This window comes from Xanthomonas hortorum (assembly GCF_011305375.1).
In the GTDB taxonomy this organism is placed as follows: Bacteria; Pseudomonadota; Gammaproteobacteria; order Xanthomonadales; family Xanthomonadaceae; genus Xanthomonas; species Xanthomonas hortorum_E.
The window spans coordinates 1-41,872 of sequence record NZ_VCME01000019.1 but is presented as its reverse complement, the minus strand read 5'-3'; the positions used below and the strand labels follow the sequence as shown (position 1 = coordinate 41,872).

Below are 41,872 nucleotides of genomic sequence, written 5' to 3'. Positions count from 1 at the left end.
CAGTTCGGTTACACCAAGGTCCGCTATCGCGGCCTGGCCAAGAACACCGCACACGTGCTGACCTTGTTTGCGCTCTCCAATCTGTGGATGAAGCGAAAGCAGTTACTGCCTGCCATGGGGAGCGTGCGCCTGTAACCCGGGGATTTCCCACGGAAAGCGCCAGAAATGGCCAAACTCCGAAGATCCAAACGCGACTCTCCGCAACGACGCGACATTCCGCGCTCTCAGGCCGCGTTATTCAGACCTTCCCTAACGTCATAGCTGGGCAGCTTTGGAAGAACTATGGTGACGGGGTCTCCGCCGAACAATGGTGTCCACCGAGCCCGCCTCTTTGACGAGCCGTGTTCAGGACAGTAGGGCTGCGGTCGCTTCATTTGTAGCCCATTCTACGAGCCACATACTCGCCTAAGTCTGGGCGAGTTTCATTTGGCCGCCGATATTTCATTTGCTGAAAGGTGGTGGTGATTCGGCTGGGTAGTTGGCACAGAGGGCTGACCAATGTAAGCTGCCGTCGGCCCATGCGCGGGCCCGCCCGTCCACAAGGCGAAGTCGAATCGACAGCGCGTGACCTCTACGAGACCTGCCTTGACCTCCAGAGGTCGCCGCTGGCTTGGTGTGTGGACGCATCGACCTTGCAGCGACCGCTGAGATTGAGTCATGGCCAATAGTCTTTCGCCGGCACAGATCATCCGCATCAAGCGTCAAGCCAAGAAGTTTGCGCGCGAGAATTCCCTAACGCACGCCGAGGCCCTTGACCGGGCTGCAGCAGAGCATGGGTTCGCCAATTGGTCGTTATTGTCAAAGGCACGCGGTGCGCCTGGCGGTCGACCAAAGGTGACTCCCGAAGCACCTGTAGGGCGGGCGGCCACCCGTTACTACCTGCATGGCGACCAGGATGAGGAGGATCCATCCACCTATTACTGCGCACGATGCGATTCGTTCCGCCCCCCTGATCATTTCGAGAATGCCGCTCTGCATCGAGGGCAGTCCCATGAGATGCGGTACCTTGAATCGATTGAGCGCTGGAGCGAGCGCGGCGCGGTGTGGCGAAGCCGGTACCGCCGGCCAGAAGGCGCCACCAATATGCTGGCGGCAAAGGCCGTGTCCCTCAACGCGGCCTACCAGAAATCCCGATCTGCGTTCCATCGCTGGCTACTGGCCCAGGTAGATCGTGATGACATGGTGTCGGATCTGGCAGTGGATGTGCGCGCTGACAAATCATTCCCCGTCAGCGCGAGCAGCCGGCAAGAGATTGAGAGCTACTTGGCCAGGCACGGCAACCACGTGCTGGAAGCATTGGAGCGCGCCTGGCTGGAATTCTCGTCAGCACACGGCGAACGATGAACGCCCGAACTGCAGAGGTCGACCGGCGGTGGCAGTGGCGCGTCATGGCGCGCTACTGCGCACGAAGAATAGGGAGTGGCTCCGGAGCGTCAAGCTAATCCCGATTCACATGCATAGGGAAGCGATTGCGTCGGTTGGTAGACAGGTAGGCGTTTGGTTAAGCCAGCTAGCGCCCATACATGGCAACTGTAAAATTCTCCCAACGTTCAGAAAAACTGACAACAGACCTTCTCTAGCTTGATCCTGGGCTGCCGCTGTGGGGTGAACCCCAGACACTCTTATCGCGTGTCGACCGAACCCCGATTCCCTTCTCTGACCTGGAAGAAACGGCGAGCAAGCATCTTGGGTGTCTTGACGAGCTGACGCGGCTGAACACAACACAGCGAGTCGCCCACCCGACTTCGGCTAGCGCGACAGAGACGCCACTCTTGAAGCTCTGCCGCGCGGTGCCTTCGCCTAGCCTTGGAGTTAAGTCCCTCGAATGTCCATTAATCATGCCTTCCTTGTTCCAAGCTAGCCTGCTGGCCTGCGTGCTGCTCAGCGCACCGGCGTTTGCCGCTGCGCAGGACAGCAAGACCGATCCTAAGAACGATGCCAAACCGGACGCTGCCGCCATAACCAAACCAGCGCCGCTGCCGGCCGATGTCAGCGTGCGTCAGAGCACGCGCATGGCGGGGCGTAACCTCAACTACACTGCCACGGTCGGCACGCTGCCGGTGCGCGACGCAGAGGGAAAGACCATCGGTGAGGTGGTCTTCACCGCCTACACCGTCGACGGCAAAGACCGCCCGGTCACCTTCGCATTGAACGGCGGGCCAGGTGCTTCGTCGGTCTATCTGAATATGGGCGCGATTGGGCCAAAGGTGGTGGGTTTCGGCACCGAAGGCGCCAGTGCGTCGGCGCCAGCAGTACTGCGCGACAATCCGGGCACCTGGCTGGACTTCACCGACTTGGTGTTCATCGACCCAATCGGCACCGGCTTCAGCCGCTCCCTGATCGGCGACGACAAGGCCAAGAAGCAGTTCTACAACCCGCAGGCCGACGTGGAATATCTCTCGCGCGTGGTCTACGACTGGTTGCTCAAGAATCGCCGTCTGCAAGCACGTAAGTATCTGGTCGGCGAGAGCTATGGCGGCTTCCGTGGCCCGCGCATCACCCACTTCCTGCAGACCCGCCTGGGTGTGGCAATGAATGGGGTGGTGCTGGTGTCGCCCTACCTCAATCCGACGCTGGACGACAACAGCGATGTATCGCCCCTGGCTTGGATGATGACGCTGCCGTCGATCACCGCCGCGCACCTAGAACGCCAGGGCCAACTCAGCGACAGTGCGATGCACCAAGTGATCGATTACACGCGCGGCGACTACGCAGTGGCGCTGATGAAGGGCCGCACCGACCCGCGGGCCAACGAAGCGATGCTGCAACAGGTCACCCGCATGACCGGACTCGACCCCGCGTATGTGCGGCGTTCCGGTGGTCGTCTTGAAACCCAAGCGTACCTACGCGAAGCATTTCGCGACAAGGGTGAATTGGGCAGCCGATACGACTCCAACGTCACCGCGTTCGACCCGTTCCCCAACGATCCCGAGCAGCGCGCCAACGACCCGCTGCTGGATAGCATCATCGCGCCAACCACCACTGCGATGGTGGACTTCGTTACCCGCGTGGTCGGCTGGAAGGTCGATGCGCGCTATCAGGCCCTCAATGACGACGTCCACATGCTATGGGACCGGGACGACGAACTGCGCAAGGGTGCTGTCACCCAACTACGTCAGGCGGTGGCGATCGACCCGAAACTGCGCGTGCTGATCGCGCATGGCTGGAATGATCTCTCCTGCCCATTCATGGGCTCGGTGCTGACGGTGGATCAGATGCCAGCCATGGGCAGTGATCCTAAGCGCGTGCAGGTGCGCGAGTATCCGGGCGGGCACATGTTCTACAGCCGTCCCGACAGCCAGGCCGCATTCCGCAATGATGTCAAGGCGATGTACGAAACGCGCTGAGCGCATGCATCGCCGGGCGTGTTAACGTCCGGCGATGGGCGATGGGGCGATAGTCTGACTGGCGGTGGACGTTCTCTTGAGCACCATTGGTCACCTTAAGCTTAGTGTGCCCGGAGACCTCTAGTTACAGCCAGATCAACCATTGACCGACAAAGCAAGGACATGAATACAATTTAGTTTTAATTGCACCATTTTAGGATCAATCATTAACTTTGTTATAAAGGCGATAGGATTCCTCCTTAATTGACATAAATGGCTTCATCTGCATGACTCCGTTTGGCCCATCAACTTCCCAAGTATCGCTATTTGTCCGCAACGCAAGAAGTAACGCGCTGCGTGGAAGTGCTCTGTCAGGCGCTTTGACGCAAAAGAGTGCGAGCGGCCCGGTCATTAATGCTACTAAATCTGGATGGCGCTCATCAAGCGGCTCTAGACGCATCGGCATATCAAATTTAATTTCTGCTACATCCCCTTGACGCCACCAGCGCTCTACCTTGAAAAACCGCCCAGCAATTACTTTTCCACGAGTTTCCTTTCCATTGATGCGTACCTCTGTGCCAGGCCCCGCCCACCGCGGGATTCTTAGAAGAATCTTGAAACGACCGCCTCCGGACGCGACCCTCAGTCTAGACGTACTTGATAATGGGTAATCAGTTCGCTGCTCAATGACGGCATCGCTCCCGGGCAGACTCACCGAGATACGCGAAGGAATGTAGAGATTTACATGCACTCTACTATCCTCAAGCATGTAAGCACTGATACCGTAATCAGCAACAAGCTGCACAAAGGTACCGGAACAGCACGGCCAGGCCTCTCCCCGGAAAGCCTTGCTTGCGCTATTACTATAGTCGGAATAATAGAAGGTTTCGCCTTCCGCTGTCGTTGGGCGGGCTCCTAGAATGGTATTGTAAAGAACACGCTCCATGCTGTCTCCATATCGGCTATCCCTGGTAATGCACAGGAGCGAACGGGTTATTTTAAAGTGTGCATGCGCGCCGCATGGGGTTTCAAATGAGCGATGCGTTGACACTAATGAATTGGCAAGAGACGTTCGGTCATCCGGACCCAATAACTCTTCGTTTGGCCCCCAGCCACCAGTAGAATAAGATTGCCGTTCGAGAAAGTCGAAGCCGTTAATTGCCGCCTTCAAGTACTTCGCTGAGCCAGTTGCATAGTAAGCCTCGATCGCAGAGCTAAGTGCGTTTACGTGGCTATAAGCATGCTTGCCTGCGAAAGGACTGACGCCGAGTGCAAGTGGATCGAATAGCGACTCGTCCTGAAGAAAGCGAAGTGCTAGCTTGCGATAGCGCTCGCCTAATCCAAGCTGCCAAGCCTTGAAAAGATTCTCAGGCAGGACGTAAGGCTCATCCCAAATCTGAGCTTCGCGCGAGTAAGGTCTCTGACGCCTCTCTTCGCGCGTCCACGCCTTCTCCGGCAAGTACGGCAATACGGCATCTGTTACCCTGTTCAACGCCTCAGACGCAGCTGTCACGCCTGCAAAATGGTGGGCGTCTATCAGTCCTTCGAGGAGTTTGTTGTACGTGTAAGCCGGTAGGTTGTAATCTTTAAAGAAGTCACCACTGATGGTCGGCATATAGAGTGACACCAGCAGCTCAACTTTACGACGAATCTGTTCGTCATGATTCGCAGCATGCATCCTTGAAAGGCCCGAGATGTACTGGCCAAACGAGTGACCTGGAATATAACCATGCCAGTTCGCAGTGCTCCAATCGCTGGGATCGATGTGAAAATCCCGGGAGTCGTCGTACCACCCCCCCATGTCCCTGCCAGGTGCAGGTTGGCCGGCCCTGGCGCGAAATGGCTTGAGGAGCCTATCTTCGTCGAGGCTCATGAATAGCATGCGCTGATGGACAAGTTGTTCTTGCAATGGACTGTCAAACAGCAGTACTTGGTCATGCCCAGCTGGCTTCAGTCGCATTCTGTGTGAAATGCCGGCCACCACAGGGGCGTCGCCGGCTGCAAAGACACTGGTAGGTAGAACACACGCGCATGTAAGTGTGCAGACTTGACTAAGGAGATAACGGCGGGATAGTCCGGGCATGTCTGACTTCACGTCCCCTTCGATGTCTTTAGTTGTGTGAGCCTCATGAAGGCCACATGCTTCATCGGTCTGTCGGGGCAGGATTGGCATTCAGAACGCCTTAGTCGAGTTGGAATCAATCTTGCAACATTCAAAAATTTTGCGTGGATATGTTGTTATTAATACAAGTAACCGATCAATGGTGGACAGTCAATAGCCAGGCTGACGTGGTGCAGCGAACTCGGCTCCACAATTTACGGTCACCGATGATATAACTCAGCAGCAAGACTCGCTTGCTCCCAGGTGCATTACTTACGATTAGATGCCATCAAGCTCGCGTTGGTCAAAACACGGGTGTAGCCATTGCACAGGACCGTCATAAAAACCTGGCTATAGCGTTCTTTTCACAATCCACCGCTCGGCAATTGCTACGAATATTTTTTCGTGAAATATTTTTTTTTGCCATGAAGTCTATTTCTCATCAACAATGGCCTTGGACGAAATTGCAGCCTAAAAAACGAAGCAACAGCGGAGCTTGAGCGTTCACTCCTCTAATATCGACCTTAATTTCCTCGAATACTTCAGGCTGCCATATGGATAAGATCATTAAAAAAGCACGTCGCGACCTTGATTCCTGGCTAGCTTATATTAATAGCTTACACTCAACAGTTATCGATATGAGCCTCGAAAGAATGCGGCATGTCGTAGAATTAATGGGCCTCTCAAGGGTTGCGCCCTATACATTTATTGTTGGCGGAACCAATGGGAAAGGAACTACATGCCATACAATCGAGAAAACCTTATTTTATTCAGGATGCAAGGTGGGCGTATACAGCTCCCCGTTCTTGTTGGACTACAAGGATTCGGTGCGGATTAATGCTGAAGATGTCTCCGAAGATTTTTTTATCGAAGCATTTGAAAAAATCGAAATTGCCAGAGGGCCAACTACGCTGACGCCCTTTGAATTCAATACATTGGCTGCATTTTATATCATTAGCACACAAAAGGTTGACGTAGCCATTATTGAAGTCGGGATGGGCGGGACCGACGATGCTACCAATGTGATCGATATAGATACGGCAATCATAACCAACGTCGCTCTCGATCATATGCAATGGCTTGGAACAGACCGAGAGAGCATTGGAGCAAAAAAAGCAGGCATAATGCGTGAAGAACGAAATGTCTTCATAGGCGATACAAATCCCCCTCACTCATTGATTGAGCACGCAAATTCAATAAATGCTTTTCCTCATCCCGTTGGTGTCAAATGGAATTACCAAGTTTCAAATGACGGCTGGAAATTCTCGGACTCAATCGGAAATATCGATAATCTTCCTGCTCCCATGATGCCGATTGATAATGCCGCGCTTGCGCTGGCCGCTTTACGCATGAGTCCACTCGACTTCAAACTTGCTGCCTTTGAAAAAACCATGAGGGAAGATAACCTTCCAGGGAGATTTCAGATAATTGAGGGGAATCCCAGGATTATTCTCGATGTGGCGCACAATCCACACGCGTCTTCATACTTAAAAAGAAGGCTTGAACAATTAGACATTAAAGGGAAGTACTTATTTTTAGTGGGAATCCTGGGGGACAAAGATATTAATGGCACAATTGATAATCTAAAGGGTCTTTCAAGGCATTGGTACTGTTGTGACATCGACGCTGGCCAACGGAGCTCGCGTGCAGAAGATATTTCGAGGCACTTGCCCGGCGCAAGAAATTTCTCTTCCATATTGGATGGCTGGAATACAGCCTTGGCCGATGCAGATGATAACGACGTTATCGTCGCTTTTGGATCATTTTATGTGGTCGCGCCAATTCTGAGGGAGATCTCGGGGAGGCGACCTTAAAATAATACATTCCGTTCAATCCAAAAATAGTAACTGGCATAAATGACATGTAATTATTGATATAAAGCTAGAATTTTAGACTTTATTCTCTATCAGCACCCTCTGAAGCTACTGACAAGAGGGCCGTAGGCGAATTATCTAGATGGCGGGCACAATTGATTTCATGTAATCAGCCGATTGGTAGTTGTCTGGCGATAGATGTGACGCTAACTGAGGCGTTCGGAAGGCGATTTCTAATGTATTGGCTTGGATGAATTTGCGCGTTCTTGTGCTGCATAGCAGCATTCAATCAAGCCTTCCAAGCCGCTTTGATGCTTGAGATCTTGTTGACTGGCAAGTGATGGAGCCACCGAAGATGCTTTTTGTGGAATTGCACAAGACAGCGCCCTTTGACATTGCAGGCTCGCCATCGAGGTAACGTTATCATTGCCCAGGCAACGCTGACTGCAGCACTTGGGAGGATATGTGCAGAGAGATCGCAGAGGGTTCGTGCTGGGTATAGCAGGCGCAGTGGGTTTCCTAGCTGCGCTGTCCGCGTTTTCATCTGATGCACTCCCAAGCGAACAAGCCAATCAGATTACGGCTTTCGGCAAAGCCAGGTTGGAAGGGTTGCACACGTCCCAGGCACGCGTGCTTTCGCAGCTTCTTTTCGGAAACATATGGATTGTGTCTGCACAGACCGATCTGAGCCGAGATTTGAGAGAAAGCGTTGAGGTGCGATTGCATGTGGACACCTTGCCAGAGATCGCGCAAGGCATGCAGCTTTGGCGCTATACACCTTGGGCTGCCTGGACCCGTCGTCTTGCGGTATATCGTGCAAGTGAGTTGAAGTCTGACGATGTCCAACTCATTTACTGGCGCGACCATGATGATGTCTATGGCGTAGCCGTACCGTTGAGCGATGCTCACACCTCTATCCCTGTACAGTTGCCACGCTTTGGTGTGCAACTACAGAGTTTGCATGTACAGATAGCTGGTTTCGCGGCACTTGGGCGTAGCGATAAGCTCAACGGCGCTGCGGCAATCCGCACACAACGCCATAGCGTGGGAACTGTACACGTGGAGTTGGCCGAGTTGTGCCCATTTTTCGCCTATACCGCCAAGCGTCCGACAGCGATGCGTGCATTGGGATTCGCGATCGATTTCGCATGAAATGACGGTTTACTGCAAGCGAATCTCCCGATTGATGGAAAAACCTGAAAGATTGGAGTTTGACTTTCATGATTGAGCGCATCAGTCGACGTACGCTGCTAAGCCGCATAGCCGCCTTTGTCAGCGCTGCCGCGTTACCCGGGCCTGCATGCACCTCAGGGAGGCCCGCCGTTAGGCCAGACCTCATCGATGTGGTCAACGGTCGACTGCGCATTGTGCAAGGTGCGCGTGTCACCGAGATAAGCCTACCAATGAACGGCATAGCCAGCGTGATCAACGCTAAAGCCGAAGATTTGGCTCACGCTGGTGGATTCTTCGCCCGCTCTAGCGGGCCAGCCACAACAGCACGGTCGTTGCCTGATCGCGTACGTCTGGAGCGTGTAGACATCGCGGTCGAGGTGCTGCGGAGTAATGGCGAGATACGCTTCCTGGATGCACAAGGCAACATCCGTATCGCCGAACGGGGAGATGTCGCCCCAATCGCCGGGCTGCACGCGACCCAAACTCGCGGCTTTGCTATCGAGACCGAGAGTGCGCTGCATGGGCTTGGACAGTTTCGTGAACCGGTATTCGACTACCGGGGACAGGACGTGTTACTGGCACATGCCAACAGCGATGCGGTCAATCCGTATCTGGTTTCGACTGCCGGCTGGGGTCTGCTCTGGGACACCGGCACCAGCGCCTACCTGCGGCAGCGTGGTGCTGGCCTGGAGTTGCACTCGCTAGGCGGAGATGTCGTGCGCTATCACGTCTGCATAGGCAATGGATTGGATGCGTTGGTGCGGCTCTACAGAGCGCTGACGGGTGCCGCCGCGCTACTACCCAAATGGGCTTATGGTTTCTGGCAAAGCAAGGAGCGCTACGCCAGCCAAGCCGAGTTGGGTAGCGTGGTGGACGAGTACCGCAAACGTGGTCTGCCTCTGGACGCGATCGTGCTGGACTGGCGCTATTGGGGTGAGAACGGGAAGTTCAGTGGGATGAGCTTCGATCCGGCCCTCTTCCCCGATCCGACTGCAATGACTGCACATGTTCATCGCCAGCAGGTCGCGGTGCTGGCCTCGATCTGGCCAGCGTTCGGACCAGAGACTGCGATCTATCGGGACATGGAGGCTGCGGGCTATCTTTTTCCAGGTGAGCACTGGAGCGGAGGGCGTGTATTCGATGCGTCATCTGCATCGGCGCGCGCACTGTATTGGAAGTATGTCAAAGCCGGTGTCATCGACCATGGCTTCGATGGTCTCTGGACAGATGGTAATGAGCCGGAATTTCGCTCCACCGCCGAACGCTGGGGGACTGCTGCCGCGTTCGCCGCCAATGGCAACGAAGCTGCCGGGCCAATTCAAGCCAACCTGCTTACTTACTCTTGGTACCAGGCGAAGGGCTTGTCCGAGGGCCTGCTCCGCGATGTGCCCGGCAAACGTCCTGTGATCCTGTCGCGTTCGGCCTACGCCGGGCAGCAGCAATTCGGAACGGTGACTTGGTCCGGAGATATCTTCGCAAGCTGGGGCACCCTGACCAATCAGGTGATCGCAGCGATCAACATGGCCGCTTCCGGCATGCCGCATTGGAGCTGCGACATCGGCGGATTCCTTGTCAACCATCGCTATCCGAAAGGTCTGGAGGATTCCGCTTACAAGGAATTGTACGTGCGTTGGTTTCAATTCGGTGCATTCTTGCCGGTCTTCCGTGCACATGGCACACATGTACCGCGTGAGTTATGGCAATTCGGTGAACCGGGCACGCCTTTTTATGATGCGCTCGAGCATGCGCTTCGCCAGCGTTATGCGCTGCTGCCGTATGTGTACGCGCAAGCGGCAAGGGTTGCACTGGACGGCGATAGTTTTGTACGTCCTTTGAGCGCGGCTTATCCCAACGACACGCAAGCGCGAAAACAAACAACGTCTTATCTGTTCGGTGACGAGCTCTTGGTCAGAGTGGTCGATCGTCCATATCAGTACGCCAGCACCAATATTCAGGAGCTCCTGCCTAGCCGTTCGGTACGAGGCATCAACGAGCCTGCAGCGCTGATCGAGTACTTTGAGGGTTCAAGGTTCGAGCGCAAGATATCGCAACGGCTGACCGACGACATCAAGCTCAGCTGGCCAGGCGACATTCCTTCGACATTGGCTGGCAAGCCCTACTCGGTGCGTTACCGTGGCCGTCTGATCGCACAGGAAACCGGAGAGCACGAGTTTGTAGTGATGGGCAAGGGCTCGATCAAGCTGGTCCTGGATGGTCGTGTGCGTGTCAATGAGACCGTCGCGCCAGCAGTGGCGGATGCTGCGAACGGTGCTGTCTCGTTTAAGGAGCATGCGGGCGACGGACGTTATACCTTTCGCGCTGTATTGGAACGCGGCCAAGGCTATCGCTTCGAGCTCGAGCAGAGCCAGCCGGTTGCCGACGTGGTGAGCTTGTGGTTTGAGTGGATTACTCCGTCTCAGCGTGCACGCATGCAGTTGCCAGACGAGGCGGTGGTGGAGACCTATCTTCCTGGCGGCCACGATTGGTACGCGCTGCAAGACGGGCTGCGTTATCACGGCGGTGCGCTTGTGCGCACACCGGCGCTGTTGCGTCATATGCCTGTGTTCGTGCGAGCTGGCGCGATCCTGGCAATGACTCCTGGCCGCGACCGTAGCGTCGGCGTGCTGCAATCCATGACCCTGCGCGTCCATCCCGGGCGCGACGGCAGTGCCATGCTTTACGACGACGCCGGGGACGGTGATGGTTATCGCAAGGGCGAATGCGCGCGCATCCCTGTGACGTGGGAGGACGCCACGCGCACCTTGCGACTTGGCAAGCGAGAGGGGAGCTTCCCGAGCATGCCCAATCGCATCACCTTCGCGGTGGAATTCCCGGATGGCCGTGCCGGTCCAACCGTGGAATACAGCGGTAGACCATTAGATATCGCGCTATAGCCTGCTGTCCGTCTACTGGCTCGACAAACCGATGCCCGTGACGTGCCTGCTTCTGCAGATCGTAGCTTCAGTTCGTTCCTTCTTCTGTCGAAGGGACACCGCATCTGCCTACGAGTGTCGATGGCAGGATCGAACCGATGTATCCATGCAGCCCAAGGAATCTCGATGAGCCGGACGTTTCCGATCGCCACCTGCTTGATGCTCACGCTGGCGGTATGCCCAATACAGGGCTCTACATCCACGGCGGCGACAAAGCCTCAAGCTGGATGGTTGGATGCGTCGCTGAGTCCTGACGAGCGTGCGCAGCTTGCGGTTGCAGCCATGACTCAGGCGGAGAAGCTGCAGCTAGTCTTTGGCTATGCGACGGGCGAACAGGCGACAAAGGGCTTCACCCCGCCGGCTGGGGCATACCCAGGCTCGGCGGGATTCGTTCCCGGTATCGCGCGTTTAGGCTTGCCGCCATTGTGGGAAAGTGACTCAGGAATCGGAGTGTCTGGCGTAGGTCCTGCAGCGGAGCAACGCCAGCGCACCTCGCTACCCTCCAGTCTTGCAATCGCTGCGAGTTGGGATGAAGTGCTCGCAGAGAAAGGTGGCGCCATGATTGGCGGCCAAGCACGCGCGAGTGGATTCAACGTGCTACTGGCCGGCAGTGCCGTGCTGACCAGGGAACCACGCAGTGGACGCAACTTCGAGAACTCCGGTGAAGATCCGTGGCTAAACGGCGTGATCACAGGCGCACAAATACGCGGGGTACAATCAGCTGGTGTGATAAGTACACTCAAGCATTATGCCTTCAATGCTCAAGAAACCGGTCGCACCTCAATGGATGCCCGTATTGATGAAGCTGGCGCACGGCAGTCCGATTATCTAGCAACCCAAATTGCTTTAGAGCGATCGCATCCCGGCTCGGTGATGTGTGCGTATAACAAAGTCAACGGCGTTTATTCTTGCGAGAATTCAAAGTTAGTCCGCATGCTAAAGGAAGAGTGGGGTTATCGCGGCTTTATCATGTCTGATTGGGGCGCGGTACATAGCACCGTTGCGTCAGCGAACGCCGGGCTGGATCAACAATCTGGCTGGCCCTTTGACAAGGAGCGCTACTTTGGTGATCCGCTGCAGAAGGCAATCGATCGTGGCGAGGTAAAACAGGCTCGGCTGGATGACATGGCAGAGCGGATCGTGCGATCGATGGCCGTAGCCGGTGTCATTGATCGCCCGGTAGCACCGGAGCAACCAATCGACTTTGAGGGCGATACATCGACAAGTCGCGAGATTGCCGAAGCCGGAATGGTGCTGCTAAAGAATGATCAACAACTGCTACCGCTTGCGAGAAATATCCGTTCAATCGCAGTGATTGGAGGCCATGCTGATAAAGGTGTTTTGAGTGGTGGGGGCTCTGCGCAGGTACATCCGGTGGGAGGTAATGCGGTACCGGGGATTGAACCACTCAATTGGCCTGGCCCGGTAGTTTATCACCCCAACCCTCCACTTTCCGCGATGCGACGCTTGGCACCGCATGCGACTATCGAATTCTCTGAAGGGAATGACATCGATTCCGCTGTGAAATTGGCTAGAAATAGCAGCATTGCAGTTGTGTTCGTGACGCAATGGACAGCAGAGGCGCGTGATGCTGCGCTTGAGCTGGAAGGTAACCAGGATGCTCTAGTCGCTGCTGTTTCTGCAGCAAATCCCAACACAGTAGTGGTCATTGAGAGCGGCGGGCCGATTCTGATTCCTTGGGTTGATAGTGTTCCAGTAATCTTGGAAAGCTGGTTCCCTGGTAGCGGCGGCGGTGATGCGATCGCAAATATTCTATTTGGCATCGTCAACCCATCCGGACGATTGCCAATAACCTTCCCAAGGAGCTTAGCCGATCTACCTCGACCGGTATTGGATGGCGTGGGACTCAAGCCAGAGGCTCCTTTTTCGGTCGATTATCATGAAGGTGCGGCAGTGGGATACAAATGGTTCGATCGTACCAATCGTGCTCCACTGTTCGCGTTTGGGCACGGCCTGTCGTATACGCGCTTTGGGATTGACATGGTTCATGTCGGGATAGACGGCCGGACCTTGACGGCACAAGTGCGTAATCACGGAAAACGCGCCGGTCAGCACGTGGTTCAATTCTATGCCCACGCTCCCGAGGGACGTTGGGAAGCACCTAAACGCCTTGTTGGTTGGTCCAAGGTGAGCCTGGAACCAGGCAAAAGCAAGCAAGTCGTCGTACAGATCGACTTGCGTCTGCTCGCACGATGGACCCCGACAGGGTGGGAGATCGCAAAAGGGACTTATAGGATATCAGCCGCCAGCTCGTCAGACGATGACAAAGGTGTCTATACAAATCTCGAGATCAGGGAGGATGTGCACTTGCCAGCCAGAAATAAAATGCAATCCTATCTTCGATATGACACGCGCTTACCGCTGGCAGAGTATTCAAACACATCGCCGATTCGCTGATCACTTACTGTCATTTACCCCATCCCGTGTACGTTGGTCTCGCATTCTTTCATCGGACCGAAGGTGCAGGCTCAATGCGGTCTCATCGATCGGATGCTGTGGCGATTGATTCGGGAGCGTTATCGGGGGCTGGCTGGGGGTATACGAACCTGAAGCTGCGACGTCCGGCCGCTGCAGTCCATTCGCATCCCATCGCCGGCCAACATCCAAAAGCCATTTCCATTCCCAAGAACAGACACCTAGCTTGCCTCTGGAAGCCCCCATCAGAACCTGGAGCACGTGTCAGATGCCGGATCCACGCCATGTGGACGCGCTCCGGAGGGCCGAACTGCAGGAGGAGAATCGCGAGTGACGATCGGCGGCGGCTATCATGGGCGTCTGGCGATACATACCTGCCGGCTTGATGGAGAACAGTTGGCAGGCCGGCAGAGGCGCCAACGTATGTTAAAGGAGAGCAGCTTGTTGCCACTAAAGTCTGCGGCGGTCGCAGTCGCCTGTTTGTTCACGACAGCATGTGGGACTCGGCCACCCGCTTGGGCGGAGGTTACCGCTAAGCCGACCGTGGCAGCGGTGCGGTTCGACGTCCATGCCGATCGGCAACGCACGCCGATCTCGCCGCTTATCTACGGCATAAACGGCGGTGATTTTGACGATCCGCGGATCAAGCGCCTGACCTTCAATCGCGGGGGCGGCAATCGGATTACCGCCTACAACTGGGAAAACAATGCGTCGAACGCGGGTAGCGACTTTCAGAATCAGAACGATGGCTACCTTTCGGAATCCGATGTGCCTGGAGCCGCCTGGACCGGGGAGATCGCGCAGACGCTGGCAACCGGGGCTTCCTATGTGCTGTCAGTACCCATGGAGGCCCATGTCTCGGCCGACAAGAATGGCGACGGCGATGTCAATCTGACGCCAGACTTCATCGATTCCCGCTTCGTGCGCTCGCTGCCGCGCAAGAATGCCCCCTTCACGCTTGTCCCGAACCTGACAGACAAGATCGTCTATCAAGATGAGTTCGTCCACTTCCTGAAAATACGTTTTCCATCAGCCTTTTCGGGGGCAATTGCCCGCATCGCCTTCATGCTCGACAACGAGCCTGACCTATGGGCGAAGACACATCGCCGCCTGCGCGGCTCGTCGACCGATGCCGATGGCGCGAAGCTCGCCTATGCCGAGCTGTTCGAGCGGAGCGAGGACTATGCTGCGGCGATAAAGGATGTCGCGCCCAACGCCTTGGTGTTCGGGCCCGCGAGCTACGGCTGGAGCGGGTACCGCGATCTGGATGGTGCGCCGGACGCGAACGGGCGTGACTTCCTGGACGCCTACCTCTCAGAGATGATCAGTTACGAAGCCGTGCACGGCCGCCGGTTACTCGACGTGCTCGATCTCCACTGGTACCCGGAGGCGACCGGCGGCGGCTTACGCATCACAGAGGGGGGTGATGGTCCGGCCGTCGCCGCCGCACGGCTGCAGGCGCCACGCTCGCTTGATGACCCGACTTATACCGAAACAAGCTGGATCGCTCAGTCCAAAATAAAGGGTCCCATCAATCTGATCCCCCGCATCAAGGCAAAGATTGCCGCGAACTATCCCGGCACCAAGCTTTCATTCAGTGAATATAACTACGGCGGACCCGACCACATTTCGGGAGGCGTCGGCCAGGCAGACGTGCTCGGGATCTTCGGCACCCAAGGCGTCTATGCAGCCAATTTATGGCCACTAAGCCAGACATACTCATTCATCCTGGGCGGCTTTGAAATGTTTCGCAATTTTGACGGGCGGGGAAGCGCGTTTGGTGACACGTCGGTGCAAACGACAACGACCGACGGCGCTGCGACCGCGATCTATGCGAGCGTTGACGCCGGCAACAATGGCCGCATGGTGCTGGTGATGATCAATCGCTCCGACCGGACGCGGGAGACAGCGACACGACTTCGGGGAGCTCAGCGCTTCAGCCGGGGGCACGCCTATCGACTTGACAGCAAGGACTCGCGCCCGCGAGATGCCGGCACCTTCGCGATCAGCGGGGCCAGTTTCGAGTTGAGTTTGCCGGCTTTCAGCGTGACCACCGTGGAGCTCAAGTGACGACAGAGCGGCATCAATGCCATAAGGTCCGCGTTGTGGCCGTTCATCGCAGTAAGATTGCGGCCTATCCATAACGACCGCTGTGGATCTCGTCAATTCGCGTCTCCATGCAATCACTGGTCAAATTGAACGATCTGCTGACAGCACTCGAAGCGGCGTGGAAACACCATGTTGGACATAGTCAGCAAAAGCATCCGAAACCCGCACGCTCTAAGCGCAGTCGCGGCAAAACGGCTACTACCTGATCCCATGCAAGCGACTGTTTCGCGATGATTGGCGCGAAGAGCACCTAGTCGTTACTTTAGTGTGCCGCTCATCGCATTGGGCTTGGTCTTGCTGGCATTGTCACATCAAAGTCCGTTGCTCCAGAAGATCCCATTGCCGCGTCGGAGGTCGAGTACGCGATTTCGGGTTCGGTTCCGCTGGAACACGTTGCTGTCGTTGGCCAAGGCGAAGTTGTTGAATCACCAGCGGGCCAGTGGCGCTTTTCTATCATTCACCAGGAGGCAACGATGCATTGGCTTATGACACCCATGGACAGGCATTCCGACGATGGGTTCGGTGCAATGGCCACTGCATTCAAAGCCAGCGCCGAGACTCTTCTTGCTGCGGAGAAAGACTCCATGGCCCAACGTGAGCTACCAACGTGCTTCTTACTCAGGCACGCTGCTGAGTTATTCCTTAAGTCGACATTGGTAGTCAGCCATAGGGCCTTCACGCTTGAAAAGAAGAGCTACCCGACCGTCTTGATTGATGGCAAGGACAAGCCATTGACGAATGTTCACGGGCTGGGGCCACTCTATCGTGCTTTGACCACAATGCTAACGAAGCACCAGATCGCACTCGCAGAGCGCGCTCGCACTTCCTGGCTGCCTATGCCGGTGGAACTGGATGAAGCTATTGCCTTGATCGATGAAATGGATAGAAAGGGAGTTTTTTTCCGCTATCCAACTGAAATTAACGCTAGTAAGTCGACCAACAAGCCTATGACTACAGAGCAGATGGCCGCATGGGATAAGGACAAGCAAGGTTACCTTAAGGCGTTCGTTGTGTTCGACCAAAATGATGAGGTAAAGGAGATTTATAAGTACGATCCGAACCTTCTCACAAACGAGCTGCAGGCGCTTAAGCTAGCATGTGAATGGCTAAATTCTTTCCACGTGGGGCTACGTATGGAACTGGCAGCTGGTTGGTGACAGTGCTCAGTGCTCAGCGAATACCAACTATTTGGAGTGGTCCTGAATCAGGAGGCGTGAATTGAGAAACGCAGATATTTCATTGACGCAAGAAGAGCAAGAGCTCTTCATGTCTATCAAGTTCGATTGGCAGCATCCAGATGAACTTAAGACCTCGCTTGAGTCGATGAGGATGCTTTCGCGAAGTCTTTTTGACAGACATGCAGTTCCGGAGGTCAGGGTCGCCTACTTCACCGATCCTCGATTCAACCCAGGCGGCAGAGGCAAGTCACGTGAGGACGTATTCGTCGGCAATGGCACGTCTGGCGAAGAAATTCTTTCTCACCCAAGCTTCCTAAAGCATCTTGAGTACTTCATCTGCGGCCCAGACCTTCCGCTCGCGGCGATTGAGAAGTTCAAGGGCGAAGCAGTTGGATCCGGCTATCTCACAGGTGGGGACATCATCGACCTGTTGCCCTTTGCAAGGGCTTGTGTTCGCTCAAGCGGCTTGAATCCTCACCACGCTGCTGAAGAATTTTTCAAGCTTGCTGTTGAGTGTGGTGCAACGCCATCCGCCGCTGAATCGGTGCGGAGTTCGGTACGTACCGTCAAATGGCAGTAGCGAAAGGCCTGCTACGAATCTGGAATGACGACTGTGGTCCCACACTTCGGCAATGAAAGGTTGAGTCGAGCCCAGGGGCTAGCATGCGTCTTGCCCTTGGTCAGATAGTGCAGTGGATTTGGAGCCAGCCTCACTCTACCAAGCGTATGCCTAGTAGCAACCCTTCCATATGGCCGGTAGCGGCGCAATCCTGGCCAATATGGGCGTGGCTTGCAGGCTACCAGCTGAAGTTCGGAGTCAGAAAGCGTGCTGAGACCCACCCGCGAGCACGCTGACGGAAGGCTCCAACTCATTGATAGAAATAGTTTTTCCCCGACGATAGCGGGAACTAGCGCTTTATGGCTACCTACTTATCAGAAACTAGCGCTTTATGCCCTTCGTTTGCTAGCGGGACAGGACACCCGAGTTAGGCCAAAGCCTTGAGTCGCGGGACCGGCGCTAGGGCCTATTGGTCTAACCCACAGCGAGTTGTGGGAATACCCCAAAGGCGATAGTTCAGTACTCATAAAGCGCTAGCGCGGGCTGCATATAGCGCTAGTAGTCCTATGTGTGTACTCGGAAAGAAGTAACGGCGCCTATCGGCGGAGACGTCGCCCAAGAACAGACACCTGGCTTGCCTCCGGAAGCCCCCATCAGAGCCCGGAGCACGTGTCAGATGCCTGATATCCACGCCATATGGATGCCCCTCCGGAAGGCCGAACTGCAGGAGGAGAAGCGTGAGTGACGATCGGCGGCGGCTATCATGGCCGTCTCGCGATACATAGCTACCGGCTTGATGGGGAACAGTTGGCAGGTCGGCAGAGGCGCCAACGTATGTTAAAGGAGAGCAGCTTGTTGCCACTAAAGTCTGCGGCGGTCGCAGCCGCCTGCTTGTTCGCGACAGCATGTTGGACTCGGCCACCCGCTTGGGTGGAGGTTACCGCTAAGCCGACCGTGGCAGCGGTGCGGTTCGACGTCCATGCCGATCGGCAACGCACGCCGATCTCGCCGCTTATCTACGGCATAAACGGCGGTGATTTTGCCGATCCGCGGATCAAGCGCCTGACCTTCAATCGCGGGGGCGGCAATCGGATCACCGCCTACAACTGGGAAAACAACGCGTCGAACGCGGGTAGCGACTTTCACAATCAGAACGATGGCTACCTTTCGGAATCCGATGTGCCTGGAGCCGCCTGGACCGGGGAGATCGCGCAGACGCTGGCAACCGGAGCTTCCTATGTGCTGTCAGTCCCCATGGAGGCCCATGTCTCGGCCGACAAGAAGGGCGACGGCGATGTCAATCTGACGCCGGACTTCATCGATTCCCGCTTCGTGCGCTCGCTGCCGCGCAAGAATGCCCCCTTCCCGCTTGTCCCGAACCTGACAGACAAGGTCGTCTATCAAGATGAGTTCGTCCACTTCCTGAAAATACGTTTCCCATCGGCCTTTTCGGGGGTAACTGCCCGCATCGCCTTCATGCTCGACAACAAGCCCGACCTATGGGCGAAGACGCATCGTCGCATGCGCGGCTCGTCGACCGATGCCGATGGCGCGAAGCTCACCTACGCCGAGCTGTTCGAGCGGAGCGAGGACTATGCTGCGGCGATAAAGGACGTCGCGCCCAACGCCTTGGTGTTCGGGCCGGCGAGCTACGGCTGGAGCGGGTACCGCGATCTGGATGGTGCGCCGGACGCGAACGGGCGCGACTTCCTGGACGCCTATCTCTCAGAAATGAGCAATTACGAAACCGTGCACGGCCGCCGGTTACTCGACGTGCTCGATCTCCACTGGTACCCGGAGGCGACCGGCGGGGGCTTACGCATCACCGAGGGGGGCGATGGTCCGGCCGTCGCCGCCGCACGGCTGCAGGCGCCGCGCTCGCTTGATGACCCGACTTATACCGAGACAAGCTGGATCGCTCAATCCGAAACAAAGGGTCCCATCGATCTGATCCCCCGCATCAAGGCCAAGATTGCCGCGAACTATCCCGGCACCAAGCTTTCATTCAGTGAATATAACTACGGCGGACCCGACCACATTTCGGGAGGCGTCGCCCAGGCGGACGTGCTCGGGATCTTCGGCACCCAAGGCGTCTATGCAGCCAATTTATGGCCCTTGAGCCAGACTTACCCATTCATCCTGGGCGGCTTTGAAATGTTTCGCAATTTTGACGGGCGGGGAAGCGCGTTTGGTGACACGTCGGTGAAAACGACGACGACCGACGGCGCTGCGACCGCGATCTATGCGAGCGTTGACGCCGGCAACAATGGCCGCATGGTGCTCGTGATGATCAATCGCTCCGACCGGACGCTGGAGACGGCGACACGACTCCGGGGAGCTCAGCGCTTCAGCCGGGGGCACGCCTATCGACTTGACAGCAAGAACTCGCGCCCGCGAGATGCCGGCACCTTCGCGATCAGCGGGCCTGGTTTCGAGTTGAGCTTGCCTGCTTTCAGCGTGACCACCGTGGAGCTCAAGTGACGACGGAGCGGCATCAATGCCATACGGTCCGCGTAGTGGCCGTTCATCGCAGTAAGATTGCGGCCTATCCATAACGACCGCTGTGGATCTCGTTAACTAGCGCCTTTTGGTCGAACCCACAGGCGAGAAGAGATGCAGCCACCTCCCGTCCGCAGCGCTGCACCGGAGCTGGGTTACGCTCCCTGATCGAATACTGGTGGGAGCGATGATGCGTCTGAAGATCTTGTTGGCAATAGCATTGAGTGGCTGCATGGCAACCTCGGCAGTGGCGCAAGAGATCGCATCTGCGCCGCGCACGATCCAGGTGGATCTGGCTACCGCCAGCGGGCCGGTCGACCGTTTCTACGCTCTGTCGATTGGCTCGGACTTCCCCGGCACCTTGATCCGCAGCGACACCCAGGCACACCTGGTTCCTGCCGTGCGGGAGTTGGGCTTTCGCTACATCCGCTTCCACGACGTCTTCCATGACGTGCTCGGCACGGTGAAAGAAGTCGACGGAAAACTCGTCTACGACTGGACCAAGCTGGATCAGCTTTACGACGCGCTGCTGGCCAAGCGCATTCGTCCGTTCGTGGAATTGGGCTTTACCCCGAGCGCGATGAAAACCTCCGAGCAGACGCTCTTCTACTGGAAGGGCAACACCTCGCATCCGGATCCGGCCAAGTGGACGCAGCTGATCGATGCCTACGTGCGCCACATCCGCGCGCGCTATGGCGCCGACGAAGTGCGGCAGTGGTATTTCGAGGTGTGGAACGAGCCCAACCTCAAGGATTTTTGGGAAAACGCCGACCAGCAGGCCTACTTCGCTCTGTACGCGAACACCGCACGCACGATCAAGGCGATCGACCCGCAACTGCGCGTGGGCGGCCCCTCCACCGCCGGTGCCGCATGGGTACCGGAACTGCTGGCCTATGTGGCGAAAAACAAACTGCCGATCGATTTCGTCAGCACGCACACCTACGGCGTGGACGGCGGGTTTCTCGATGAAGACGGCAAGCAGGACACCAAGCTGTCTGCATCGCCGGATGCCATCGTTGGCGATGTGCGCCGGGTGCGCGCGCAGATCCAGGCATCTCCGTTCCCGGATCTGCCGCTGTATTTCACCGAGTGGAGCAGCAGCTACACGCCACGCGATTTCGTCCACGACAGTTACATCAGCGCGCCCTACATCCTGACCAAGCTCAAACAGGTGCAAGGCCTGGTGCAGGGCATGAGCTACTGGACCTACACCGACCTGTTCGAAGAGCCCGGCCCGCCGCCCACGCCCTTCCACGGTGGCTTCGGGCTGATGAATCGCGAGGGCATCCGCAAGCCGGCCTGGTTTGCCTATAAGTACTTGAACGCACTCAAGGGCCGCGACATTCCGCTGCGCGACGCACACGCATTTGCGTCGGTGGATGGCAAACGCATCGCCGCGTTGGCGTGGGATTGGCAGCAGCCGGTGCAGGCGGTCAGCAATACGCCGTTTTACACCAGGCAAGTACCGAGCACCGACAGCGCGCCAGTGGTGTTCCGGATGACGCAGGTGCCGGCCGGCACGTATCAGCTGCAGGTGCGCAAGACCGGCTACCGGCACAACGACCCGTTGTCGCTATACATCGACATGGGCATGCCCAAGGACCTGGCGCCGCGTCAGCTGACCCAGCTGCAGCAGGCCACGCGCGATACGCCCGAGCAGGACCGCCGCGTGCGCGTCGGCGCCGATGGCGTGGTGGAGATCCGCGTCCCGATGCGCAGCAACGATGTGGTGCTGATGACGTTGGAACCGTCTCCGCGCTGAGGACCGGCAACCACTGCTGCGCTCACCGCCTGGCGATGAGCGCAGCAGTGTTGGTGAGCGTTCTTACTTCAGATAGGTCTTGAGAATGGCGGTGATGTCTTCTACCGCCAGCTCGCGGTCGCCCAGTGCATCCGGTGCCGCCACATGATGCTTGAGGTGCTCGCTGAGCAACTCGACCATCAACCCCTGCGCCGCGCCGCGGAACGCCGCGACCTGCGTCAACAACGCAGTGCAGTCCACGTCCTGCGCCAGGGCTTTTTCCAGCCCCTCCACCTGTCCACGGATCCTGCGCACGCGCGCGAGCAGTTTGGACTTGTCCTGATTCAGATGTGCCATTGCCGTATACCCCCTGGGGGTATCTGAGATACCATAGGGGGGTATCGTAGCCAGAGCCCCTTCCGATGTCGATCACGCACGCCGCGCCGCACTGCGCGCAGTCGCACACCTTTGCCAGCACCAACCCGCTGGCCGAACACAGCACCCGCAAGGCCGTCATCCTGACCGTGGTCATGATGGTGGTGGAAATCGTCGGCGGCTGGACGCTCAACTCCATGGCCTTGCTCGCCGATGGCTGGCATATGAGCTCGCACGCGCTCGCCCTGGGGCTTGCGTTGTTCGCCTACCGCTTCGCGCGGCGCAACGCCAACGATGTGCGTTTCACCTTCGGCACCTGGAAGGTCGAAGTGCTGGGTGGCTACACCAGTGCGATGCTGCTGTTGGGCGTTGCAGGCCTGATGGCATTTCAATCAGTGGAACGGCTGTTTTCGCCCAAACCCATCCAGTATCAGGAAGCCACGGTCATTGCGGTCATCGGCCTGCTGGTGAACCTGATCTGTGCGTGGTGGTTACGCGATTCGCATAGCCATGCGCATGACCACGGCCATCACCATGGGCATGGGCACGGCCATGAGCACGCGCATGATGGTCATGGTCATGGTCACCACAACGGTCACGCCGATCTCAATCTGAGAGCGGCGTATCTTCACGTAGTCGCCGATGCCGCGACCTCGGTCTTGGCGATTGTCGCGCTGGTCGCCGGCATGCATTGGGGCGTGACCTGGCTGGACCCGATCATGGGCATCGTCGGCGCGGTGCTGGTCACCGTGTGGGCCTGGGGACTGCTGCGCAGTACCGGCCGCGTGCTGCTGGATGCGGAGATGGATGCCCCGGTGGTGGAAGAAGTGAAGCAGGTCATCGCCGAGCTGCCGCATGCGATCGACATCGGCGACCTGCACGTCTGGCGCGTCGGCAGCGATCGTTATGCCTGCGTGGTCAGTCTGATCACTGCGGCAGATATCGATGCAGACCTGGTACGCAACGCATTGCAGATTCACGAAGAATTGGTGCATATCACCGTCGAGCTGCAGCGCCCGCCAGCGACGCTCGCTGCGGCCTAGCGGTTAGCATCGCGCCTCTTCGGCGCGATGCCTGGCATGCGGTTCTCAGCGTGGAAGCCGGTGATGCATCAGGACAGAACCGCCTGCTTGATATGGCGCAGGCTGAGCATCAATCGTCTTGCTCCAAGCACCACCCCGGTCAGCGAGAACGCCAGCCCGAGCAGCAGCGGCCCGACTTGCACGATGCGCCGGATCACAGGATGCGATTGCAGCAGCGGAAAATTGGTCGTATGGATGGCCAGATACACCCACGCATAGGTGCGGCGACTTGCATCCAGCGCCAACAGCGGCACTCCGCTGGCAGGGTCGAAGTACAGCGCGGTGCGCGCGGGCGATGCCACAGTCAGCCGCACCGCATCGGCGGCAATTCCGTCGCCCTGGCGGTACAGCGCCTCGGCACTGTCTGGCGCCGCCGTGCTGTGATCGAGCGTCCAGGCACGCGCTGCCGCATGCCGGATCAATTCAGGCGATAGCCGGGTGCCGGTGATGCGACCGGGCATCCCTTCGCTCACCAAGGTGCCGGCAGGGCCACGTCCCACCGCAACAGGACGGCCGTCGACCGCAGTGAAGTCGATCTGGGTGGCGCCCGATAGACACCGCAGTGCACCTGCATCCACGCCTGCCAGCGCCGCACGTAATGGCGCACCGGAATAGCGCGCGACCTGGCCTGGATCCGGAATGCCTCTGGAAAACAGCCTGCCATGATCCATCGACAGCCAGCCGCTAAAGATCCAGCCCAGCACGAACACCGCGCCGATCAGGCCCAACCCGTGATGCCAGCGAAGCCAGCCGCGAAAACCCGACCACGCCGGCTTGGGGCTGCGCGCGCGTTGCCAGGTGCGATACACGCCCAGCACCGTGCCGGCACTCGCACTGCACAGCGCCGCCAGCGCCAGCCACCACACAGTCTGGTCCCAGACAGCGAAACTGCGCCGCAGCTGAGTGAAATACAGCCAATGCGGAATCGACCCGACCCAGTTCCACGCACGTTCTGTGGAAGACGTGCGCTGCACCACTTCACCGGTCCGCGCCGACACATACAGCACCGTCCCCAGGTCGTCCTGCAGCGCAGCGCGATAAAACGGCCGCCATGGATCGAACTTCTGATGCACGCTCCATTGATCGTATTCCAGCGGGCCATCCAGTCGCTGCACGGTGGCATGACCGAACCCAGCGGCAATCGCGCTGGCCGCCTCTGCACTCAGTAATCGTCGCGCTTGTCCATCAATGCCATCGACTGCCGTTGTCGCAGTCGCAGTGCTGACGACATAGCTGGGACGCCCGCTGATGGACACCAGCCGCAAGCCTTGCGCATCGCGCACGCTGCGCAAGGCTTGCGCCGGCGCAACCGTCAACCTGGATAGATCGATGCGCTCGGCAGCGCTCCAGCGTTGTTGAGGACTCAACGAGGGAAACGGCACAAATGCGAGCACCAGACCGCTGGCGAACCACACCGCAAACATCAGGCAAAACGCCACACCGGTCCAGCGATGCAACCAGACGAGCCAGAACATCTTCGGCCTGCGCCGCGTTGCCCGATCAGAAGCGTGCATGCAGGCTCAGCTCCAGCGTCCTGGGCAACCCCAGGATGACCTGGCCCGGGTAAAACACATCGGCCCATTGCACGTAATCTTTGTTGAACAGATTATCCGCGTGCAGCGACAACGAGACCGCAGAATTCAGGTCGTAGGTCGCGTACGCATTGGTCAAGGTGTACGACTCCAGCCGCAGCGTGTTGGCGAGATTTCCATAGCGCGTTCCGACATGCCGCACCGAAACGCCCAGCTCCAACGGCAAGCCGGCCACGTTCCTTACGCTGGTCCAGGCATTGAACAGCGACTTGGGCACGTTGGTCGGACGATTGCCGGAGGCGTCCAGACCGGTGTTGCTGTCGATGAACTGTGCGTACTCGGCGTCGACGTAAGCGACATTGGCGCTCGCGCTCCACTGCGATGCCAGCTGTGCATCGACGCTGAGTTCGAACCCGCGCGAGGTCTGCTGCCCGATATTGCTGAGCGCATCCTGCGCGGTCAGCGCCAGGATGTTGTTGCGCTTGATGTCGTAAACCGCCAGCGTGCCGCTGAGTCGTTGATCGAGCGTGGCGGCCTTCAGGCCCAGCTCCACTTGCCGGGATTTGCTCAACGCAAAATCCTGCCCCGCATTGACGATGAAGATATTGGAGCCGGCCGGGTCGGTCGCCGTGGTGTACGACGCATACGGCGTAATGCTCGGAGTCAGCGCATAGACCAGACCGATGCGTCCATTAGCGGGGCGATAGGTTCTGGAGAAACTCGACGCTGCCTGAAACTCCCCATCCGGGCCGAAGTTCTTGCGATCCAGATCGAGGTATTCGTAGCGCCCACCGAGCACCAGCTTGGCCTTGTCGGTGACGTCCAACGCGTCTTCGAAAAACAGCGCCGCGTTTGTCCAGGTGGTCGGGCTGCGCCGACGCACGCGCTCGCCGAACGCGCCGCTTGGGTCTCGCGTCGCCAACGCGACGCTGTCGCCATCGGGAAAACCGCGGTTTCTGACGAAATCCAGGCGGCTGTAGTCGACGCCGACGACAAGGCGATTCTTCAAGCCTGCGATGCTGTGATCGATGGTGGCGCTGGTCTGATTTCCCCATAGCGTTTGATCGTGATACACGAAGAACCGGTCACGATCGATCGCGCCAGTCTGCGCGTTGTAGGTGTAACTCTCCGAGTTCAGCCAGCGACGATCGGCATGAAAGTAATACGCCATGTTCTGCAAGGTGACGGCATCGGAAACCTTCCACTTCACATAGGCCTGCGGCCACACCTGACGTGAGTCGATGCTTGCATCGGCCACGTTGTAGTTATTGCGGCGAGTGGCGCCATCGACGACATCGCCGTTGGGCACGCGCAGGATGCCGTTGAGGGGATCGCGCGCAACAGTCGCCGGCACCAGCGGTGTGCCGAAATAGGTCGACGGCTGGTCCTTTGCATAATCCAGCGAAAACTGCGCACTGATGTCTTCGCGCGGATGCCACAGCAAAGACACGGTGGCGTTGAGCGCGCTGGAGTCGGCGCCATGCACATAGCCATCGGACGACACCCGGCTGATATCGGCGCGATAAGCCCAGTCGTCGTTGAGCCCTCCCCCGGCGCCGAGACCCCAGACCTGGCCGCCATAGCTCGATGCCCCGGCCAACAGCTCGTACGTGCCGGCACCGAAGGTGGGCGCCTTGTTGGTCACGTTCACCGCACCGCCCACCGCGCCCTGGCCGTAAATCACCGAAGCCGGCCCTTTCAGCACTTCGACAGATTGCAGATTGAAGGTGTTCTGCGGCCGGTTGGTCATGTTCGACGGCCCCAGATACAGGCCGTTGTGCAGGATGGTGATCTGGCCGTCGGTGAAGCCGCGCATCGAGAAGGTCGCCGGGTTTCCCGGCGAGCCGCCGGTATTGACGCCCGGCAGGCTCTCGGCCGCCTTCTCCACGCTGCGTAGCCCACGCGCGTCGATCGCAGCGGCATTGATCGCATCCAGCGTGCCGGGCGTCTCGCGCGCCGACAGATTGAGCCGGCTGCCGGTCGGGGTGAATTGTTCCAGCGAGCGCAGGCGCCCGCTCACCACCACCTGGTCCAACGTGGTCGCTTCGGTGGCTTGCACCGTCCCGGCCTGCTGCGCGCGTGCGGTTCCCATGCAGCCAAGTGCTGCGGTGATCGACAAGGACAGCAGCGTTGCTGGCATGCACGTCATGTGCGTTCTCCAGGAGGACCGAAGGCGTCGCGCACGGGGGGGATTACTCACCAATCACTCTCCAGAGGTGTATGAGCCAGGCAACGGCTGAGCTCGCATGACAGGGACCAGGCGCCATGTTGCGCAGCAGCAGGCGATGGGGGACAGTGGCGTAAACGCCATCTATCGTTCATTTCATGCCAACTTCGAAAAAACGCGTGCGTCGCGATGCGTTGCCGCCCTTGGTGGTGGTGGTCGCCTACGACCAACTTGGCCTGTTCGAATTCGGGATCACCACTGAGATCTTTGGATTGCCACGCCCGGAAGTGGGCCCGGGCTGGTATCGGTTCGCCATTGCCGCGGCCGAACCCGGCCCCCTGCGTGCGCTGGGCGGACTACGCATCGAGGTGGATGGCGGTCTCGATCTGCTCGATACCGCCCACACCATCATCATTCCCAGTTGGAGAGATACCAGTTCATCGGCACCGGCCGCGCTGATCAAGGCGCTGCAGCGTGCGCATAAACGCAGCGCACGCATCGTCTCGATCTGTGCCGGCGCCTTTGTGCTTGCCCAGGCGGGTCTGTTGCAGGGGCGCAGAGCCACCACGCATTGGCGCAATGCCGAGATGCTGGCCAGCGGCTACCCGCAGATCACCGTGGAGCCTGGCGTGCTGTACGTGGACGAGGGCGACATCCTCACCTCCGCCGGCAGTGCCGCAGGCATCGATCTCTGCCTGCATATCGTGCGGGCCGACTTTGGCCCGGCGATCGCCAATCAGGTTGCCAAGCGCCTGGTGATGCCGGTCCACCGTGATGGCGGCCAAGCCCAGTTCATCGACCGGCCGGTGCCGCCGGTCCATGAAAGTACCCGGCTTGGACCGTTGCTGGAGCGCATCAATCAGGACCTTACCGCCAACCACTGCGTGGAGTCACTGGCCGCCGCTGCGGGCATGAGCCGCAGGACATTCCTAAGGCGCTTTCAGGCCACCACCGGCATGTCGCCGGGCAAATGGGTGGTCAACGAGCGGCTCAACCGTGCACGCGAGATGCTGGAAACCTCCGGCGCCGACATCGAAGAGATTGCAACGCGCTGCGGCTTCGGCTCGGCCGAAACGCTCAGGCACCACTTCCGGCGCACGCTGGCGCTATCGCCAACGCAGTATCGGCGTGTATTCGGCGGGCACCGCGATACTGTCGACGGGATTTGAGCATGCTGGACTTGGAGTCGCTAATAAAACTCTCGAACGCTATATCACTGGCGACAAAGTGTTAACCGCACTCGCCTTCGTTGAATACTGGAGCAATGTCGGCCACGCACACCGACCATCTCCACTGGCCCTTGCAGCCAAGCTGCAGATCAGCCAGCTGCGCACACTTGGCAGTTTGTTAGCCACTCTGAGGCGAACCACGCGTGATGAGCGGCGCCGAGCAAGACAGCTCGGCCCCTGCCCGATGACCTCAGACTTTTGCCGGCGCCGGGCTGACGTATTTTTCGCGACGGATCTGCGCGTTCGGCAGGCCGGCTGCCTTCAAGGCTTCGATGCAGCTGTCCACCATGTCCGGATTGCCGCACAGGTAGGCAATATCCCCTTGCGCATCGGGCGCGAACTCCGCCAGCTGCTGCTGCACGTAGCCATGCCGCACATCGGCATGCGGCTGGTCGGGCAGCTCGCGCGAGAAACACGGCACGTAGCGGAACTGCGGGTGCGCATCGGCAAACGCACGGAAGTCATCGCCGTATAGCAATTCGGAAGGCGTGCGCGCGCCCTGCAGCAGCAGCACCTGCACGCCACGGCTGGCGATCGCCTCGGCCAGCAACGGCAGCATCGAGCGGTACGGGGTGACCCCGGTCCCGGTGGCGATCAGCACATAGCGCCGGTTGTGATCGTTTGGCGGCAGGCAGAAGCGGCCGTACGGCCCGCTGGCCTGCAACTGGTCGCCGATCTGCAGGCCTTCGAACAGCGCAGTGGCCGAGCCGCCGGGCACGAAGCTCACCGCGATATCCACCGCCTCGCCCGGCCCGAACGCGTGGTCGTGGATGGTCGCCAGCGAATAGCTGCGCTTGGTCGGCGTGCCATCGGCGCCGCTGAAATGGATCTGGATGAACTGCCCGGGCTGGAAATCCAGCGGCTGCCCGTCGTCACGCAGGAACTGGCAGTGGGCCACGGTGGGCGCAATCATGCGCCGGTCGACAAGCTTGAGGGGGAATTGAACGGGCACGAACGTATTTAGGACAGTCTGTGATCGGGGCTTGCCCCCGCGGGCTTCTATAATAACGGCCTGCAACTCGCTGCGCCGTCACGCTGACGCGAAGGAACATCTTGAATTCCCCATCTCCGATCACCGCACCCGCGCTGCGTGTGTGCGATCTGCGCAAGATCTACGACAACGGCACCCAGGCGCTCAAAGGCGTCTCGCTGGACGTGGCGCCAGGCGATTTCTTCGCCCTGCTCGGCCCCAATGGCGCCGGCAAATCCACCCTGATCGGCATCATCAGCTCGCTGGTGAATCTGTCCGCCGGCCAGGTGGAAGTGTTCGGCACCGATCTGGTCCAGCACCGCAGCGATGCGATGCGGCTGATCGGCCTGGTCCCGCAGGAGGTCAACTTCAACCTGTTCGAAAAACCCTTCGACATCCTGGTCAACTACGCCGGTTTCTACGGCATGCCGCGTGCCGAGGCAGAGCGTCTGGCCGAAGCGGAGCTGCGCCGCTCGCACCTGTGGGAAAAGGCCCAGGTGATGAGCCGCACGCTGTCCGGCGGCATGAAGCGCCGGCTGATGATCGCCCGCGCCATGATGACCCAGCCGCGCCTGCTGATCCTGGACGAGCCCACCGCCGGCGTGGACATCGAGATCCGCCGCGACATGTGGCGCGTGCTCAAGGAGATCAACGCGGCCGGCACCACCATCATCCTGACCACGCATTACCTGGAAGAAGCCGAGCACCTGTGCCGCAACCTGGCCATCATCAATCACGGCCAGATCGTCACCCAGGGCCCGATGCGCGAATTGCTGGCCAAGCTCGACGTGGAAGGCTTTTTGTTCGATATCGACGGTGACTTGCCGGCCGAATTGCCGGTGATCGAAGGCACCACGCTCACCGCCATCGACGGCCACACGCTGGACCTGGACATGCCACGCGCGATGGACCTCAACCGCGTGTTCGCCGCGCTTGGCAGTGCCGGCATCCGGGTGCGCTCGATGCGCACCAAGAGCAATCGGCTGGAAGAGCTGTTCGTGCGCTTGACCGGTGATGCGCCTGCGCCAGACGCCGCCGCACCCGCGACGCCCATTCCCAACGGCACACCGCCTGCGCAGCCGCGCAGCGGAGGCCAGCCATGAACGAGATCCGCACCGTGACCGAACCCACCAACGCACGCCGCAACTGGATTGCGCTGGGCACCATCGTGCGCCGCGAAGTGCAGCGCATCCTGCGCATCTGGGGCCAGACCCTGGTGCCGCCGGCCATCACCATGACGCTGTACTTCTTGATCTTCGGTGGGCTGATCGGCTCGCGCGTGGGCGACATGGGCGGCTATACGTACATGCAGTTCATCGTGCCGGGCCTGGTGATGATGAGCGTGATCCAGAACAGCTACGGCAACATCTCCTCCAGCTTCTTCGGCGCCAAGTTCGGCCGCCATGTGGAAGAGCTGCTGGTCAGCCCGATGCCCAACTGGGTGATCCTGTGGGGCTACGTCTCCGGCGCGGTGCTGCGCGGGGTCATGGTCGGCGCGCTGGTGCTGATCATCGCGATGTTCTTCACCCCCGTACGCATCCCGCATCCGCTGGTGACGCTGAGCACGGTGGTGCTGGGCGCGATCATCTTTTCGCTGGCCGGCTTCGTCAACGCGGTGTACGCCAAGAAGTTCGACGACGTGGCGATCGTGCCCACCTTCATCCTGACCCCGCTGACCTATCTGGGCGGCGTGTTCTACTCGGTGAAGCTGCTGCCGCCGTGGGCCGAAGCGGCCACCCACGCCAACCCGATCTTCTACATGGTCAACGCGTTCCGCTACGGCCTGCTCGGCAGCTCGGATGTGCCGATCTGGGTCGCCTACGCGCTGATGCTGGGCTTTGTCGCGGTGCTCAGCGCGCTGGCGCTGTGGTTGCTGCGCCGTGGTGTGGGCTTGCGGAGCTGATGACGATGGCGATGCATATCCTCATCCTCGGTGCCGGTGGCACCGGCGGCTATTTCGGCGGGCGTCTTGCGCAGGCCGGGGTCGATGTCACCTTCCTGGTGCGCGATGCGCGTGCGGCGCAGTTGCAGGCCGATGGCCTGCGCATCCGCAGCCCGCTGGGCGATGCGGATCTGCCGGTGGCGCATGTCACCGCGCAGGACCTGCCGGCGCTGGTGGCGCAGCGGCCGTTCGATCTGGTGATCCTCAGCTGCAAGGCCTACGACTTGGACAGCGCGATCGAGGCGATTGCGCCGGCTGTCGGCAAGCACACCACGGTGCTGCCGATCCTCAACGGTCTGCGCCACTACGCGGCGCTGGACGAGCGCTTCGGTGCCGCGCGGGTGTTGGGCGGGCTGTGCTTCATCAGTGCGACCAAGGGCGAGCACGGCGAGATTCTGCACCTGGGCAAGCCGGCGGCGATGACCTTCGGTGAGCGCAGTGGCAGTGCCAGCTCAGCGCGGGTGCAGGCGTTTGCTGCGGTATGCGCGCAGGCAGGCATCACCCATGTGGCCAGCGAGCAGATCGCGCAGGAGCAGTGGATCAAGTACAGCTTCCTCACCGCACTGGCGGCGGCCACCTGCCTGATGCGTGCGCCGGTCGGTGCGATCGTGGCCACCGACGACGGCCGCGCGTTGATCAACGGCTTGTACAACGAATGCCTGTGGGCCGCCGATGCGGCCGGGCAGCCGATTCCGGAAGCTGCGCGCGCCAAGGCGCTGCAGACCTTGTTGCAGGTGGATTCGCCGCTGAAGGCCTCGATGCTGCGCGATCTGGAAGCCGGCCAGGACGTGGAAGCGGCGCAGATCGTTGGCGACATGCTGAAGCGGGTGCGCGAGACCGGGCGTAATGCGCCGCTACTGATGGCGGCGAATGTGCATCTGCAGGCGTATCAGGTGTTGCGGCATAGCTGAGGTGATTGGGTGTGCTGGGCGGTAGGTGTACGTGTGAACCGTACCCCCATCCGCCCTGCGGGCACCTTCCCCCGATGGGGGAAGGGTTGATGTCGATATGTCGAGGTGGCACTGCGCATCGCTGCATGTCATGCGATGCCGCGCGCCGCGCGCGATAGAAATCGGCATTGCCACTGCCTTCGCGCTGCAACGACGCGTTGCACACGATGCTCTGCATCCCCTCGCCCGTCGTGCTCGCCATGAAACTGCTCAGCCACCTGTTCCGTGCCGGTCACTTCGTGATCCTGGCGTTTTTCGTGCTGTGCGCGGCGGGTCTGGTGGCGATGGCCGGGCTGGAGCTGTGGCACGGGTTTACCCCCGGCGGCGACATGGTGGTGCGCGATCGCTTCAACGTGGTGCTGGAGGCGATCGGCCTGCTCACCGTGGCGCTGGTCACGCTGGAACTGGGCCAGACCATCTTCGAAGAAGAGATCCTGCGCGATGTCAAAGTCAGCGGCCCCACGCGGGTGCGGCGTTATCTGTCGCGCTTTTTCGTGGTGATCGTGATTGCACTGGCGATCGAAACGCTGGTGTCGATCTTCGAGCTGATGCACGACGACCCGGCCAAGCTGCCGTACGCCGCAGCGGTGGGCCTGTGCGCGGCGCTGCTGCTGATCGCCTGGGGCGTATTCGTCAAACTCAACCGCAGCGCCGAAGAGCTGGAGCCCGAGGCGATGGAAGAAACCAAGCGCGAGGACCGCGAAGTCGAGGAGTAAGCAAGTCGCGCGCGGCCACATGGCGTTGCGCTATACCGGTCGACAGGGCCGTCGTTTTTTAGTGGGCTAACAAAACGTAGCGAGTGGTCGTCAGATGGATGCGGACGGCGCGGAGGAACCGGAGTGTACGGGTGGTACATGCCGATTCCGAGCACCGGCCTCGCCCGCCTGGTTGTCGCGCAGTAGTTTTGATAGCCGCTCTTACTCAGGGTCGTGCAATGGCAGCCGCTGACCCTGGAGCACGTAGACGCATCGCCTCGGCGGATTCTTCCGCGCTGCGCTCTGGGTCCGTATCGACCAACGCGATCGCAGGCCGGCGCTCACGGCGCGACAGCAGGGTGATCCAGCCGGCCTCGATCGTGGTGATGCTGCCCGCCGGGTCGCCGCGACCGACCTGATGCCCACTGCTGCGCGGTTGGTCGGCCGCGATGTCCTGCCCGACCTCGGCGACCACACCACGCACCTTGATCCGGTCGCCCGTGCGTACGCGCGTGCCCATCCGCATCGTGTACTCGCTCTCACCGGGTACACCGATTCCGGTGTCATAGCCCTGATCGAGCACGAACACGGCGTCGGAGGTCGCGTCCACGCCATCGCCCTCGTCCTGCACAAACCAGCCCACTACCTTGCCGCGATTGCCATCGCCCAGGGTTTCGGCAAGCTCCTGGCCCATCTCGTCGCTATCGCCCGCCAGGCTGCGGGTCACGATGCCTTCAATGGCCACTTTTCGCCCAAGCAGCGGACTGATGTCAGCGCTGCCCTGGATGCGACCGATCAGCACGCGATCCGGATCCATCGGCGCAACAGCCTGGTCACCCTGGGCCGGCAGCGGCGCGCGGCACGCGCCGAGCAGCGAGGTCATCATCAGCACCGCCATCCAGCGCGGTGCGCGGATCCTTCGCATCGCATGACTTCCTGTGAGTAAAGAGACCGAGTCTACCGCGCGCACCACTGCCGCCTACCGCAAGCGGTTCAGGCCTGCGGCGCAGGCAACGGCGTCACCGTGGTCGGCTTGCCATCGTCGCCGAGCGCGATCATCACGAAGTGACCGCGCGTGCACAGCTCGCGCGCGCCACTGAGCAGATCCTCGGCGATCAGCTCCACTTCCACCTTGATCGAGCTGCGCCCCACCGACACCACGCGCGCGATGGTTTCCACCATCTGGCCCTGCCGGATCGGCAATTTGAAATCCACCTGATCCGAACGCGCGGTCACCACCGCACGCCGCGCATAGCGCGAGGCTGCCAGAAACGCGGCCTTGTCCATCCACGCCAATGCCTGGCCGCCGAACAACGTGCCCATGTGGTTGGTGTGGTTGGGGAATACGATCTCGACCATGCGCACTTCGGTCGGGGGAGGCGTCTGCGGGCTGTCTGACATGCGGGTTTCCAAAGAGGGGGATGTGCGGCCACTGCGTGCCAAAGCGATTGCAGCAGCCGGGCGCGCGCCGCAGATGCCTTCAAGCCGCAGCGGCGTCCGCCGGAACGCAGCGCCGCTGCTGTAGTGCTGTCCGTCGTGCCGACGCCGGCGCGCGCTTGGGGCAATGCTGCCGGCTCAACTGTATTGGCCGATGGCTGGCATCCTGCTTGGCTCATGCCCGCGCACTGCGTTGCGCGCGATATGTTTTTATCGGGAAGACGGTCGCGGCCGGGGCCGCTCCTACGAGAGAGCTGAGTTCACGTCATCGTTCGCTTGTCGATACGGCGGCGTGTACCGAGATCTTCGATGACGCGCATCGAAGATGCGACTCAGAGGCTACTCTTGACCGCCGTTTCCACCTGCGCGGGTGACTGGAAGCCGGCCAGCCGTGCCACCTCGGCGCCATCTTTGAACAACGCCAGGGTCGGCGTCTGCCGCAAGCCCAGATCGCGGAAGAAGTCTTCGCCAACCACTTCCAGTTTCACCTTGAGAAGTGCGACGCCGGCGGCGTCCTCGCTCGCGGCGAACTTGGTCAGCGACATGTCGAGCATCTTGCAGCCCGGGCAATTGTCCTTGTAGTAGTCGACAAGCAAGCGCGGATGCGCGGCCAGGGCGGCAACGTAGTCGTCAGGCGTGGAGGCGTGGAAAGTTTGCATGGGGGGATGTCTCTGTACAGGCAAGAATATGGTCGGTCCAGCGCTGGATCTTAGTGGCGTCGCGTTCGCCGTGGGGCATCTGTTCGATCTCCAGCCGCGGGTAGCGCGTACCGAAGAACGCGGCGATGCGCCGCGCCGCGCCGCAGTAGTTCTCCTCGCCCCACTGCGTCTCGCCGGTGCCGAACACCGCCAAGCGTTCCGGCTTGCCGACCGCGCCGACGAGCTCTTCGATGAAACGCTTCATCTCCGGCGGCGTGCGTCCGGCATTGATGCTCCAGCTGCCGAGGATGTAGAGATCATGCACGGCGCCGGCGGGGCAGGCCTGCGCCAGCGTCTGGATGTCGGCATCGATCCAGGTCACCGAATGGCCGAGCTCCTCACACCGCGCGCAGATCGCACGCGCGACATCGCGCGTGTTGCCGCTTAGAGAGGTGTGGGCGAGGAGGATGCGCAAGTAGAAAGTTCCGGGCTAATCCTAGTAAAGAGTATTACTGGTCATTCTTTCCCACAATTCGTCTCGGTGAAGCTCTTGGTTTCTAAGAAAAACCCTCCCGAAGGTTTCATCAACAATGCGACGTCCATTCTGGATGACATGCACATGGATGCCCTTCTCTTGCGGTCGATTGGCTGTCCAAAGAACCGCAGGCGTTGATGGCCACAATTCGAAATCGGAGCCAGCATAATCGTCAAGATTCAATTCACGATCTGGATGCACATAGGTGTCGCTATTGTTGAATTGGTCATGCAGTGGCTTCAAAGGAGTAGAAACAATTTTCCCGTCGCTCCAGACGCTGTCGTTACCACAGTTTCCGCAAAAATGTTTCGCGTGCGCGGTGTGGGCAAACGAGCCGAGATCAAGATGAGGGTAGCCGCACTTTTTGCACGTCACACAGCTCATCTCTCGCTCTTGTTCTAAGGATTTGACGAACTCAAATGCGGCAGGAGGAGTAATCTGGATTTGCGTGATTTCATTACTTGCAAAAAGTCCGAGGCTTTGATTGTACGAACAGACGATCGCATCAAAATCGCGGTCTAATACCTTCATTGCGCTGCCAGCCAGCCGTTTATGCACGTGAATCTTAGGGGCACGGGGTTCAACAGTTTTGCTAGATAGTGCTGGAGGGAGGGAGCACCAAACGCCAATCTCTTCAAATTCGTTAAAATCAATAACAAGAGGGTCTACAACGTAACTCATCTCCACAAGATGATTGCTGCATGTTACCTCTCCAGAAGCTGGCACCGCAGCTAGGTCCGCTTTTGTTCCCCAGTGCATCTGGTGCGTCTTGCAGTACCATCGCTCTGCACCGTTCCTAAATTTTCCACACGGAACGATGTGGCAGGGAAGGATGGCATTATCTCCAGCCCTGCTGGAGAAGCTACCAAAAACGCCCTCCGAATTTACGGCAATATTTCCGATGGTTCTCCCCGGCGCCCAGCATATAGCCGAGGCCGCGGAATGCTTTTCTGCAAAGCTTTCTTTTTGGCCTTCATCGCAGTACTTGCGGATGAACTCCTTCTTTGCCATTCCTGTACCAGGATCTGACCACTCACACTCCCAAACCTCCACTTTCCCGGTGTCTGGGTTTAGTCTTCTTGAATAAAACATCCGATGTTCTTCGTTGGTGTGGGGTGGAAAGTGGTCGCGTCACTAAGAAAATCGAATGGGCGAACAGTGATCTCTGAATGGGCTTACAAATCGTCGAAGCCGTTATCCGAGTTGGTCTTCTTGTAGCTGGCATTCCGCATCTCGAAGAAGTCGGTCTTGGTCTCGGTGAAGTTGTCGGCGTAGGCCTTGATCCACGGCATCACGTTGTCGTTGGCGCCTTCGTACAGCTTCTCGATGCCGAGCATGCCGGCCATCTTGTTGGCGCGGTACTTCACGTAGCGGATCATCTCGTCCACGTCGATGCCGTCGATGCCGTCCAGCACTTCGGCCGTCCACACCGTTTCCAGGTCGATCGCGTGCTCGAAGGCCTTGTGCACGTAATCGGTGAGCTGGTCGCCCTGCAGCGCCTGGTTCTCGCCGATGATGGCGCGGATCAACTCGCTGATGAATTTGGAATGCGCCAGCTCATCGCGGTTGATGAAGCTGATGATCTTGCCGGTGCCGGTCATGCGGTTCTGGCGGACCAGATTGTAGAAATACGCAAAGCCGGAATAGAAGTTGATGCCTTCCAGGATCGAGGACTGGATCAACGCGCGGATCAGCGTTTCGGCGGTCTTGTCGCGCAGGAAGTCGTCGTAGGCGCCCATGATCGGCGCGTTGCGCTTGATGATGGTCGGGTGCGTGCGGGCAAGCTCGAACACGCGGTTCTGGTCGGCCAGGCCGGTGATCGAGGCCAGCACGTAGCTGTAGCTCTCGTTATGGATCACTTCCTGCTGGCCGATGATCGCGGCATTGGCATGCGCGGCCGGGTCGGTGATGTATTCGGCGACGTTGTAGATGAAGCGCGTCTGCGGCGAATCCAGCGTGGCCAGCAAGCCGATGATCGAATCGTAGGCGTTCTTCTCGCGCGCCGACAGCTCGTTGTACTGGCGCGCGTCGCCCTTCATGTCCACCTCGTCGGGGATCCAGAAGTTGGTCGACAGCTCCTTGTACGCCCGATAGAAGGACGGGTACGGGATGTCGTTCCAGTTGAGGATGCCGGAGGTCTGGCCATTGATGATGGCGGTGGAGCGGTTGGGGTGACGCGGCTCCAGGATCTTGATGCGCTCAAGCGGTGTTGCGGACATGGGTCTCTACTCGTGTTCCGGGCGCCGTCCACGTGTGCAGCTGGGCGGCGACAACAAATCGTGCTGGAGGAAAGCCCCCTGAGTGAGGGGGCGCGCCAAAGGCGCGGGGTGTGGAAGCTGATGAAGCAGGGTCCACGGTTCGCAACGCGAACCGTGGAAGCGAAGCGCGAATGCGCTTAGCTACTGCACCACTCACATTCACTGATGTCGATGTCGTTGGAGCGCACGTAGTACGTGGTCTTCAAGCCTTCGCGCCAGGCGGTCATGTGCAGGTCCAGCAACGTGCTCGCGCGGATGGTGCTGGGCACGTAGAAGTTGAAGCTGATCGACTGGTCGATGTGTCGCTGGCGACGTGCGTTCTGGCGCACGCTGGCGAACTGGTCGACCTTGTAGGCACCCTTTTCGTAGTACGGCCAGGTTTCCAGCGACAGGCCGGGCGCGGCGACCGGACGACGGAAGTCCTTCTTCTCTTCGTAATAGAACGCGCTGTAGATCGGGTCGATCGAGGCGGTGGAGCCGGCGATCTGCGCGGTGCTCATGTTCGGCGCAACCGCCAGCATCCAGGCATTGCGCACGCCGTTGACGGCCACCTGTGCAGACAACTCCAGCCACTGCGGGCTGTTGTAGTCGCGCGCACGGAAGTACTCGCCGGTGTGCCAGTCGCTGCCGCGGAACACGCTGTAGGTGCCCTTTTCCTTGGCCAGCTCCATGCTCGCCTGGACGGTCAGATAGTTGATGCGCTCGTACAGCTCGTCGCTGTAATCCTCGGCTTCCTTGGCATTCCAATGGATGGACTTCTGCGCGAGCAGATGGTGCCAGCCGAAGGTGCCCAGACCGATCGCGCGGTACTTCTGGTTGGTGATGGTGGCCTGCGGCACCGGCAACTGATTCAGATCGATCACGTTGTCGAGCATGCGCACCTGGATCGGGATCAAGCGCTCCAGTACGTCGGCGCCCAGCAGATCGGCCTGGTCGTCCTGCGCGATGATCGCGCGGCCCAGGTTGATCGAGGACAGGTTGCACACGACGAAGTCGCCCGCCTTCTTGGTGGTGACGATCTGATTGCCGCTGATGATCTCCTGCATCATCCGCGTCGGGCTCATGTTCTGCAGGATCTCGGTGCACAGGTTGGACGAATAGACCATGCCCTCGTGCTTGTTCGGATTCTTGCGATTGACTTCATCGCGATAGAACATGAACGGGTTGCCGGTTTCCAGCTGGCTGACCATGATGCGCTTGAAGATTTCGATCGCCTTGACGGTCTTGCGCGTGATGCGCTCGTCGGCGACGACTTCTTCGTACTTGCGACGGAAGCTGCTGTTGGCGTCGCCCTTCTTCTCGTCGTAGAAGTCCTGCAGGTACCAGCCCTTGATCCGCTTGACTTCGTGCGGATCGAACAGGTACCAGTCGCCGCGACGCTCGACCGCTTCCATGAACAGGTCTGGGATGCACACCGAGGTGAACACGTCGTGCGCGCGCAGGCGCTGGTCGCCGTTGTTCAGGCGCAGATCCAGGAACGACTCGATGTCGCGGTGGAAGATGTCCAGATAGACCGCGATGGCGCCCTTGCGCTGGCCCAGCTGATCCACCGACACCGCAGTGTTGTTGAGCTGCTTGATCCACGGCACCACGCCGCCGGAGGAATTGGACACGCCGCGGATCGCCGAGCCGGACGAACGCACATAGCCCAGGTACGCGCCCACGCCGCCGCCGTGCTTGGACACGCGCGCCACGTCGGTATTGGAGTCGTAGATGCCCTGCAGGCTGTCGTCGACGGTGTCGATGAAGCAGCTCGACAGCTGGCCGCCGACCTTGCCGGCATTGGCCAACGTAGGCGTTGCCACGGTCATGTACAGGTTGGACAGCGCCCAGTAGGCCTCACCCACCAGCTGCATGCGGCGCTCGCGGCTGCCCTTGCCGTTACCGATCTCGTCCTGCATCAGGTACAGCGCAATCGTCAGCCAACGCTCCTGCGGCAGCTCGAACACGCCGCGCGAGTTGTCGGTGGCCAGGTAACGGGTGGCCAGCAGGTACAGGCCGTTGTAGGCGAACAGCTTGTCGCGCTCGGGCTCGATCATCTTGCCGGCTTCGATCAGTTCGTCCTTGGAGTAGCGGCGCAGGATGTCGTTGGAATAGACATTGCGGTCGGCCAGGCTCTCCTGCAGGCCGACGAACGAGCCGTACTTCTGGCTGGCGTCGTAGAACCGGTTGCGGCTGGCGCGCTTGTACAGGCGGCGCAGGTACAGACGCGCAGCGAAATGCTCCCACTCCGGGGTGGTCAGATCGACGCGGGCCTCGGCCTCGCGGATCAGGTGGTCGACCAGGTCGTCGGCGTTGACGCTGTCCTTGCGGTCGACAAAGCCGAACACCGAACGCTTGTAGTCGGCCACGTCCAGCTGCGGGAATTCGGCATGGATCTGGTCGATGGCGCGCTCCAGGCGCTCCGGCTCGAACGGAATCTTGCGGTTACCGGCCTCCTTGGTGATCCAGGTGGAGACGGTTTGTTCTTCGATGGTCTGTGCGTGCATTGCAATGGCTTGGCGGGGGGGCGGCACAACATCCGACGGGTCGGTCAATTCAGGCGCTCCGCAACCGGGTGCACCAACACTGGCCGGAACGCTGGGGGTGGTGGCTAAGGTACCGGCGGCGATCGCGGCAAGGGTGTCGTTGGTGGTCATGCGTCCTCCAAATGTGGGGCACATTTCCCATCTTTATTGATGGGAGCCAAGCATGGCGTTTGCTGGAGGAAGCGTCGGCAGGCAAAAAATTTTGCCTGCATGCGCTGAACCGGTCTAGCTACCGCCCAGTTTGGCACCACGCGTTGTGCATACGCGCAGCCAGTCGACATCACGGCAGATTGCAGTAACGCATATCACTCGGAGGCGACTTCAACTCCACTCCAGAGCCAAAAAACTTCGCTCGCGGCAGCGTCGCAAAATCGGACCAACGCCGACCAAGCCACAAGATAGTGTGGTGTTGACCAGGGGTCAATAACTACATGTAGAAATTGGTGGCATGCACTGATGTTGCTGGGTTCTGTTTTTTTGTCACAACAAGGATTCGGTTTAATGCTCAAATTTGATGCGCAGTCAACCAATTTTCACTTGATGCAAACCCTTTTTTATGAACAGGGGGGGCATTGCGCCCCCCTCTCTCCGGCCTACCGTAGAAACGGACTCAGCAGCGAACTAGGAACCGCCATGCCTCGTGGCCGTAATCATGTGCGTCGAGCATTCGCTCGGAATTACGAACTCGGCGATAGCGGCAATACACCCACCTAAAGCCTTTCGGCGCGGGCTTTTTTTCCATGTCATCTCCTTGCGGAGCCTAGTTTTTTCTGCCGAACGTTCCGGTGTTGTTTTATAATTTCCGGCTTGCGTTGTACGGTCGACAGACCCAGTGGAGGCTCGCTTCCCACTGAATTTTTAGGGCTGCATCCTTGCAGCCCTTTTTTTTGTGGTGCGCTTTGCAAATCTCGCGACAGAAAGAGACAGTAAACCCAAGATAGTGGGGTCCCCTGAAGGGGTCAACACCAAATGTGGGAAAAAGCCGCAAACCCTTGTGGCACAAAGCACTGTCTGACGAACGGTCGGCGGGAGGCTGCGAACCCGTCCAAGTGGACTGCGCAGTCAAGGCCTAAACCGGCATTTCTATCGACCAGTTGGGTCCGGTTGGGTTGGCTGCGACACGCATCGATGCTGAAGCCGGTCACAGTTGGCCGCAACTGCCTCAGGCGACACCGCACGCTTGGCGCGCCTGGTTGACGGCGGCATATCCGCAACACGCGCCAATGCCCTTCATCAGCGCGGAGCCCTACAACCAGGCATCGCCCGGGCAATTGACCGACGCGGAGCGATGTCACCCCCCCCCCCGGCAACGCGAGGAGCTCGCCATTGCCGAATCTAGGTCGAGGGCGCGGTGCCCTCACCGCTCGCGGGACACGCCGTGAACCCGTCCCTGGGGGCTCGGTGGCGGCATCCATGCCGCCACACGGTCCCGCAAGCGGCGAGGACACCGCACCAGACAGTTTGCTGACTGTTTTATTGAAAGCTATGCACACCGATCAACTCGACTGGTCCTTGCCCGCCCACCGTCGCGGGACCTTACGCGGCATGGATGCCGCGTAAGAGCCTTATCTGTTCGGAATCTGGCAGTTTAGGTGTCGAGAGCCGGCGTGGGCCACCGTGAGAGCCTGGATCTCAGCGATCGCCGTGTAGCTTGGTACCCACGCC

At 59.4% G+C, this 41,872-nt stretch carries 29 protein-coding genes, 1 other RNA gene and 1 pseudogene; 18 read left to right on the top strand and 13 right to left on the bottom strand.

Annotation, left to right across the window (positions count from 1 at the left end; translation table 11 throughout):
• From FFY45_RS16800 to FFY45_RS16790, 3 genes and pseudogenes are all read left to right on the top strand, one after another.
• Nucleotides 1-135: pseudogene (locus FFY45_RS16800) on the top strand (IS5/IS1182 family transposase); the annotation flags it as partial.
• Between the two features lie 522 nt (nucleotides 136-657).
• Complete coding sequence (locus tag FFY45_RS16795) at nucleotides 658-1,344, top strand: YozE family protein (protein ID WP_176341286.1); 687 nt, start codon at nucleotides 658-660, stop codon at nucleotides 1,342-1,344.
• Nucleotides 1,345-1,838: 494 nt separating this feature from the next.
• The gene (locus tag FFY45_RS16790; RefSeq protein WP_176341285.1) at nucleotides 1,839-3,347 is read left to right on the top strand and encodes a S10 family peptidase; all 1,509 of its coding nucleotides are present in this window, start codon (nucleotides 1,839-1,841) and stop codon (nucleotides 3,345-3,347) included.
• A gap of 199 nt (nucleotides 3,348-3,546) precedes the next feature.
• Here FFY45_RS16790 and FFY45_RS16785 read toward each other — a convergent pair whose 3' ends face one another.
• Nucleotides 3,547-5,286, bottom strand: a complete 1,740-nt coding sequence (locus FFY45_RS16785; RefSeq protein WP_255172013.1) for a beta-L-arabinofuranosidase domain-containing protein — start codon at nucleotides 5,284-5,286, stop codon at nucleotides 3,547-3,549.
• A gap of 695 nt (nucleotides 5,287-5,981) precedes the next feature.
• On the opposite strand from FFY45_RS16785, the gene folC reads away from it, so the two are divergent.
• The 9 genes from folC to FFY45_RS16740 all read left to right on the top strand — a co-directional run bounded on the left by folC (nucleotide 5,982) and on the right by FFY45_RS16740 (nucleotide 21,890).
• A complete protein-coding gene (gene folC, locus FFY45_RS16780) occupies nucleotides 5,982-7,241 on the top strand; it encodes a bifunctional tetrahydrofolate synthase/dihydrofolate synthase (protein WP_176341283.1) in 1,260 nt (419 codons plus the stop codon).
• Nucleotides 7,242-7,751: 510 nt separating this feature from the next.
• Nucleotides 7,752-8,393 (top strand): hypothetical protein, encoded by a 642-nt coding sequence (locus FFY45_RS16775; RefSeq protein WP_176341282.1) that lies wholly within the window; start codon nucleotides 7,752-7,754, stop codon nucleotides 8,391-8,393.
• A 68-nt stretch (nucleotides 8,394-8,461) separates the two neighbouring features.
• Complete coding sequence (locus FFY45_RS16770; protein WP_176341281.1) at nucleotides 8,462-11,308, top strand: TIM-barrel domain-containing protein; 2,847 nt, start codon at nucleotides 8,462-8,464, stop codon at nucleotides 11,306-11,308.
• Between the two features lie 165 nt (nucleotides 11,309-11,473).
• Nucleotides 11,474-13,765, top strand: a complete 2,292-nt coding sequence (locus FFY45_RS16765; protein WP_176341280.1) for a beta-glucosidase family protein — start codon at nucleotides 11,474-11,476, stop codon at nucleotides 13,763-13,765.
• Between the two features lie 570 nt (nucleotides 13,766-14,335).
• Complete coding sequence (locus FFY45_RS16760; RefSeq protein ID WP_176341279.1) at nucleotides 14,336-15,853, top strand: glycoside hydrolase family 44 protein; 1,518 nt, start codon at nucleotides 14,336-14,338, stop codon at nucleotides 15,851-15,853.
• Between the two features lie 512 nt (nucleotides 15,854-16,365).
• The gene (locus FFY45_RS16755; protein WP_176341278.1) at nucleotides 16,366-17,049 is read left to right on the top strand and encodes a hypothetical protein; all 684 of its coding nucleotides are present in this window, start codon (nucleotides 16,366-16,368) and stop codon (nucleotides 17,047-17,049) included.
• Nucleotides 17,050-17,158: 109 nt separating this feature from the next.
• Nucleotides 17,159-17,650 (top strand): hypothetical protein, encoded by a 492-nt coding sequence (locus FFY45_RS16750; protein ID WP_176341277.1) that lies wholly within the window; start codon nucleotides 17,159-17,161, stop codon nucleotides 17,648-17,650.
• A 942-nt stretch (nucleotides 17,651-18,592) separates the two neighbouring features.
• A complete protein-coding gene (locus tag FFY45_RS16745) occupies nucleotides 18,593-20,110 on the top strand; it encodes a glycoside hydrolase family 44 protein (protein WP_176341276.1) in 1,518 nt (505 codons plus the stop codon).
• Between the two features lie 208 nt (nucleotides 20,111-20,318).
• Entirely contained in the window at nucleotides 20,319-21,890 is a 1,572-nt protein-coding gene (locus FFY45_RS16740) for a GH39 family glycosyl hydrolase (RefSeq protein WP_176341275.1), read from the top strand.
• A 63-nt stretch (nucleotides 21,891-21,953) separates the two neighbouring features.
• Here the strand turns inward: FFY45_RS16740 and FFY45_RS16735 are convergent, their stop codons facing one another.
• A complete protein-coding gene (locus tag FFY45_RS16735) occupies nucleotides 21,954-22,226 on the bottom strand; it encodes a metal/formaldehyde-sensitive transcriptional repressor (RefSeq protein WP_104551897.1) in 273 nt (90 codons plus the stop codon).
• A gap of 65 nt (nucleotides 22,227-22,291) precedes the next feature.
• Here FFY45_RS16735 and dmeF point away from each other — a divergent pair, with 65 nt between their 5' ends.
• Entirely contained in the window at nucleotides 22,292-23,287 is a 996-nt protein-coding gene (gene dmeF / locus FFY45_RS16730; protein ID WP_176341274.1) for a CDF family Co(II)/Ni(II) efflux transporter DmeF, read from the top strand.
• A gap of 68 nt (nucleotides 23,288-23,355) precedes the next feature.
• On the opposite strand, the gene FFY45_RS16725 is transcribed toward dmeF, so the two are convergent.
• Nucleotides 23,356-24,801: a PepSY domain-containing protein gene (locus tag FFY45_RS16725; protein ID WP_176341273.1), complete on the bottom strand. Its 1,446-nt coding sequence runs from the start codon at nucleotides 24,799-24,801 to the stop codon at nucleotides 23,356-23,358.
• 25 nt (nucleotides 24,802-24,826) lie between these two features.
• A complete protein-coding gene (locus FFY45_RS16720) occupies nucleotides 24,827-27,007 on the bottom strand; it encodes a TonB-dependent receptor (protein WP_176341272.1) in 2,181 nt (726 codons plus the stop codon).
• A gap of 176 nt (nucleotides 27,008-27,183) precedes the next feature.
• On the opposite strand from FFY45_RS16720, the gene ftrA reads away from it, so the two are divergent.
• The gene (gene ftrA, locus FFY45_RS16715; RefSeq protein WP_176341271.1) at nucleotides 27,184-28,194 is read left to right on the top strand and encodes a transcriptional regulator FtrA; all 1,011 of its coding nucleotides are present in this window, start codon (nucleotides 27,184-27,186) and stop codon (nucleotides 28,192-28,194) included.
• A gap of 250 nt (nucleotides 28,195-28,444) precedes the next feature.
• On the opposite strand, the gene FFY45_RS16710 is transcribed toward ftrA, so the two are convergent.
• A complete protein-coding gene (locus tag FFY45_RS16710; protein WP_176341270.1) occupies nucleotides 28,445-29,272 on the bottom strand; it encodes a ferredoxin--NADP reductase in 828 nt (275 codons plus the stop codon).
• 35 nt (nucleotides 29,273-29,307) lie between these two features.
• Between FFY45_RS16710 and FFY45_RS16705 the strand changes: the two genes are divergently transcribed.
• From FFY45_RS16705 to FFY45_RS16690, 4 genes are all read left to right on the top strand, one after another.
• Nucleotides 29,308-30,327 carry an ABC transporter ATP-binding protein gene (locus FFY45_RS16705; protein ID WP_217902624.1) on the top strand — a complete coding sequence of 340 codons (1,020 nt, stop codon included), beginning with the start codon at nucleotides 29,308-29,310 and terminating at the stop codon, nucleotides 30,325-30,327.
• Nucleotides 30,324-31,127 (top strand): ABC transporter permease, encoded by an 804-nt coding sequence (locus FFY45_RS16700; protein WP_168959992.1) that lies wholly within the window; start codon nucleotides 30,324-30,326, stop codon nucleotides 31,125-31,127. Before FFY45_RS16705 ends, FFY45_RS16700 begins: the two co-directional genes overlap by 4 nt.
• A 5-nt stretch (nucleotides 31,128-31,132) precedes the next feature.
• On the top strand, nucleotides 31,133-32,077 hold the full coding sequence (panE, locus tag FFY45_RS16695; protein ID WP_176341269.1) for a 2-dehydropantoate 2-reductase: 945 nt from the start codon (nucleotides 31,133-31,135) through the stop codon (nucleotides 32,075-32,077).
• Nucleotides 32,078-32,316: 239 nt separating this feature from the next.
• The gene (locus tag FFY45_RS16690; RefSeq protein ID WP_043889539.1) at nucleotides 32,317-32,832 is read left to right on the top strand and encodes a hypothetical protein; all 516 of its coding nucleotides are present in this window, start codon (nucleotides 32,317-32,319) and stop codon (nucleotides 32,830-32,832) included.
• Nucleotides 32,833-32,896: 64 nt separating this feature from the next.
• On the opposite strand, the gene FFY45_RS16685 is transcribed toward FFY45_RS16690, so the two are convergent.
• The 8 genes from FFY45_RS16685 to FFY45_RS16650 form a co-directional block, all read right to left on the bottom strand.
• A non-coding RNA gene (locus FFY45_RS16685) (sX9 sRNA) lies at nucleotides 32,897-32,972 on the bottom strand.
• Nucleotides 32,973-33,037: 65 nt separating this feature from the next.
• Nucleotides 33,038-33,697 carry a single stranded DNA-binding domain-containing protein gene (locus FFY45_RS16680; protein ID WP_255172010.1) on the bottom strand — a complete coding sequence of 220 codons (660 nt, stop codon included), beginning with the start codon at nucleotides 33,695-33,697 and terminating at the stop codon, nucleotides 33,038-33,040.
• A 107-nt stretch (nucleotides 33,698-33,804) separates the two neighbouring features.
• Nucleotides 33,805-34,212, bottom strand: coding sequence for an acyl-CoA thioesterase (locus FFY45_RS16675; protein ID WP_176341267.1), 408 nt, complete (start codon nucleotides 34,210-34,212; stop codon nucleotides 33,805-33,807).
• A 368-nt stretch (nucleotides 34,213-34,580) separates the two neighbouring features.
• Nucleotides 34,581-34,907, bottom strand: coding sequence for a thioredoxin family protein (locus tag FFY45_RS16670; protein WP_176341266.1), 327 nt, complete (start codon nucleotides 34,905-34,907; stop codon nucleotides 34,581-34,583).
• The gene (locus FFY45_RS16665) at nucleotides 34,879-35,361 is read right to left on the bottom strand and encodes a flavodoxin (RefSeq protein ID WP_176341265.1); all 483 of its coding nucleotides are present in this window, start codon (nucleotides 35,359-35,361) and stop codon (nucleotides 34,879-34,881) included. The genes FFY45_RS16670 and FFY45_RS16665 overlap by 29 nt, the downstream gene beginning before the upstream one ends.
• A 21-nt stretch (nucleotides 35,362-35,382) precedes the next feature.
• Nucleotides 35,383-36,432 (bottom strand): hypothetical protein, encoded by a 1,050-nt coding sequence (locus FFY45_RS16660; RefSeq protein WP_217902623.1) that lies wholly within the window; start codon nucleotides 36,430-36,432, stop codon nucleotides 35,383-35,385.
• Nucleotides 36,433-36,596: 164 nt separating this feature from the next.
• Nucleotides 36,597-37,640: a ribonucleotide-diphosphate reductase subunit beta gene (locus tag FFY45_RS16655; protein ID WP_006448529.1), complete on the bottom strand. Its 1,044-nt coding sequence runs from the start codon at nucleotides 37,638-37,640 to the stop codon at nucleotides 36,597-36,599.
• Between the two features lie 176 nt (nucleotides 37,641-37,816).
• The gene (locus FFY45_RS16650) at nucleotides 37,817-40,318 is read right to left on the bottom strand and encodes a ribonucleoside-diphosphate reductase subunit alpha (protein ID WP_043889540.1); all 2,502 of its coding nucleotides are present in this window, start codon (nucleotides 40,316-40,318) and stop codon (nucleotides 37,817-37,819) included.
• Nucleotides 40,319-41,872: the final 1,554 nt, after the last annotated feature.

Excerpts from the sequence above, each read along its gene's own strand:
- FFY45_RS16655 (WP_006448529.1), bottom strand. The coding sequence starts at position 37,640 with ATGTCCGCAACACCGCTTGAGCGCATCAAGATCCTGGAGCCGCGTCAC.
- FFY45_RS16725 (WP_176341273.1), bottom strand. The coding sequence starts at position 24,801 with ATGTTCTGGCTCGTCTGGTTGCATCGCTGGACCGGTGTGGCGTTTTGC.
- FFY45_RS16660 (WP_217902623.1), bottom strand. The coding sequence starts at position 36,432 with ATGGCAAAGAAGGAGTTCATCCGCAAGTACTGCGATGAAGGCCAAAAA.
- FFY45_RS16750 (WP_176341277.1), top strand. The coding sequence starts at position 17,159 with ATGTCTATCAAGTTCGATTGGCAGCATCCAGATGAACTTAAGACCTCG.
- FFY45_RS16690 (WP_043889539.1), top strand. The coding sequence starts at position 32,317 with ATGAAACTGCTCAGCCACCTGTTCCGTGCCGGTCACTTCGTGATCCTG.
- dmeF (WP_176341274.1), top strand. The coding sequence starts at position 22,292 with ATGTCGATCACGCACGCCGCGCCGCACTGCGCGCAGTCGCACACCTTT.
- panE (WP_176341269.1), top strand. The coding sequence starts at position 31,133 with ATGGCGATGCATATCCTCATCCTCGGTGCCGGTGGCACCGGCGGCTAT.
- ftrA (WP_176341271.1), top strand. The coding sequence starts at position 27,184 with ATGCCAACTTCGAAAAAACGCGTGCGTCGCGATGCGTTGCCGCCCTTG.
- FFY45_RS16670 (WP_176341266.1), bottom strand. The coding sequence starts at position 34,907 with ATGCAAACTTTCCACGCCTCCACGCCTGACGACTACGTTGCCGCCCTG.
- FFY45_RS16790 (WP_176341285.1), top strand. The coding sequence starts at position 1,839 with ATGCCTTCCTTGTTCCAAGCTAGCCTGCTGGCCTGCGTGCTGCTCAGC.
- FFY45_RS16735 (WP_104551897.1), bottom strand. The coding sequence starts at position 22,226 with ATGGCACATCTGAATCAGGACAAGTCCAAACTGCTCGCGCGCGTGCGC.
- FFY45_RS16740 (WP_176341275.1), top strand. The coding sequence starts at position 20,319 with ATGCGTCTGAAGATCTTGTTGGCAATAGCATTGAGTGGCTGCATGGCA.
- FFY45_RS16675 (WP_176341267.1), bottom strand. The coding sequence starts at position 34,212 with ATGTCAGACAGCCCGCAGACGCCTCCCCCGACCGAAGTGCGCATGGTC.
- FFY45_RS16720 (WP_176341272.1), bottom strand. The coding sequence starts at position 27,007 with ATGACGTGCATGCCAGCAACGCTGCTGTCCTTGTCGATCACCGCAGCA.
- FFY45_RS16700 (WP_168959992.1), top strand. The coding sequence starts at position 30,324 with ATGAACGAGATCCGCACCGTGACCGAACCCACCAACGCACGCCGCAAC.
- FFY45_RS16680 (WP_255172010.1), bottom strand. The coding sequence starts at position 33,697 with ATGATGACCTCGCTGCTCGGCGCGTGCCGCGCGCCGCTGCCGGCCCAG.
- FFY45_RS16795 (WP_176341286.1), top strand. The coding sequence starts at position 658 with ATGGCCAATAGTCTTTCGCCGGCACAGATCATCCGCATCAAGCGTCAA.
- FFY45_RS16785 (WP_255172013.1), bottom strand. The coding sequence starts at position 5,286 with ATGCGACTGAAGCCAGCTGGGCATGACCAAGTACTGCTGTTTGACAGT.
- folC (WP_176341283.1), top strand. The coding sequence starts at position 5,982 with ATGGATAAGATCATTAAAAAAGCACGTCGCGACCTTGATTCCTGGCTA.
- FFY45_RS16765 (WP_176341280.1), top strand. The coding sequence starts at position 11,474 with ATGAGCCGGACGTTTCCGATCGCCACCTGCTTGATGCTCACGCTGGCG.
- FFY45_RS16755 (WP_176341278.1), top strand. The coding sequence starts at position 16,366 with ATGCATTGGCTTATGACACCCATGGACAGGCATTCCGACGATGGGTTC.
- FFY45_RS16650 (WP_043889540.1), bottom strand. The coding sequence starts at position 40,318 with ATGACCACCAACGACACCCTTGCCGCGATCGCCGCCGGTACCTTAGCC.
- FFY45_RS16770 (WP_176341281.1), top strand. The coding sequence starts at position 8,462 with ATGATTGAGCGCATCAGTCGACGTACGCTGCTAAGCCGCATAGCCGCC.